General features: G+C 64.1%; 72 protein-coding genes (2 of these 72 running past the window's edge). 32 read left to right on the forward strand and 40 right to left on the reverse strand.

Annotation, left to right across the window (positions count from 1 at the left end; all coding sequences use genetic code 11):
* The 11 genes from EGH21_RS12530 to EGH21_RS12575 all read left to right on the forward strand — a co-directional run.
* On the forward strand, positions 1-42 hold the 3' end of the coding sequence (locus EGH21_RS12530; protein ID WP_220618818.1) for a hypothetical protein. The gene continues 231 nt to the left of window position 1, outside the view; 42 of the gene's 273 nt are visible here — the last part of the coding sequence; its start codon lies beyond the left edge, outside the window; its stop codon occupies positions 40-42.
* Positions 39-401 carry a hypothetical protein gene (locus tag EGH21_RS12535; protein WP_220618819.1) on the forward strand — a complete coding sequence of 121 codons (363 nt, stop codon included), beginning with the start codon at positions 39-41 and terminating at the stop codon, positions 399-401. The genes EGH21_RS12530 and EGH21_RS12535 overlap by 4 nt, the downstream gene beginning before the upstream one ends.
* On the forward strand, positions 394-525 hold the full coding sequence (locus EGH21_RS24420) for a hypothetical protein (RefSeq protein ID WP_268899061.1): 132 nt from the start codon (positions 394-396) through the stop codon (positions 523-525). The genes EGH21_RS12535 and EGH21_RS24420 overlap by 8 nt, the downstream gene beginning before the upstream one ends.
* Positions 522-1,043, forward strand: coding sequence for a PD-(D/E)XK family putative nuclease (locus EGH21_RS12540; protein WP_220618820.1), 522 nt, complete (start codon positions 522-524; stop codon positions 1,041-1,043). The genes EGH21_RS24420 and EGH21_RS12540 overlap by 4 nt, the downstream gene beginning before the upstream one ends.
* Entirely contained in the window at positions 1,040-2,536 is a 1,497-nt protein-coding gene (locus tag EGH21_RS12545; protein WP_220618821.1) for a DNA cytosine methyltransferase, read from the forward strand. The genes EGH21_RS12540 and EGH21_RS12545 overlap by 4 nt, the downstream gene beginning before the upstream one ends.
* On the forward strand, positions 2,536-3,132 hold the full coding sequence (locus EGH21_RS12550) for a hypothetical protein (RefSeq protein WP_220618822.1): 597 nt from the start codon (positions 2,536-2,538) through the stop codon (positions 3,130-3,132). Before EGH21_RS12545 ends, EGH21_RS12550 begins: the two co-directional genes overlap by 1 nt.
* Positions 3,129-4,763 carry a DUF7845 domain-containing protein gene (locus EGH21_RS12555; protein WP_220618823.1) on the forward strand — a complete coding sequence of 545 codons (1,635 nt, stop codon included), beginning with the start codon at positions 3,129-3,131 and terminating at the stop codon, positions 4,761-4,763. The genes EGH21_RS12550 and EGH21_RS12555 overlap by 4 nt, the downstream gene beginning before the upstream one ends.
* Positions 4,764-5,100: 337 nt before the next feature.
* Positions 5,101-5,289 carry a hypothetical protein gene (locus EGH21_RS12560; protein ID WP_220618824.1) on the forward strand — a complete coding sequence of 63 codons (189 nt, stop codon included), beginning with the start codon at positions 5,101-5,103 and terminating at the stop codon, positions 5,287-5,289.
* Positions 5,270-5,707 (forward strand): restriction endonuclease, encoded by a 438-nt coding sequence (locus EGH21_RS12565; RefSeq protein ID WP_220618825.1) that lies wholly within the window; start codon positions 5,270-5,272, stop codon positions 5,705-5,707. Before EGH21_RS12560 ends, EGH21_RS12565 begins: the two co-directional genes overlap by 20 nt.
* 656 nt (positions 5,708-6,363) lie before the next feature.
* Complete coding sequence (locus EGH21_RS12570) at positions 6,364-6,771, forward strand: helix-turn-helix domain-containing protein (protein ID WP_220618826.1); 408 nt, start codon at positions 6,364-6,366, stop codon at positions 6,769-6,771.
* Between the two features lie 54 nt (positions 6,772-6,825).
* Positions 6,826-7,461, forward strand: a complete 636-nt coding sequence (locus tag EGH21_RS12575; RefSeq protein WP_220618827.1) for a hypothetical protein — start codon at positions 6,826-6,828, stop codon at positions 7,459-7,461.
* Between the two features lie 208 nt (positions 7,462-7,669).
* On the opposite strand, the gene EGH21_RS12580 is transcribed toward EGH21_RS12575, so the two are convergent.
* The 18 genes from EGH21_RS12580 to EGH21_RS12665 all read right to left on the reverse strand — a co-directional run bounded on the left by EGH21_RS12580 (position 7,670) and on the right by EGH21_RS12665 (position 19,374).
* Positions 7,670-8,047 carry a helix-hairpin-helix domain-containing protein gene (locus EGH21_RS12580; RefSeq protein ID WP_220618828.1) on the reverse strand — a complete coding sequence of 126 codons (378 nt, stop codon included), beginning with the start codon at positions 8,045-8,047 and terminating at the stop codon, positions 7,670-7,672.
* A gap of 97 nt (positions 8,048-8,144) precedes the next feature.
* Complete coding sequence (locus EGH21_RS12585) at positions 8,145-8,486, reverse strand: hypothetical protein (protein ID WP_220618829.1); 342 nt, start codon at positions 8,484-8,486, stop codon at positions 8,145-8,147.
* Complete coding sequence (locus tag EGH21_RS12590; protein ID WP_220618830.1) at positions 8,486-9,538, reverse strand: carboxypeptidase-like regulatory domain-containing protein; 1,053 nt, start codon at positions 9,536-9,538, stop codon at positions 8,486-8,488. Before EGH21_RS12590 ends, EGH21_RS12585 begins: the two co-directional genes overlap by 1 nt.
* A 654-nt stretch (positions 9,539-10,192) precedes the next feature.
* Complete coding sequence (locus tag EGH21_RS12595; RefSeq protein WP_220618831.1) at positions 10,193-10,489, reverse strand: hypothetical protein; 297 nt, start codon at positions 10,487-10,489, stop codon at positions 10,193-10,195.
* 195 nt (positions 10,490-10,684) lie between these two features.
* Positions 10,685-12,082: a hypothetical protein gene (locus tag EGH21_RS12600; protein ID WP_220618832.1), complete on the reverse strand. Its 1,398-nt coding sequence runs from the start codon at positions 12,080-12,082 to the stop codon at positions 10,685-10,687.
* A complete protein-coding gene (locus EGH21_RS12605; protein ID WP_220618833.1) occupies positions 12,082-12,849 on the reverse strand; it encodes a hypothetical protein in 768 nt (255 codons plus the stop codon). The genes EGH21_RS12600 and EGH21_RS12605 overlap by 1 nt, the downstream gene beginning before the upstream one ends.
* On the reverse strand, positions 12,842-14,542 hold the full coding sequence (locus tag EGH21_RS12610) for a hypothetical protein (protein WP_220618834.1): 1,701 nt from the start codon (positions 14,540-14,542) through the stop codon (positions 12,842-12,844). The genes EGH21_RS12605 and EGH21_RS12610 overlap by 8 nt, the downstream gene beginning before the upstream one ends.
* A complete protein-coding gene (locus EGH21_RS12615) occupies positions 14,539-14,766 on the reverse strand; it encodes a hypothetical protein (protein WP_220618835.1) in 228 nt (75 codons plus the stop codon). The genes EGH21_RS12610 and EGH21_RS12615 overlap by 4 nt, the downstream gene beginning before the upstream one ends.
* On the reverse strand, positions 14,763-15,005 hold the full coding sequence (locus tag EGH21_RS12620) for a hypothetical protein (protein ID WP_220618836.1): 243 nt from the start codon (positions 15,003-15,005) through the stop codon (positions 14,763-14,765). Before EGH21_RS12620 ends, EGH21_RS12615 begins: the two co-directional genes overlap by 4 nt.
* Entirely contained in the window at positions 14,995-15,474 is a 480-nt protein-coding gene (locus tag EGH21_RS12625) for a hypothetical protein (protein WP_220618837.1), read from the reverse strand. Before EGH21_RS12625 ends, EGH21_RS12620 begins: the two co-directional genes overlap by 11 nt.
* Positions 15,467-15,850, reverse strand: coding sequence for a hypothetical protein (locus EGH21_RS12630; protein WP_220618838.1), 384 nt, complete (start codon positions 15,848-15,850; stop codon positions 15,467-15,469). The genes EGH21_RS12625 and EGH21_RS12630 overlap by 8 nt, the downstream gene beginning before the upstream one ends.
* Before the next feature lie 82 nt (positions 15,851-15,932).
* On the reverse strand, positions 15,933-16,220 hold the full coding sequence (locus EGH21_RS12635) for a hypothetical protein (protein ID WP_220618839.1): 288 nt from the start codon (positions 16,218-16,220) through the stop codon (positions 15,933-15,935).
* A gap of 2 nt (positions 16,221-16,222) precedes the next feature.
* Positions 16,223-16,654 carry a hypothetical protein gene (locus tag EGH21_RS12640; RefSeq protein ID WP_220618840.1) on the reverse strand — a complete coding sequence of 144 codons (432 nt, stop codon included), beginning with the start codon at positions 16,652-16,654 and terminating at the stop codon, positions 16,223-16,225.
* Positions 16,644-16,988, reverse strand: a complete 345-nt coding sequence (locus tag EGH21_RS12645; RefSeq protein ID WP_220618841.1) for a hypothetical protein — start codon at positions 16,986-16,988, stop codon at positions 16,644-16,646. The genes EGH21_RS12640 and EGH21_RS12645 overlap by 11 nt, the downstream gene beginning before the upstream one ends.
* Before the next feature lies 1 nt (position 16,989).
* Positions 16,990-17,442 carry a hypothetical protein gene (locus EGH21_RS12650; protein WP_220618842.1) on the reverse strand — a complete coding sequence of 151 codons (453 nt, stop codon included), beginning with the start codon at positions 17,440-17,442 and terminating at the stop codon, positions 16,990-16,992.
* 2 nt (positions 17,443-17,444) lie between these two features.
* A complete protein-coding gene (locus EGH21_RS12655) occupies positions 17,445-18,935 on the reverse strand; it encodes a hypothetical protein (RefSeq protein WP_220618843.1) in 1,491 nt (496 codons plus the stop codon).
* A complete protein-coding gene (locus EGH21_RS12660; protein WP_220618844.1) occupies positions 18,932-19,201 on the reverse strand; it encodes a hypothetical protein in 270 nt (89 codons plus the stop codon). The genes EGH21_RS12655 and EGH21_RS12660 overlap by 4 nt, the downstream gene beginning before the upstream one ends.
* Positions 19,198-19,374 (reverse strand): hypothetical protein, encoded by a 177-nt coding sequence (locus tag EGH21_RS12665; RefSeq protein ID WP_220618845.1) that lies wholly within the window; start codon positions 19,372-19,374, stop codon positions 19,198-19,200. The genes EGH21_RS12660 and EGH21_RS12665 overlap by 4 nt, the downstream gene beginning before the upstream one ends.
* A 155-nt stretch (positions 19,375-19,529) precedes the next feature.
* Between EGH21_RS12665 and EGH21_RS12670 the strand changes: the two genes are divergently transcribed.
* Complete coding sequence (locus EGH21_RS12670; RefSeq protein WP_220618846.1) at positions 19,530-19,787, forward strand: DUF8053 family protein; 258 nt, start codon at positions 19,530-19,532, stop codon at positions 19,785-19,787.
* 24 nt (positions 19,788-19,811) lie between these two features.
* Here the strand turns inward: EGH21_RS12670 and EGH21_RS12675 are convergent, their stop codons facing one another.
* From EGH21_RS12675 to EGH21_RS12700, 6 genes are all read right to left on the reverse strand, one after another.
* Positions 19,812-20,543 carry a hypothetical protein gene (locus tag EGH21_RS12675; RefSeq protein WP_220618847.1) on the reverse strand — a complete coding sequence of 244 codons (732 nt, stop codon included), beginning with the start codon at positions 20,541-20,543 and terminating at the stop codon, positions 19,812-19,814.
* A complete protein-coding gene (locus EGH21_RS12680) occupies positions 20,543-20,899 on the reverse strand; it encodes a hypothetical protein (protein ID WP_220618848.1) in 357 nt (118 codons plus the stop codon). Before EGH21_RS12680 ends, EGH21_RS12675 begins: the two co-directional genes overlap by 1 nt.
* A gap of 125 nt (positions 20,900-21,024) precedes the next feature.
* Positions 21,025-21,621 carry a site-specific integrase gene (locus EGH21_RS12685; protein ID WP_220618849.1) on the reverse strand — a complete coding sequence of 199 codons (597 nt, stop codon included), beginning with the start codon at positions 21,619-21,621 and terminating at the stop codon, positions 21,025-21,027.
* 123 nt (positions 21,622-21,744) lie between these two features.
* Positions 21,745-22,065, reverse strand: a complete 321-nt coding sequence (locus EGH21_RS12690; RefSeq protein WP_220618850.1) for a hypothetical protein — start codon at positions 22,063-22,065, stop codon at positions 21,745-21,747.
* 569 nt (positions 22,066-22,634) lie between these two features.
* Positions 22,635-23,486 (reverse strand): hypothetical protein, encoded by an 852-nt coding sequence (locus EGH21_RS12695; protein ID WP_220618851.1) that lies wholly within the window; start codon positions 23,484-23,486, stop codon positions 22,635-22,637.
* Positions 23,487-23,536: 50 nt separating this feature from the next.
* Positions 23,537-24,010 (reverse strand): type IV pilin domain-containing protein, encoded by a 474-nt coding sequence (locus tag EGH21_RS12700; protein WP_220618852.1) that lies wholly within the window; start codon positions 24,008-24,010, stop codon positions 23,537-23,539.
* A 329-nt stretch (positions 24,011-24,339) separates the two neighbouring features.
* On the opposite strand from EGH21_RS12700, the gene EGH21_RS12705 reads away from it, so the two are divergent.
* The 3 genes from EGH21_RS12705 (at position 24,340) to EGH21_RS12715 (ending at position 26,371) form a co-directional block, all read left to right on the forward strand.
* Complete coding sequence (locus EGH21_RS12705) at positions 24,340-24,801, forward strand: type IV pilin domain-containing protein (protein ID WP_220618853.1); 462 nt, start codon at positions 24,340-24,342, stop codon at positions 24,799-24,801.
* A 120-nt stretch (positions 24,802-24,921) separates the two neighbouring features.
* Complete coding sequence (locus tag EGH21_RS12710) at positions 24,922-25,932, forward strand: Cdc6/Cdc18 family protein (RefSeq protein ID WP_220618854.1); 1,011 nt, start codon at positions 24,922-24,924, stop codon at positions 25,930-25,932.
* Between the two features lie 169 nt (positions 25,933-26,101).
* The gene (locus EGH21_RS12715; RefSeq protein ID WP_220618855.1) at positions 26,102-26,371 is read left to right on the forward strand and encodes a hypothetical protein; all 270 of its coding nucleotides are present in this window, start codon (positions 26,102-26,104) and stop codon (positions 26,369-26,371) included.
* Between the two features lie 134 nt (positions 26,372-26,505).
* Here EGH21_RS12715 and EGH21_RS12720 read toward each other — a convergent pair whose 3' ends face one another.
* Complete coding sequence (locus EGH21_RS12720; RefSeq protein WP_220618856.1) at positions 26,506-26,769, reverse strand: ArsR family transcriptional regulator; 264 nt, start codon at positions 26,767-26,769, stop codon at positions 26,506-26,508.
* 464 nt (positions 26,770-27,233) lie between these two features.
* On the opposite strand from EGH21_RS12720, the gene EGH21_RS12725 reads away from it, so the two are divergent.
* Together EGH21_RS12725 and EGH21_RS12730 are read left to right on the forward strand one after the other, a co-directional pair.
* A complete protein-coding gene (locus EGH21_RS12725) occupies positions 27,234-27,677 on the forward strand; it encodes a hypothetical protein (protein ID WP_220618857.1) in 444 nt (147 codons plus the stop codon).
* A 201-nt stretch (positions 27,678-27,878) separates the two neighbouring features.
* Positions 27,879-29,057 carry a tyrosine-type recombinase/integrase gene (locus EGH21_RS12730; protein ID WP_328765627.1) on the forward strand — a complete coding sequence of 393 codons (1,179 nt, stop codon included), beginning with the start codon at positions 27,879-27,881 and terminating at the stop codon, positions 29,055-29,057.
* Positions 29,058-29,309: 252 nt separating this feature from the next.
* On the opposite strand, the gene EGH21_RS12735 is transcribed toward EGH21_RS12730, so the two are convergent.
* Together EGH21_RS12735 and ilvD are read right to left on the reverse strand one after the other, a co-directional pair.
* On the reverse strand, positions 29,310-29,552 hold the full coding sequence (locus EGH21_RS12735; protein WP_220618858.1) for a hypothetical protein: 243 nt from the start codon (positions 29,550-29,552) through the stop codon (positions 29,310-29,312).
* A 323-nt stretch (positions 29,553-29,875) separates the two neighbouring features.
* Entirely contained in the window at positions 29,876-31,615 is a 1,740-nt protein-coding gene (ilvD, locus tag EGH21_RS12740; RefSeq protein ID WP_220618859.1) for a dihydroxy-acid dehydratase, read from the reverse strand.
* Positions 31,616-31,743: 128 nt separating this feature from the next.
* Between ilvD and EGH21_RS12745 the strand changes: the two genes are divergently transcribed.
* The 8 genes from EGH21_RS12745 (at position 31,744) to EGH21_RS12780 (ending at position 37,807) form a co-directional block, all read left to right on the forward strand.
* Positions 31,744-32,709, forward strand: a complete 966-nt coding sequence (locus EGH21_RS12745; protein ID WP_220618860.1) for a beta-ribofuranosylaminobenzene 5'-phosphate synthase family protein — start codon at positions 31,744-31,746, stop codon at positions 32,707-32,709.
* 137 nt (positions 32,710-32,846) lie between these two features.
* Complete coding sequence (locus tag EGH21_RS12750; protein ID WP_220618861.1) at positions 32,847-33,683, forward strand: RAD55 family ATPase; 837 nt, start codon at positions 32,847-32,849, stop codon at positions 33,681-33,683.
* Between the two features lie 96 nt (positions 33,684-33,779).
* On the forward strand, positions 33,780-34,700 hold the full coding sequence (locus EGH21_RS12755) for a ribbon-helix-helix protein, CopG family (RefSeq protein ID WP_220618862.1): 921 nt from the start codon (positions 33,780-33,782) through the stop codon (positions 34,698-34,700).
* A complete protein-coding gene (locus EGH21_RS12760) occupies positions 34,693-35,295 on the forward strand; it encodes a DUF8135 domain-containing protein (protein ID WP_220618863.1) in 603 nt (200 codons plus the stop codon). The genes EGH21_RS12755 and EGH21_RS12760 overlap by 8 nt, the downstream gene beginning before the upstream one ends.
* 38 nt (positions 35,296-35,333) lie before the next feature.
* On the forward strand, positions 35,334-35,657 hold the full coding sequence (locus EGH21_RS12765) for a transcription factor S (protein ID WP_220618864.1): 324 nt from the start codon (positions 35,334-35,336) through the stop codon (positions 35,655-35,657).
* 24 nt (positions 35,658-35,681) lie between these two features.
* Positions 35,682-36,218: an NUDIX hydrolase gene (locus EGH21_RS12770; protein WP_220618865.1), complete on the forward strand. Its 537-nt coding sequence runs from the start codon at positions 35,682-35,684 to the stop codon at positions 36,216-36,218.
* Positions 36,219-36,283: 65 nt separating this feature from the next.
* Positions 36,284-37,168, forward strand: a complete 885-nt coding sequence (locus EGH21_RS12775) for a hypothetical protein (RefSeq protein WP_236035529.1) — start codon at positions 36,284-36,286, stop codon at positions 37,166-37,168.
* A gap of 246 nt (positions 37,169-37,414) precedes the next feature.
* A complete protein-coding gene (locus tag EGH21_RS12780; protein ID WP_220618866.1) occupies positions 37,415-37,807 on the forward strand; it encodes a cupin domain-containing protein in 393 nt (130 codons plus the stop codon).
* Between the two features lie 47 nt (positions 37,808-37,854).
* On the opposite strand, the gene EGH21_RS12785 is transcribed toward EGH21_RS12780, so the two are convergent.
* On the reverse strand, positions 37,855-38,727 hold the full coding sequence (locus tag EGH21_RS12785; protein WP_220618867.1) for a ZIP family metal transporter: 873 nt from the start codon (positions 38,725-38,727) through the stop codon (positions 37,855-37,857).
* A 46-nt stretch (positions 38,728-38,773) separates the two neighbouring features.
* Positions 38,774-39,466, reverse strand: a complete 693-nt coding sequence (locus EGH21_RS12790; RefSeq protein WP_220618868.1) for an SDR family NAD(P)-dependent oxidoreductase — start codon at positions 39,464-39,466, stop codon at positions 38,774-38,776.
* Between the two features lie 147 nt (positions 39,467-39,613).
* On the opposite strand from EGH21_RS12790, the gene crtD reads away from it, so the two are divergent.
* The 4 genes from crtD to EGH21_RS12810 all read left to right on the forward strand — a co-directional run bounded on the left by crtD (position 39,614) and on the right by EGH21_RS12810 (position 44,005).
* Complete coding sequence (crtD, locus tag EGH21_RS12795) at positions 39,614-41,101, forward strand: carotenoid 3,4-desaturase (RefSeq protein ID WP_220618869.1); 1,488 nt, start codon at positions 39,614-39,616, stop codon at positions 41,099-41,101.
* Positions 41,098-41,979, forward strand: coding sequence for a prenyltransferase (locus EGH21_RS12800; protein WP_220618870.1), 882 nt, complete (start codon positions 41,098-41,100; stop codon positions 41,977-41,979). The genes crtD and EGH21_RS12800 overlap by 4 nt, the downstream gene beginning before the upstream one ends.
* On the forward strand, positions 41,972-42,835 hold the full coding sequence (cruF, locus tag EGH21_RS12805) for a bisanhydrobacterioruberin hydratase (RefSeq protein ID WP_220618871.1): 864 nt from the start codon (positions 41,972-41,974) through the stop codon (positions 42,833-42,835). Before EGH21_RS12800 ends, cruF begins: the two co-directional genes overlap by 8 nt.
* Positions 42,836-42,901: 66 nt before the next feature.
* Positions 42,902-44,005, forward strand: a complete 1,104-nt coding sequence (locus EGH21_RS12810; protein ID WP_220618872.1) for an NADH:flavin oxidoreductase/NADH oxidase — start codon at positions 42,902-42,904, stop codon at positions 44,003-44,005.
* Positions 44,006-44,068: 63 nt separating this feature from the next.
* On the opposite strand, the gene EGH21_RS12815 is transcribed toward EGH21_RS12810, so the two are convergent.
* On the reverse strand, positions 44,069-45,073 hold the full coding sequence (locus EGH21_RS12815; RefSeq protein WP_220618873.1) for a DUF368 domain-containing protein: 1,005 nt from the start codon (positions 45,071-45,073) through the stop codon (positions 44,069-44,071).
* 93 nt (positions 45,074-45,166) lie between these two features.
* On the opposite strand from EGH21_RS12815, the gene EGH21_RS12820 reads away from it, so the two are divergent.
* Entirely contained in the window at positions 45,167-45,544 is a 378-nt protein-coding gene (locus tag EGH21_RS12820) for a hypothetical protein (RefSeq protein ID WP_220618874.1), read from the forward strand.
* Between the two features lies 1 nt (position 45,545).
* Here EGH21_RS12820 and EGH21_RS12825 read toward each other — a convergent pair whose 3' ends face one another.
* Both EGH21_RS12825 and EGH21_RS12830 read right to left on the reverse strand, forming a co-directional pair.
* Complete coding sequence (locus tag EGH21_RS12825; RefSeq protein ID WP_220618875.1) at positions 45,546-45,791, reverse strand: DUF7127 family protein; 246 nt, start codon at positions 45,789-45,791, stop codon at positions 45,546-45,548.
* A gap of 57 nt (positions 45,792-45,848) precedes the next feature.
* Positions 45,849-47,222, reverse strand: a complete 1,374-nt coding sequence (locus EGH21_RS12830; protein ID WP_220618876.1) for a phosphoribosylglycinamide synthetase C domain-containing protein — start codon at positions 47,220-47,222, stop codon at positions 45,849-45,851.
* A gap of 105 nt (positions 47,223-47,327) precedes the next feature.
* Here EGH21_RS12830 and EGH21_RS12835 point away from each other — a divergent pair, with 105 nt between their 5' ends.
* Complete coding sequence (locus tag EGH21_RS12835; protein ID WP_220618877.1) at positions 47,328-47,600, forward strand: DUF7553 family protein; 273 nt, start codon at positions 47,328-47,330, stop codon at positions 47,598-47,600.
* A 29-nt stretch (positions 47,601-47,629) separates the two neighbouring features.
* Here EGH21_RS12835 and EGH21_RS12840 read toward each other — a convergent pair whose 3' ends face one another.
* The 8 genes from EGH21_RS12840 to EGH21_RS12875 form a co-directional block, all read right to left on the reverse strand.
* Entirely contained in the window at positions 47,630-48,529 is a 900-nt protein-coding gene (locus EGH21_RS12840) for a hypothetical protein (RefSeq protein ID WP_220618878.1), read from the reverse strand.
* Entirely contained in the window at positions 48,526-48,939 is a 414-nt protein-coding gene (locus EGH21_RS12845) for a hypothetical protein (protein WP_220618879.1), read from the reverse strand. The genes EGH21_RS12840 and EGH21_RS12845 overlap by 4 nt, the downstream gene beginning before the upstream one ends.
* A gap of 179 nt (positions 48,940-49,118) precedes the next feature.
* Positions 49,119-50,339: an ornithine cyclodeaminase, nickel-pincer nucleotide-dependent gene (locus EGH21_RS12850; protein ID WP_220618880.1), complete on the reverse strand. Its 1,221-nt coding sequence runs from the start codon at positions 50,337-50,339 to the stop codon at positions 49,119-49,121.
* Positions 50,340-50,385: 46 nt separating this feature from the next.
* Positions 50,386-50,775 carry a gamma-glutamylcyclotransferase family protein gene (locus tag EGH21_RS12855; protein ID WP_220618881.1) on the reverse strand — a complete coding sequence of 130 codons (390 nt, stop codon included), beginning with the start codon at positions 50,773-50,775 and terminating at the stop codon, positions 50,386-50,388.
* Positions 50,776-50,777: 2 nt separating this feature from the next.
* Complete coding sequence (locus EGH21_RS12860; protein WP_220618882.1) at positions 50,778-51,149, reverse strand: cyclophilin-like family protein; 372 nt, start codon at positions 51,147-51,149, stop codon at positions 50,778-50,780.
* Positions 51,150-51,220: 71 nt separating this feature from the next.
* Positions 51,221-51,607: a hypothetical protein gene (locus tag EGH21_RS12865; RefSeq protein ID WP_220618883.1), complete on the reverse strand. Its 387-nt coding sequence runs from the start codon at positions 51,605-51,607 to the stop codon at positions 51,221-51,223.
* A gap of 65 nt (positions 51,608-51,672) precedes the next feature.
* A complete protein-coding gene (locus EGH21_RS12870; RefSeq protein WP_220618884.1) occupies positions 51,673-52,425 on the reverse strand; it encodes a class I SAM-dependent methyltransferase in 753 nt (250 codons plus the stop codon).
* Positions 52,426-52,428: 3 nt separating this feature from the next.
* On the reverse strand, positions 52,429-53,313 hold the full coding sequence (locus tag EGH21_RS12875) for an aldo/keto reductase (RefSeq protein ID WP_220618885.1): 885 nt from the start codon (positions 53,311-53,313) through the stop codon (positions 52,429-52,431).
* 81 nt (positions 53,314-53,394) lie between these two features.
* On the opposite strand from EGH21_RS12875, the gene EGH21_RS12880 reads away from it, so the two are divergent.
* A protein-coding gene (locus tag EGH21_RS12880) for an SOS response-associated peptidase (RefSeq protein ID WP_220618886.1) crosses the window boundary here: on the forward strand, positions 53,395-53,470 show its 5' end (the start). 623 nt of this gene lie beyond the right edge of the window; only the first 76 of its 699 coding nucleotides appear in the window; the start codon lies at positions 53,395-53,397; its stop codon lies beyond the right edge, outside the window.

Genomic DNA, 53,470 nt, shown 5'->3' on the forward strand with positions numbered 1-53,470 from the left:
GGTCAGTCTGCGGACGCGACTGACCGGGAGGGGTCGCAGTGACGCTCTACCCTTCGGGTGGTGAGGCCGCGACACTCGTCCTCGCCTACTGTCTGGTGTCGTGGTTCGTCGGCGGACTCTACGGCGCCTACGCGTGGGAACGGGCCCACCGCGACCGGTCGCTCCGGGAGATCTGTGGGTTCGGCGACGAGGAGGTCGCCACCGACGGCGGCCGCGACACCTTCGCGTGTGACGGGTGTGGCGACGAGACGCCGATCGGATCGCGCTGGCGGTACCTCCGCCCAGACCAGCCTGACGACGAAATCGCGACCGATCATCTCTGCCCGCGCTGTTCGACGCGGAAGGACTCGTCCCGACTGTTCCGGTCGGCCGACGATATCGGAGGTGGTGCTGGTGAGTAAGCGCACCATCGCCCGCGAACACCTCCTCGGTGCGACGGTATGGGCCTACGCTGGCGGCACCGCCATCGTCAAGCCGTGGACCAGTCGTGACCACTTCTCCCGGTTCTGGAGGGTTGGGTCGTGAGTAGTACCACGGAGCTGGCCGACCCGAAGGCCATCGGCCTCGACGTTGAGGACCTCGTCGTCGGCACCGTCGATGCGCTTGCAGCCGCCGAAGACGACGATGCCCATCACGACGCTGTCGTGACCGAGCTACTCTGTCCGTCGCTCGTCGACGCCGACGTGCCTGTCGTGTTCTGTGGGACGCCGCTCGTGCCCGTGGGCGCCCACGTCGAGATCAAGGCGTGCAAACGCTGGACCAGCGACGGACCGGGTCGGTCCCGCGGTCGGTGGGTGCTGAAAGGTCGTGACGACGGCCAGCACGCCGCGCTGCTGGACGGCGCCAGCTACTACGCGCTGGCCGTCTACGAGACGACCCCCGGCGATGAGCGCGTGCTGGTCGCGATTGCTGTAATCCCGGCATCGCTCCTAGACGAACACCTGCGTGGTCGGTGGCGCGAGACCGACCGTCGCGAGGGCACGCTCGCGAAACTCGGGTGGCCGCACCTGCTCGGCCGCGTTCTCGGGGGTGAGCCGGCGTGACGACGGTCACGGCCGTCGACCTGTTCTGCGGTGGCGGCGGGCTCTCGACGGCACTCGCCGAGGCGTGCGAAGACCTCGATCGCGACGTCGAGCTGGTCGCGGTCAACCACTGGGGGAAAGCCATCGAGACCCACGAGCGAAACCATCCGTGGGCGACGCATCTGAACGCGAAGATCGAGGAACTCCACCCGCCAGACGTCGTCGATCCCGGCACCGTCGATATCCTCATCGCGGCGCCGGAGTGTACACACTTCTCGACGGCGCGGGGTGGCAAGCCGGTCACCGAACAGGCCCGCGCCAGCCCGATGCACGTGCTGGACTGGGTCGGCAAGCTCCAGCCCCAGACGCTGCTGCTGGAGAACGTTCCCGAGTTCGAATCGTGGGGCCCGATCGTCGACGGCGAACCCTCTCGTGACGGGACGAAGTTCGACGCCTGGAAAGCCCAGCTCGAGGCCGACCGCTACTCGGTCCGGCACACGAAACTGAACGCCGCCGACTACGGCGACGCGACCTCGCGACGACGGTTCTTCGTGATGGGGCGCCGAGACTACCGCCCGTCGTTCCCCGAGCCGACCCACAGCGAGGACGGCGAGGTGCCCGGCACTGAGCCGTACCGAACGGCTGCCGAAATCATCGATTGGTCGGACACTGGTGAGACCCTCTGGACGCGCTCGCGTCCGCTGTCGAACAACACGATGCAGCGCATCGCCGAAGGCATCCGCCAGCACTGCGACGAGCGGCTGTCCGCCTTCGCCGAGGCCGTAGCGACCCTCACGCCCGACGACGTCGAGGCGATGCAGGCCGACGTGGTCGCCGTCGACGACGTTCAACAGGCCGCCGCCGAACGGAGCGACCCGTTCCTCGTCGAAGGCCCGGCGGCGATCGCCGACCGGGACGAGACGACTGCGCTCTCGGTGCCGATGGTGATGGGCCAGCACTCGAACGCGAAGGCGAAGGACTCCCGCGAGAGTCCGCTTCCGACCATCGCGACGCGAGGGGCGATTCACTACATCCACGCCGATGCGTTCGTGTTGCCGCGCAACGGTGCGTTCCGTGGGCTCCACAGTAACGCGACGTACGAGGCCGACGACCGGCCGCTCCACACGGTCACGGCGAAGAACCACGACGGCCACCTCGTCTCGCCGTTCCTCGTCGAGTACTACGGCAACAGCGACGTGAAAACTGTCGAAGAACCGCTGCCGACGGTCACGACGAAAGACCGACACGCGCTGTGTCTCCCCGACCTGTACCCGTGGGGGCTAGACCTCCGGTACCGGATGCTGCAGCCGCGTGAGTTGGCGGCCGCGCAGGGCTTCCCACCGGATTACGAGTTCGCGGGGAACAAGACTGAGACGACGAAGCAGATCGGGAACGCGGTACCGGTCAACCTCGGGAAGGCACTCGTCAAACAGCTCCTCCTTCCGACCGACCAGCCCGCTATCTCACAGTGGGAAGAGTCTGACCAGCCTGTCGACGGGGAGGCCGATGACTGATGCCGTCGACGCACCAGGGCAGCGAGATCCGCGAGCGGTTGCGCTGTCCCGACCTCGCCGACCGTCTGGGCGAAGACCCGGCCCGCTGGCTGGATCAGGACCTCATGGCCCGGTCGACGAGACGACAGATCGATCACGAAGGCACGGGTCCCCAGCAGGTCCGCCTCGTCGAGGACCGGGACGTCACGACCGCGGCGATGGTCGTGTTCTCGCTCATCGACGGCATCGACACGATCGAGCGGGTCCGTATCTGGAAAGCGGTCGAACGACGGCTGGCGAACGACCGGTACGACTCGGCGGTCGACCTCGAGGAGCCTCGCGGGGCGGTCATGCACCGGCTGGACCAGCGCGAAGAGTGGCTTCGGTTGCATGGCGAGCGGCCCGACCGGCTCCCGCACGGCCCACGCCGGCCGTGTGAGTGTTGCGAGGACGAGAGCGGTGTCACTGCTGGCGACCTTCGGGAACGCGACGCGGCAGCTGCCGAACGGCTCACCGAGGGGTACTCGCGGGACGGCGTCGACACGAGTGAGACCACACCGGAGACCGAGGCAGCGACGCTCGGTGAGTACGCGACCGACGGAGGTGCGTCGGAGTGACGCACGTCGCGCCGCACATCCACGAGGCCGACGCGTGGCTCTACTACGGTCCCGTCGCCGCCGGCAACAGCGAGGCCGTCGACTACGATGGGCTTGATCCGTACTGGGCGCTTGCGGACCTGCTCATTAACGAGTGCGACGGGTACGCCGAACTCTCCGACGTCGTCATCGACGGCGAGGTGTGCGACCTCCGGTTGAACTACTCGACGTCTGGCATCGCGCCTCGCCCGACCGATCCCGTCGACAGTGACACGCTCTACGAGTTCGATATCCACGTCGACGGTGAAGGCGAGCGCAAGTGCAACTTCAACGTCTCGCCGCGGTTCCCGTCCATGCGGAAACCCGATGGTGAAGAGCTGACGTTCCCGTTCAACCACACCGACGCCGATGCCGGTGTGAGTGTGCACGCCCAGCCGTCGAACATCGATCTCGACGAACTCCCAGGCCTGCTGGCGCGGGCGATCTTCGAGCTCGCCGACGATGCTGGAGTCGGCCTGTATCACGGCTACTTCGACGCGCCGTTCGATGGGCACGTTACGGCCGTCGAGCGCTATGTCCGCCTCACGCGGTCGATGAACGAGAAGCTCATCGGCACTGGTGGCGTCCTCGACCGGCTGACGATGCTCTTGTCGGATGCCACCGGGACAGCTGGTGAGTACAAGTGGGACAACGAGGAGGAACGCGGCCACCACCACATCCTCAAGCACGGGTCTGTGAGTGCCGAAGAACTGGTCCCACAGCACCGTCTCGGCGGGAACATCAAGAGCTACCTCCCGGAGAACCCGGAGAACTTCACCCCAGACGATCCGCTGTACCATCCGAAGCTCGGTGTGAAGTTCGTCGCCGGGCGGACGTCGACGGGGTCGGTCTCCTGGGCCGACCGGCACGACGTGATTCAGGAACTCGACGAGCGGCTTTTGTCGTTGCTCTCGTGGGCTGGTGTGCCGACCGAGGCTGGCGGCACGACGTTCGTCGCCGACGATCACTTCGAAGCGGCGCCCGCAGAGTCGTCGGTGCCGATTCACGAGGACCCGCTCCCACGGCTGGAGACCCAGCAGGAGCACTTGCTGCTGACCGTGCTGCGGGACATGACGCCGACCGACCAGTCGATGACCGAGACCCTCGCGACCGACGGCGGGATGCACGCTGAGCAGCTTGCCGATGCGACCGACACGTCGCTGTCGACGGTGTATCGAATGCTCCAGCGGCTGGAGGGCGTCGTCACCAGCGATAACGGCCACGTCCGGTTCGTCTCGGAGAAGCTTCGGCAGGAGGTTCGCGGGCTCGTCGAGTCCGTCGAGCACGCCATCGACTCAGCAGCCGACCGGGCCGCTCGTATCGTCGACATGGACGTCCGGCAGTCGTCGTCGTCGGCGTTCGACCGGTGGCTCGCGAAGTACGGCGCCGAGTTCGAGGCGCCCAACCACGAGGGGCAGCGCCCAGTGGTCCGCATCGACACGGTGCTCTCAGAGCTGAAGTCGACGAACCAGCCACTCGTTGGCGACGTCATCGGGGAGATGATCCGCGCCTGGAAGACCGACGGTCGTGATCCGGCGACGCTGCTGGACGCTGTCGTCGAGGTCGCCATCGACGGCACGCAGTACACGCGCCCGGCCAGAACCCTCCGGTAGCGCCCGACAGCCGAGAGGCATCACTATCCAGCGTACTGGTTCTTTATAAGTGGTAACGCGGCCGAACCCCGTAACCCCTGTTTCGGGTGCAGTCGGTTCCCGGCTTGTTTCGGTCTCATCGGCAGTTGGTTGTCGGTCGCGTGCCCGCCCGGCGGGCAGCACCCCTTAGCGGGTGTGGCTAAGGCCACGCCCCTGCGGGGCGCAAAAATACACCCCGCCCCGCTGCCGCAGACTCCAGTTGAAGCACGCGAAACAAGGGTGTTGATCGAGGCTCTCTCACTATGGCTGGTATGTAACTGGGAATAAATTTATCAGTCACAAATCAGTAGAACCCGATATGTTTGGGAACAACCACAATGACGACACTACCAAACTTCAAGACGCGATTATAAACGAGTACGATCTGGGTGTCTCAAACCCGAAACAGATTGCAGCGAACTGCGACTGCTCTGAGAGTTACGTCAAGGAGACGTTGAACGAATTCCGGCCTGACTGGGACAACGACAGTGGATTCAGCTTCATGTGAGATACTGGAGGCGCTACGGCGTCTCCCTCCACGTCACTTCGAGCAATTTGTTGCCGATGTCTGGCAGGAACGTCAGGGGTGGGCAACGGAAGTGATGGATGCAGGCCCAGACAAGGGCCTCGATGTCATCGGACAACCACCTGATGGAGGCCCAAAAACTGCCGTTCAGTGCAAGCGCTACGCAGCGGGGAACAAAATCACGAGCAGGGATGTCCAGCAGTACGCTGCTCTGAGACAACAGTGGGACGACGTTGAGGGTGTAACAATTGTCACGACGAGTTCCTTCACGAAGGACGCCCGAGAGTTGGCAGACAGAATGAGAGTGAAGTGTATTGATGCCGACGACCTCGCTCAGTTGGTTCAGAGGTACGACGCCCTTGATATCCTGGAATGGTACGACAACGGTAAATCTAAGTAAAATAACAATGACAGATGATGATCTTCGGTTCGGAGACGTAGATGGTAATACAGAAACCGGTGACAGAGATATTGCCGATCTAATCCGTCAAGTAGTAATCTTGCTCCTCGGAGCCTATATTGTCCTCAAAATGCTCGAAATACTGTTTAACGTCCCAGTTCCGATGGTATGAGGATGTATCTGGGGTAGTGCTCTTACAGAAGGTTGAAAACGCGTGCAGTCCAGATTTGTGGCTTTATTCGTCGTCTACATCACGTTCAACACGTGAGTGAAAGAACCTGGCGAAGATTGCGGGTCCTTTATACCCCTTCTGTCCTTCGAGCGGGGGTTCTTTGTCTCTGATATCAGCCATGGTGAGTATACCTATGTGTGGCAGAACATAAATCCTTCCGACGTGCAATGACAGTAGTGACATAGTTATTGACGTTAATATCATGCTATAAAGGAAATATGAAAGGATATTTGAGCAATATCTCAAATGCCTGTACATCGAGGAGCCGATATACGTTCCGAAAAATCAGAGATTGATGCAAATATCAAATTACTATACGTAGGTGCTATTCTACTTCGCAAATGCGGTAAATAATTCGAGATATCCGATTTTAGGAGTAACGGGAGCAAAAATATTTAACTGACCCTGTGTACAGAGTTAAGATATGTCCTCAGAATCAGAGTTTCAAATTGACGGAAGTACTAGAATGCAATTTACGTCAGTGACTTTGACAGAAGGCCAACTGAAGAACCTCCAAGAGTTTGGAATCATTGAGATAAACGATGATCCGGGGTTTTCAGCCCCTAATGTCCGGACGATTGATCAGGCTAAAATCGATCTGAGGAAACTGAAACAGCTGCTTTACCAGTACCAATTGTTAAACAGCGTAGCGAGCAAAGTCGAGACCGAGATACTTGAATATTTTAGAGAATCAGAAGGAAGAACTCATACGACAGGAGAGCTGGCGGAGGCGATAAATCGCCCCAAATCCAGCGTTAGTCGCTCACTGGGAAAACTCGTTGAGAAAGACCATCTAGACAAAGTCCAAGATGGGGTATATCGAAGCAAATAAATATATCGTTGAAAATAAATGGTATCAAATCAGAAACGTAGATGAGATATTTTTATGACTGACTCTGAAGAATCGCCATCTGAAGATCTGTCTTACCCATCTAATATTCGCTCTCTTAAAATCACACATGAAGAAGCACGAACCGTACTGGACCATCAAATAAGTATTTTAAATGATATAGATAACAAGGCAACCAGAACTGTTAGGATTACAGCTGTAATTTTGGGAATTATTGTTTCTGCCCCGTCTGTGATAGAGAATCCAAATACGTTTGTAAACCCATTTACAAAGTGGGGTATCGCTGGACTTGTTCTTTCAATCTCACTTGGGATGTTTACCTACAGTAGCTCATCTCCAGACTTAGGTCCGAATTCAAGTGATATTAACAGAATGCTGGATAATAAATATCGGGATGATGAATGGCTCGTAATCTTACTAGATTCATATGAAGATTGGATTGACAGAACTCAACAAGTAAATCAGTTCAATGGTATATTTTTAGCGTTGTCACAGCTTTCACTAATTACATCCCTCAGCCTATTAGCATGGGGAGTTAAGAAAGGAATGCAAATTGAGTTTAGTGTTTTCGGATTTTCAACAGCTTCATTACCTATATTGACAATCTTTGCACTTTCAGTCGTATATCTCTTGTATATATCTGGGTGTAAGATATGTAGAGAATACAATTAGTGCCTTCTCTACAATTGAGTGGACACTCATTGGTGTTTGTGTGAATTCTACTAGGTGAGTCTGTATTGAAACGTTTTGAACCCAGTCAGACTGACACCGCCCGTCGGTCCCGTAGAGTTCAGCCTGAGCGCCCGCAGAACCTTCGCTCGGAACTCGCTGTTGACCATGGGCGGAACTCTGCCACTCTGGCCTTGTAGTGCTACCCCAGCTACAACTCGTCCAACAGCTTCTCGGCCTTCTTGTCCCCGATACCGTCGACGCGCTGGAGGTCCTCACAGTCGGCCGCGTGGAGATCGGCCACCGTGTCGAACTCGTCAGCCAGCTCTCGAGAGAGTTCATCGCCGATGCCGTCGACGTCGTCACACATGTCTCGAATCGTACTCGCCCGGTCGTCGACGAGGATGCCCAGCCGGCGTTCTAACTCCGTCTCGTCGATCTCGCCATCGAGATACGCTTGATGCACCTCCTCGACCGGCGACGGACCGGGATCGTCGGACTCCAGCCAGTCGCTCACCACCACGTACGAGCGGCCGACGACGAACACGAGTGCGGACAGACCGACCAGCAGTGCCCCGATATCGGTCATACCTGCGTGCGTCGACGCCCACACGCCGGACACCAATCCGTCGACTGTTCAGCCGCACAGCGGACGCACGCGACCAGTGGCACCTCGAACGGCACACTCACGGCATGTCGACCTCCCGGACGCGCTGGGCGTAGGCGGCGACCAGCACGACGAGGCCGGCGACGATCGTCTCGGCGGGCACCTCCGACGGCAACAGCGGGACGTTCCCCGCCGCGACGGGGGCGATGATCAGCCCGACGCCGAGGACCCACAGCAGTTTCCCCGGCGTCGGCGCGGCGACCGAGTCCAGCACGATCATGCCGAGGCCACCCACCGCGAGGGCGACGCCGATCACGACCGGCGCCAGTCCGTCCACGAGGAGATCCCCGACCACCGCGACGGGCAGCGCCGCCACCAGCATCGCGGTCGCGAGCTTCGCGAACACGCTACTGTTTGCCATCAGCGGCTCCTCCCGACGAGGTTGCTCACCGTCTGACCGATGTTTCCGTTCCCGAAGCGTCGGTACGCGAGGACGGCCGCGCCGGCCAGCAGGCCCACGCCGGCGACCGTCGAAGCCGTGCCGCCACCGCCGCCCGTCCCGGTCGGGCCGAACGCGGAGCCGCCGCCGAGCGTCCCCGAGAGGTCCGTCGTTCCGTTGAACGCCGTCCCGTTCGCGTACTCGCCGGAGTAGTCCAGCGTCGGGTTCTCGACCTGCGAGGCGTTGTTCGTCACGCTATCCGAGAGTTGGCCCTGATAGAACCGCGTCGGGTCGTCGAACTCGCGAGTACCGTTGTATACCGGGTCGCCGCTCTCGTTCCGAATCGTGTAGTCGAACTCCTCGACGGGTTCCGGCGATTGGACCGTGACCGCGGTGCCGTTGCCGGTCAGCGACGACTCCAGTTCCGCGAACCGGACGTCGAGGCGTTCGTCGAGTGTCGGCGTCGCCGTCCCGTTCGTCTCTGTGGTCGCTCGCTTCGGCGCGTTGATGATGAACGTCGCCTGCTGGATCGACTTGACGGCGATGAACCCTTTTGTCTCCCACACTGCCGGTTCGTCGCTGATGATCGTGAAGTTGTACGTCTTGCCGTCTAAGAGGTTCACGAACGCCTTCGTGTTGTGGTTGAACGATGTGACCGAGACTGTGCCGTCCGGGCGCTCGGTGTACAGTTTCAGATCGTCGGCGAAGAGGTCGTTCTCGGTCCGGTCGTCGAGGCCGAACTCCATCTCGAAGCGGTCGGTGTCGACCATCGCAAAGTCGACGCCTGTGACGTCGCTACCCGATACCGTGACGTTCTGGGAACTGTTCTTGTAGCCCGATTTCGACGCCGTGATCTCGTAGTCGCCGTCCTTCAACGAGAACGAGTAGTAGCCCGTGGCGTTCGTTGTCGTCGACTTGCCGGTGTCCGTTTCAACCGTGGCGTTTTCGAGTGCGTTGCCGTCAGTGTCCGTGACAGTTCCGGAGACTTTGGAGGTCGAGGGTTGTGCGTTACCGACGATATTGTCGATAACCATGTGGGGTCCTTGATAGGTCCGCTGGTCCCAATTGACCGCTCCGATACTATTCCCATTCTGGTAAAACGCGATAGAATTGCTTTCAGAAATTAAATTTCCGGACGTGTCGTAAGCCGCCACCGTGTAGCTGTTTGAACCGTAATCCGGTCGGAAAAAGACCCTAACGTGTTCTTCTGTTGGGAAAGTAACGTTGGTATCGTACCACGATGAACCATCATAGTACCGAATAGTTACGCTCCCACTCCCCGCGTTATAGCGATTATACATTAGTTTGTTCCCGTCCACTTGGTCCCACAATCCTTGTCCGACTTCTTGACTCCCCGCCTCGAAATAAACCCACATTGAGATATTGTCGAACGACCCGGAGTTATGGAAAGAGCCTTCCATATACTCCTTACTGTGGAGCTCTAAAGCGTAGTCGTCGTTAACGGTGTGGTTCGTCGTTATCCGACCAACATCGTTTATTGAACAACTACCGTCGCAATGGTACTCATTCAAATCTCCGTCTGCAAATTGGTCCAAATCCGTCCCGCCATAGGGAGTAGGAGAGCTTGCCGCTCCCGCAATTTGGGCCGCTCCAGATGCTATCAACAGTATCGCGATGCCGCCGGTTTTCAGTAGCTTTTGCCAATCTCTATCATCTTTGTTTGTCATTTAGTGTAGCACCTCCGAAACTCGATTGACGAACTGTCCAACCGCCGACACGGCACTCCCGACGTCGACGACGCCGCTGTACGTCCCGACGACCGCCAGTACCAGCACGACGAACCCGATGAGCGAGAGCACTCGCGAGTACCGAGCGAGGACCACGAACGCGTCGGCGGCCTCTCGCAGGTACCACAGGCCGACGACGACCGCCGCCAGCCCGCCGATGGCGACGCCCTCGACGCCGACGTGACTCGCCAGCAGTTCCAGCAGCGATTTCACGAGCTCGTAGACGACGGCAGCCATCACGCGGACGCACCTCCGCAGTACTGTGTGCGCGTGCCCCCGGGGGGCCGCTCGTGTCCTATCGGAGTAACGCGCGCGTGCGAAGCCGAAATCTCGACCGGCTTCTCGCGGCCGCTCGACCCCGATTTCGGTTTTCGACCCCTGCCCCCTGCTCGCTCAGATTTTTTAAAAATTTCTGAGCGAACAGCGATTTGCTCAAGCACTGCCGACCGCCTCCTGCCAGTTCAAAAAGTCGATGCTGACCTCGGCGTCCAGTCGGGCATCGCCCTTCATGTTCGGCCACTTGAGTTTCGCAAAATTCGGCGCCTTCCACGGCATCCCTTCGCCAGTGTCCATGTCCGAGGTCAGGTCCTCGTTCAGTGGACACGAGCGGTCGCCGGGCAGCGTTCGGCCCAGTGGCGGCGAGTTACCGTTCATGGTCAGCCGCCAGCGAATCTTCTGGCGGGCGAACCGATGGACTTCACTCAGTGCGTGGGCCTGGTAGGAGAACGAGAGCCCCTTTTTCCGGGCGTCGGCGTACTTGTTCCTGAACCACTTGATCTTGTCATAGTGTTCGTGTGCGTCTTTCTCGGCGTCGGCGTCGAGGATGTTCCCCGCTTCGTCGAGGTTGATGAACGTCGGATGCACGAACACGTCGCCCGTGATCCGGTGGGCGACGAACGCGAACCACCAGTGATCCGCGTCAGTCGGTTTCGTCGGCCCGTCCTCGTCGACGGGCGTCGTCATCCGGTAGTCGAAGAAATTGAACTTCGAGACGTCGCGACAGCCTCGATGCAACGGGTCGGGGAAGACGACGTAGAACTGCCCGGGCAGCAGCTGGCTCATCAAGTCCTGCACCGACTCGTAACGGATGACGTCCCGCGTGATGTCTTCTGGGCGGACCTCGAACTCGTCGACGCCGTGGGCTTCGGGCACGATCCGGACCCGCGTGTTCATCCCCTCGGGAATGGCTAGCGTCGCGTAGGGTGCGAGTGCCAACCATTCGGTCCGCTCGTTCGTCCCCGACTCGTCGACGGACTCGGCCCAGATGCAGGTCTCGTTGTTGACCTGCATCCGCCACATCACCATCGACAGTGCCAGCGTCGTCTTGCCGCCGCCGGGCTCGCCGTGGATGAACATGTCGGTCCCTTTCACCGCGCCGATCCGGTTGACCCGGCTCGGCTTGTCGGCGATCCACTCGAAGACTTTCGCTCGATACGGCGGGTAGCGCTCCAGTGCCTCGTGAGAGAGGCGGGCGTTGTCCGGGTGGTAGTCCACCTTCCCGGCCAGTGCCCGGAGGAGTTCGAGATCGCGTTCATCCGTGTAGACGAGGGCGTCGACGAACGCCTCTGGATGTTGGGCGATGGACATGGGGACGCCCTCGGCGTCGTGGAGATACTGGTGGAGCGGCTTCTTGCCGAACCGCTTGTGGATGTCCTCGCCGTCGTTGTGGTTCTTCGCCGCCGGGTCGCCCAGCGCCTGACACGACGTCGTGTGTGGCTCCGTGAGCGTCCGTAGCTGATCCCGGATCTGGGGCTGTGAATCCGCCTTCTCCGGGAGTATCTGTTCGCTGATCGTCTGTGACTCTGCGCTCTCGTATGGTATCTGACTCATCACCAATCAGGTTGCTCCGTGTCGTTTCCAGCGCCTTTCTCGGGCAGTTCGCCAGCCCGGCCGATGCGCACGCGGACGCCAGCTCTGAACTTCGGGAGGAGGTGCGTAGCCGCGAAGAGCCGCCGCGACCGCTCGTGCTCTGGCCTGTCGCCGGTCAGCACGTCGACGGTCGCGCCCTCCTGATAGACGCGCTTGCCCCACTCTGCGCCGAGTTCGCCGTGCGTGGCATCCAGCACGTCGCTACTCCAGCCGATAACGGCCGGCTTGTCGTCGAGGCCCTCGAGTAACTCGGCCAGTACCGACTGTTGAAGCTGGTCGAGTTCGGTCAGCCCAGGTCGCATCCCGATGTGCTTCTGCTGGCGTGGGTCGTGCGTGTCGCCCTCGTCAGCAGATTCGACGTACTCGGTCACGTCGTTCCGGAGTTTCCGGAAGGCGTTGCGGTGGGCTGGCTGGACGTGGGTGACGAGGATGCGCTCGCGAACGTCCTTCGCAACCGCTTCGTCGAGGTCGCGCATCGGTCCCCGGCGTGCCGACGGCCGGAGCATCGCCCCGAGGAGAAGGCCCTGTTGACCGCGGAACTGGCGGGCCATGTCAGCGTACATCCGGCGGTCGAGACGGCCGAGCGTCCGGACCGTCATCTCCTGGAGCCACTCCAGCACGCGGTCTTCCGAGCGGAGGCCCGCCCGGAGTTCGTCGGCGCGGTCGCGCACGTTCGTTTTCAGCGTGACCAGTGCGGGCGTGTACGACGAGTCCTGCGCGTCACTCATCGTTATCACCCTCATCGGCAGCCAGCGAGCCGTTCGTCGCCTCGCGGCGGTGATCGGTCACGCTCTCGTCGGTGTCGTCGTTCCGGATCGCCGCCGGCACCTCGCCGTCGGGATCGTAGGACTCCTCGATGAGCGTGCGGTCGTGGTCGGCGACCTTCTCGTCGATTGCGCGTTGCTTGCGGACGCGTTCCCGGTCGAGTTGGTCTTTGACCTCTTCGAGGTGTTTCGCGTCGTCGACGTCCTCGGCGAACTGGACCATCGTTCCGAACGCCGAGCGGAGATGCATCGGCGCCGGACGGACCGCGGCCTTGCCGTCGACTGGCGTCGCCAGCCACACGAGAAGGCCCATCGTCGTGACGGTCGTGACTGGCCAGAACGACGCCAGCCCGTAGTGGACCGACCCGATAGCCAGAACGATAGCGCCGACGATAGCCAGCCACTCACCGCCGTGGTCGCGGTCCAGCGGCGGCCAGTCGATCGTCCAGTGCTCTGGCTCGTAGAACAGCAGTTTCTCGCTCTCTGGGTCGACGACGAACATCTCGTCCCATTTCGACCCCTCTTTCAGCGGCACGCGCGTCCGGAGTTGTTCGACGTTCGCGAGTCGAGCGCTCTTGCCGAAGACGCGGGCGAGGAAGGGGAACAGACCCGATTTCACGACTGCGACGCCGTGCTCGGTCCGGACGATCTTCTCCACATCCATCTCGCCGTCGATGATGTCGTAGGAATTCTGCCCCTCACGAGTCGGGCTCTCGGCGTGTTCGAGCGTGGGGCGGAAGAACACCGCCTTGCTGACGTTGTTCGTGTACGTCTCCAGCAGGATGATCGCAAACAGCCCCACGACGTACAGTGAGACGACGTACTGGGCGTTTACGACGAGCGACGCCACGCCTTCGTAGAAGAGCAGGCCACCGAGGCCAGTCCCCAACGAGAGGGCGATGATCCACGGCGTATAGCCGTACTGCGGGCCGATTCCTGCTTTGTCGAGTCCCTGTTTGCAGAGCCAGCCGACGGCGAACCCACCGACGACGATGATCGCTAGGAAATCGACGATGACGCTGGCGATGTAGTCACCGGCACTGTTGATGTCCACGGACTGCGTGGTAGCGATGCTCTTGTGTCTGAAGTTCGCCCATCGCGCGTACTCTTTGCCCTCGATCCACATCGTCACGCGGACTGCCTCGTCGTGCTGGCGGAGTGGGATCTTCACCGTGGGCCGCCCTCGCTCGAACGTGACGTCGTGCGTGACGTGCGTGACGTTCTTCGCGACTGGGACCGTCGTGGTCGTGTTGCCGCGCTGGACCGTCTTCTGGCCTTTCTCCCAGTAGGCGACGTGGACGGTCTCCTGCTGGTCGCCGTAGGTCCAGGTGCGGAGATACACGGCGTTCCGGCCGACCGTGTGGCCGGGCGGCAGGTACTCGCCGCTATCGGTCGCACCGGGGTTGGCGAAGGGGTTGTTGGCCGGCCAGTAGACGACCCAGAAGAACTGGTCCTGGCCCATCCGGACGCTCGGTGGGGAGTTCGCCTGTCGCGGGCCAGTCTGGGTGAGGTCGTCGAGGGTCAGGCCACTCTCGTCGCTGGCGCTGGCGTTGCCGGCCGTCTCGTTCCCGACCTGTTGGGCGTCGACGGCGCCGACGACCGGTGAGAGGACCAGCAGGCCGACCAGCGCCAGCAGCGCGATGGGTGCCCGGCTCATGTCGTGGTGAGCTCCTCCACGTACCGAGCGCGTCTGTCGACCCGTTTCAGCGCCACCAATAGGCCCAGCACTGCGAGGACGGCGAACCCGGTCAGCGCGTACTGGCCGGCCGCCGCGGTCGCCGCACCGATGTACGCCGCCGCGCCGAGACTGGTGAGCGTCGCGATCGCCTCCGGCGCGATCTGTGGGTGGGTCAGCGTCGCCAGCGAGTACGGGGCAGTCATGCGACCACCACCCCGACGTCGAGGGCGGTCGACACGGACTGTGCCATCACTTCGGCCCCGCGCTCGATGATGACTGCCGGCCCGCCGCCGATGGATTGCGCGAGACCGTTCACGAACTCGCCGAACGCCCGGCCGGCGTCGCCGCCCCAGTTGAAGATGCCGTCCAGCAGGTTCTGGACGCCACTCGGGACGGCGTCGGGGAGTGTCGGCGCCCCGCCAGGGCCGCCCTTAGGTGGCATCGTCCACCTCCGCCGTGCGGATAGCTTCAGTCTCGACGTGGCCGACGAGGAGCCGACTCTCGGCGTCGGCAGCCGCACACTCGCCGGAGCAGTAGGTCCACTCGCGCCGATTCCGCTCCGTGACGACCGTTAGCGGGCCGACGCTGGCCCGTCGCGGTGTACCCGATGCACGGACCTCCACGAACTCACTGACGCCGTCGCGACTCGACTGCGACCGGATGTGCCCGCCGCACGCCTCGCAGTGTGCCTCACACTCCGGTAGGCCGTTATCGTAGGCCAGCATGGCACCGATGAGTGCGAAGAACCCACCAGCGACGAGGCCGACGAGCGGGTCATTCCCGAGCATGACCCACTCGACAAGCGCCTTTCCGATGGCCCACAGGCCGACGCCAGCGATCACGAGTCCCAACCAGCCACCGAGCGAGAGGTCCGACAGTCGGACGTCGTCGAACTCGACGAGGTCAGACATACTCGTCCACCTCCACGACGAGGAAGACGAGGCCGATGAGCGCCAGTGCGATGCCGACGTACTGGGACACGGTGAGCGAGATCGCGCCCGACAGCGCTCCAGCGCCGAGGCCACCGACCGCGAAGTTACTCACGAAGTACGGGTGACTGACGACGAACTCGATAGCCATGCCGACGAGGTCGCCGAACTGGACGAGGCCCATCATCACGGCACCGCCGACAGCCATCGCGATGGCCGTTACCCACTGCGTGGTTCGATCCCACGAGACGCTGAGATCCTCGCTCCGGGCATACGCGACGGCGAACCGGAGGAGGAACACGGTGCCGAGGATGGCGACGAACGCGCCGATGCCGGCCACCGGATCCATCGTTGGCACTATCGGCCACCTCCCGGCCCGCTGTTGGTTCGCCCTCTCCGTGAGGGGATTCGATCCGTTCGTTTCGTGTGTGTCGTGTGTTTCATCTATTGTTGAACCACTTCTGAGCCCGGTCAAGGCCCTTGTCGGCGAGAATGACGACGTACAGCACCGCGGCGGCGACGAGAAGTTTCGTCCCGAGTTCCGCATAGCCGAGTTCCGGGAGAATCGTCGCCGCCGTCGTCGCGACTGCTGGGAACCAGTAACCCGACGTCGCCGACAGCAGGCCCCAGAGCGGGTCGAACAAGCCGAGGCCGAGGCTCCCGAGTGCGCTCAGGATCACCGCCCCGCCTGTCAGCGGATGTAGTACGAGATTTTTGAGTCGTTCCATGGTCAGGTCCCGGGAATCAGCATGTACAGCTTCCAGGCGATCGCCGGCAGGCGTTTCAGCAGCTCCCAGCCGAGGTACACGAGCACGGCCGTGAACCCGACTGCGAGTATCGGTGCGGCCCATCCAGCGCTGGCTATTACCCCCGCAATCGCCTGCTGGACCGCTGAGTACGCACCGAGCAGATCGACACCGAGTGCGCCGAACACGTTGATGAGCGTCACGCGGATGACGTCGAACGTGCCAGCGACGACGTCGAACATCGCCAGAATCGTGTTCACGCCGAAGGCGCCGACGTTCAGCACCGCGTTGATGATGTACGCCGAGATGATGCTCCCGACGAACGCTACCGGATTCGTGGCGAACTGAAACAGCGTCTTCGCGACGCTTTTCGGCGCTCTCAGCGTGAACAGTGTCTCAGTGTCGTCAGCGGACACGAGACACCACCCACGCTATTGGAAACAGCGTTGCCAGCACGATCATCAGCGCCACGACGTAGCCGGCAATCCCGGCGTCGGCGACGTACGGTATCGCCGCCGCGAACCCGCGGTTGATTATGACCGCCGGCAGGCCGTAGACGACGCCGACCGCCGTCGCAGCGAACTCGGTGAGGCCGGACAGCAACTCTAACGGGACGTTGACCAGCGACAGAAACGCCGAGATAGTCCCTCGGAAGTACGCGAGGATGCTCGCCCCGAAAATGAGGGTCAGCAACCGCCCCCAGCGGATCGAGACGCCGTTCTCGGCGATGTAGTCGCTGATTTCGACCATGCTATCCCTCTTCCTCTTCTTCGGAGTCGGTCCAGCCCGGCGTCGGCACGTCGAAGCCCGTCCCGATCAACGGGAAGAAGTTCGTCGTGTCCTCCTCGCTGATGTACGCCAGCAGGACGTAGAACGCCAGCAGGACAATGGCGAACCCGAAGACGAACGACAGCGGGCTGGCGAACCGGCCACCCGGGCCAATCGAGAGTGCGCTGGCGATAGCCCCGAAGTTGATGATCTGGGCCGTCCCACCGAATACCGCGTTGATGAGGTCGCCTGCGGCGGCGATGAACGCCTGCGTCGGGACGATGAACACGTCTGCCAGCGTGAAGATGCCACTGGCGAGCGCCGCGCCGAACGCGAACAACACGGCGCCGATCCCCTGGAAGAGGACGGCACCGATGCTGCCCGCGTTGGCCGCCCGGTCGAACAGACTCCGGACTCGTGGCCCACCAGCCGACACGATCAGGACCCTCCGAGCTTCCGTTTCAGGCCCACAGCGCCGAGGATGACGCCGACGACGCCGGTTACCTGTGCCCAGATGGACGAGAAGAACCCGCCGCCGGACGTCCCGGTCGGACCACCGGCCAGCGACTGCAGGATCGTGTCGATCTCCTCGTCCTGATAGAGGATGACCATGTGGACACGGTAGTTCGTATCAGCGCTGGCGTCGGCGACGAACGTCGCCGTCGAGCCCTGCGACCCCAGCGTGTCCGTGACGCTCGCGTAGGCGCCGTCCTGGTCGGTCAGGTTGCCGAACTCTTCGTCGGTGTCGGTGCCGGTCGCCACCTCTGCGATAGCGTAGCGGGACTCGACGAGGCCCTGTTCGAACTCCAGCGTGATCGTGCCGTGGCTCAAGTCGATGGCCGACGGCACCTCCATGTCCGCGTACAGTTCCAGCTTCTGCGGGTAGTTGTAGTCGTCCGCCGATGAGACGTTCGTTGAGTACTCGTCGGAGTCCGTGATGTCCGAGAGCTGGTACTGGACGTCGTAGACGTGCAGGTCGTTGATGACCGCGTCGTCGTAGATACCGCCCAGCGTGTCGAGGTCGGTGATGTTCGCGACGCCGCCCTCGTAGTAGTTCGTGACCGTCGTCGTCTCGAGCTCGCCGTCGCCGTCAGTGTCGCGTTCGATCTCCGCGAGGTCGGCCTCGCTCTTCTTGTCCAGATCGAGGCCGGCCATCGTAACGGTCACGTCGTTGTCGACGCCGACGATCTCGACTTTCTGGATGCCGTCGAAGCTGCCGTCACCGCTGCCGGCCAGCGGGAGGTTCGCCAGCTTCTCGGCGAACACGATGCCGTTGCCCGTGCTGTTGGCGGCGATGTCTTCGGCGGACGCGTCGGCCGAGCCGTTGATCTCGGCGTAGCGGTAGTCGCCATCACTGTCGACGGCGCGGATCTCGGCCGTTCCCGAAAGCGTGTCGACGTTCAAGACCGTCGTCAGCACGCGCTTGTTGGGGTCCGAGTCGATGGACACGTTGTCGGCGTAGGTCGCCGTCGCGGTCTCGCCGCTGGCGATGGTAGCCGCGAACTCCAGCTTGTCGACGCCGTCAGCGTCGGCGTCGCTGACCGACATGGACGAAGACGCTCCGGAGGATGTCGTCCAGTCCGATGCGACGGTCCAGTTCGCGGAGTTCGACGACTCCCCATCGATGCGCGGGAACAGGTGATACGCGTCGGCGTCGATCTGGTCGAAGCGAACGCCGACAGGCGTGTCCTGTGACTGGTTGACCGTCGCCGGCAGCGAGGTCAGTTCACCGGAGTCGTTGTAGTACTGTGTTGCCGAGGACATCTCCGAGTTATCCCACTCGTCGATGACGAGTTCATCCTCGACGGCTGTCGGGTTCGGCGCTTTGTCCGAATTGAAGTTCAGGCCGGGCGCCGCGGTGGCGGTGCCGGCGATGGGCGATGCGATAACGGTCAGAGTGAGGAATACGGCGAGTATTGCGCGTCTCATTCGTTCTCTGGGCGGTTCCGGTCGCTACCCGTGGTTGGCTGGTCGGTGCCGCCGTCTGTGGCTGGCGACGGGATCGGGTGGTCTATGTCGGCTTTCGCCCGATCGACGGCGCTTCGGGCACCCTGCTGGCCGGCGACCCAGAGCGTCCCCAGCACGAGCGGGAGTGCCAGCAGCACTGCCGACAGGCCGGCCCAGTTCGCCGTAGCGAGGATGGACGCGATGGTCGCGTAGCCGGCCAGATGGACGAGGGTGGCGCGGTCGTTCATGTGTCACCCGCGAGGAGTTCGGCGGCGAGGTCGCGGCTGGCGCCGGCCGCCTCACGGCGTGCTCGCTCGCGCCTTCGCTCGTCGACGTTTCGCCACTCGGTTCGGAACGGTCGATTCGCGGTCTCGGCCGCGCTGTCCGGTGGTTCGTCGCCACCGGACGTGTGGTCGGTCATGGGTAGGGGTACAGGCCCGCGGTTCGACCGCGGGTTGCCCGCGAATGCGAGTCTCAGGCCATATACCCGCCGCTGAGTACACAGTAAATACACCGCTGGTGCACCAGCGTCACCATAGAAGATACGTTTAATAACCTAGATATGTCTCCTCCACTATGCAGAAGCTCCAGAACCGGAACGGATCTGGTGTGGTGACCGTGCCGAAGAATTTCCTCGACCGCGACGGCCTCCTTGACGAGGACGGCGAACCGGACGAGTCGCATCTCACTGTCGATCGGTTGGGAGAGCGTGCCTACTTCGTCCGCGTGTGTGACGGCGACATTCCCGAACTCCACGAGTGTGAAGTCATTCAGCGTGTCGCCGCCGAGCGGATGCTCGAAGAGGACGTGTTCGGACGGCGGCAGGGCGAGTAAGCTTTCTACGAACAGACAACGAAATCAGTCACTTATCTTGGCATACTGGCGTCTGGCCTTACGATTTGAATTGCGAACTGAATTGACAAAGAGATACACTGCTATCCAGAATCCGAGTGCATAGGCTATATGAGACAAGACAAATATCGCCAGTTCCAGCTCTAACTGTAGATTGAAGATTTCCGCTCCGGTGATGAGAAAAATCCCCCCGAACATTATTTGCGGAGAGAACCCTCTTTGCATAAACCAAAAGCGTGTGGATAGCCCCACGATACTGATGATAACCGTGGCGACAGTCCAGTACAGTCGCACGGTATCCCGTATTCCGAGGTCTAAGCCACCCCAGATTGTGAAATAAATGACGCCCCACAGTGACACAAGTAACAGGAACAGTATCAGGAGATGACCAGCGATCTTCCGCTTGAATCCACCGCCTGACGGGAGCGAGCCATTCGAAACGAAATTATAGACTTTACGGTAGAAATTGACCGCGACCGCTCCCTGCATAAACGAACCAAGCAGGATGATTCCAACAACGACAGTGTTGAACGAGGCTGTCTCTCGTGCGCCCCAGATCGTAAGTCCGGTTCCAATACCGAGTATGAGCGTACCGAGAACTCCTTTCGGAGCTTCTACAGCGAACTCACTATCGGGATCGATGAACGGCAGTCCCCACGTAACAAGGACAGACCCAACAGTTACGAGAACTATCGCCAGCCACGGCGGGAAGTAATCAAAGAACCACGAGACGACCATCACGCAACCTCCTGAAACCGGTCCTGTAGCGATTGAACGAGGATGTACGCGACCGGCAACATCAGCACCAGTGGGAGCGCAACGGTGCTATCTGCGAGTGAATATCCGAGGAATATGTCGCGGGTCATATCCATATTGTTTATTTGCCAGACCAATACCGGTGGATAGATGACAGTCATCACCAACCAGAGTCCAACAAAATTGTCCAGATCGTCGGCAGCTATTAGATACGCACCTGTTGCCGCAAGATATGTTCCCAACAATACCAGTGGTGGATAAATCTCGAAGACTGGTTCCAACCACTCGATATTCCTACCGAAAATCAGAACACCATTCCATAGCTCATCGATTGGCATTCATTTCATTAGCGAGTGTTCGAGTCAATAAACTTTGATTATCGGATTGAACGGGAGACAGCGACCCCTATCGATCTCTTGCGTAGCGGTACAATCGTACGGAGGATGATTTCTCCACAATCGGGCTACAGAGAGATGTTATCGAACGCATCATCGATGACTGACTCACTGGGTGCGTTCAGATACGGTTCTATCGCTGCGAAGCTCTCCCAGCCGCCGACTGCCATCACCACGCGTGGGTTCATCTGCTGGTCGACGAGGAGTCGTTGGGCGAACCGGCGGCGGAGATCGTGCGTGCTCACCTTCTCGAAATCGGCGTCGCCGGTCTCGTCGGCCGCTCGCTGGGCGGTCCGGCGGACCACGGCCCGGACGCCCGGCTGTGTCAGGTCGACGTACGGGTCTTTCGGTACGATGTTGTGCTCGTTCTGGTAGCGCTGGAGGTCGCGCTCGACGCTGTCGGGGAGGTAGGCGTCGCGTGGCTTCCCGCCGTTCCCGCTGGTGTCCTTGCCCGAGCGGACCCGGAGGCGGTACTGGTCGCTCTCGGTCTGTTTGACGTCGACGGGACTGACTTGCGGGATTTCGAAGGCGCGCAGGCCGACGAACGCGCCCAGCTGGATGATGAGGTCGTCGCGCTGGCTGGTGGTCGCTCGGCGGAGGTCCTCGATCTCGCTGTCGGTGAGCCAGACTTTGTGTTCGTTTCCATCGGTGGCTTCGATTCGCATTACGGTTCCTTGAGTTTCCGCTAGGAAAGGCGTTGCGGAGGTCTGGACACACCCCGCGTACCGAGTGAAAATACGAGTATCTGTTACGACTTGTATAAAAAGTCGTTATCTTCTCCACGGCCGTCAGAGTATGTATATTGCGAGTCCGGCTAAGATGACGAGCAGTAGAATCGTTAGATAAAAGCCGAGATTGCTATCTCCTGACCCTGGTTGGGCTGGGGAACTCGTGGCTTCACGCACGTTTGAGATCGTTTCGACATCATCGTCGGGGTGTGTGTACTGATTGTCGCTGTCCTCGGATGGTTCTGGGGCTACCTTCTTGAACTCCTCTGTCCCGCAGACTTTGCACTGTTCACGCTCTTCGGTGTGTTTCTGCTTGCACTTTTTACAGTACCAGACTTCTTCCTGGTGTTCTGACTCCGATGTCGATTGTGTCGTCCGCACCTTTGAGGACGCCCCTCGCTCCTCGCGATATTGGGTAAACACAGTGTGCTCACACTCAGAACACTCAGAGGGATTGGACCGATAGGTTTCTCCACAACGGTTACACTCCCACTTGTCGCTTCGAAACAACCCCATATCGTTATTCAGACACCCGGAATCAAGTATTAGTACCGACTATTCAGACAATCCGTTGCTGCATTGTGATTTATATTTGGCACTGTCCAACAGGCCACCAATGCTGTGGGTGTGTGACAGATGTGGGACTATCCACTCTCAGAACCCGCTGGAGTGTCGAAAATGTGGCCATCGAATCCTCGATCCGATCCAGCCCAACGAGTACGAACGAAAATACGACGAGAAGCCCCCAGAACCTGTTGATGATGCAATTACGATGGGTACCACATCAGAGCCAGATTTTGAGTCCTCACCAGATGTAGCTGTAGACGGATCAATCTCTACAGAGGACAGGGAAGAAGTAGATAGCAGTCAACAGCAAGAGGACAGTGGTTTACTCGCCCGGTTACGGAATTGGTTATCCTGAAGATTTCGGCTCATTTGACAAGCCGTTACTACCTGTCCGTGTCGTCAGTAGACCCGTCTGGGATGTCTGGAGGTTGATCCAGCTGATAGGCTGCGGCGGCACTCAGTCGCCATGACGGTGCATCGCCATGTACTGCCTGCCCGTTCGTCACCGATTGAATAAACGTCCGGATCTCCTGCTGGAACTCAGTATCCCGCTCTTCGGCTATTTGAACTGGTGATTGGGGACGGTCCGGCCGTTTTGTGCCGCGGTTGATGACGTACGTTCGTGCAAACGCCAGTCGGAGGTGTTCCGGCCCGTTCAACAGATACAGCGGTAGTGAGAGCGGAGTCTCGCTGCTTTTCACGCCCTTCGGAGCGCCCAATGCATACAACAGACGGCCCAGCACGCTTGCATCCGTCGCTGGGCGGAGTTCGGTTGCCCGTCCGTCGTCGGCCTCGCGAAACGCCACAGAACCGGTTCCGATTCGATCCAATGCTTCGGTGGCTACGCTTCTCGTCTCGTCCGTCACTGTCAACGCCGGGACCCAGTTATCGTTGATACTCCCGCCGCTGAAGATCCAGGCGACGAGGACGTTCAACGTCTGGAGGGTAGGTGAGTCCCAGTCGAGATTAAACCAGCCGTTGCGCTGGGCTTTCTGCATCCCACGGACTGCATCCGGACGGCCGTCGCCGTCGACCCACGACCGGATTCGGCTTCGTGGCAGGTTCAATGCTGACGCGACGGCGGTCGACCCTTTGTTCGGGTTCTTCGCCGTGTACTTCGTGACTTCGTGATACTGGCGGACGAGTTCGACTGGTGTGGCCTCGCTACTCGTCTTGTAGGTCTCGATGAAGGCCTGTATGAGAGTGTCTGTGTCAGGTGGGTGCGATACAGGCATCTGATAGCGTTGTTCTGAAGCGGGAACGCGAGGTAGAAAGCTGTTAGTGCTTAGGCGTCCGGACCGGACCACTCTGCGAGCGTCGCCGAATTGTCGCCCTGTTCCGATCGGTACGTGACCCTGACGTTTGCCTGGTCGAAGTTGCTCCCGTCCTGTTCGATTGTTACCGAGGCGCCAGCAGAGATTTCGCTGCCGTCACCGTATGCGTCGAATTGGTCCCACGTAGCTGAACTCACTGGGCCAGATAAGCCGGTCCCGTCGAAATCTTCATTGGAAATTACAGTGAGGGTCTGCGCCTCGATAGTGTCACCACCGTCATGCGTGATATCCAACTGTGGCGTACCGGAGCTATCGTAGTCGAAGCTGAAGCTCGCCTGTGGGGCTGTATTGCTGACCTGGTCGCCCAGACCGAGAACGAATGTTGCAATCACGGCCGCGAGGATCACGGTGATCGCGACCATGAGGATTACGCCTATGACGGGTGAGACACCCTGGTCGTCGGAGAGTAGTTTGCGAATTTCCATTGTTGTTCAACGGAAAGCCGGCGACAGAGTTTTGTTAGTTCCCTAACAACCACTGTTTGCTGTTGGGTGGTTCTGTCCACTCGACTTTCTCGTAGTATCCAAGTTAGTAGCCACATACTTAAACCCATCACGGTGATTACAGAGTCTGAGAACGCCCACCGTTTCAAATGCCTGATAATCGGAGCGGTGCATTATTCGGACATATCAGGGTCTAAGAGTGGATTTCAACTCAGTCTTGAAGCGATGAAATCCAGACTTGAAAATGGGAAATTGCCGAACGGTAGTATATCTTTATAACATTCGATATTATGGTAGTTTACGTACAACCTATGGACCTGAAAGCACTGATTAACGACGACGATGCGGTTTCGCCTGTCATAGGCGTGATCCTCATGGTCGCCATCACCGTCATCCTCGCGGCCGTGATCGCGTCCTTCGTCCTTGGACTCGGAGACCAAGCACAGCAGACAACGCCTCAGGCGAGCTTCAGTTTCGACTACGAATCAAGTTCTCACAGCTTAGGCGGGACGACCTACGATGGATATCTTGATGTAACTCACGATGGAGGCGATTCCATCTCAATAGACGAAGTGTATATCCGTGGTAGTGGTTCCAACACTACTGATTCATGGGCGAACATCGGAAGTTCAACCTCAACGAATAGTGAAGTGGCTGCTGGAAACTCACTCACGCTTTCGACTCAAAACGACTACAACATTCGAGTCGTCTACCAATCACAAGAAGGCGATAATTCCGCAACCCTCGGTCAAGACAGCGGCCCTGAAGCATAGCTAAGACGTTCAATCCTATTTTTAACACGCAAGTCACACACTCAGCAGTCGCTGAAGTATCACTTTCACTCCGGACGTGGCTCACTTTTTAATACGCATCTGGCAACCAGTCGGAATGTAATGATCACCGACGCCCGTGCTATCGATCCCGAGTACGTACCTCGTGACCTCCACCACCGCGAAGGTCAGATAGATCATCTTTCGTCGATACTCGCGCCATCGTCGCTCGAATATGCAGAGGATATCTGTATCTTCGGCCCCTCTGGCGCTGGCAAGACGACCGTCACGAAGTACACGCTCGGCCAGCTCGAGCGCGAGATGGTGGACCTCCGGTGGGGCTACGTGAACTGCCTCCGTGACAACTCCGCCGGCGCGGTCGTCCATGCCTTCGCCCGCGACGTCGGTGTCGGCGCGGATCTCCGGTCGGAAGGGACGCCGACGTCGACGGTCATCCGACGCCTTCGAGACCGCGACCAGCAGTTCATCGCCGTCCTCGACGAGGTCGCCGTGATCGATGAGGAACCACTGCTGGCGTTGTACGAAATCCCGAACGTCTCGCTCATCTGTATCACGACTGCTGAAACGGAGTGGTTGAACTCGCTGGATCAAGCCGCCGCATCACGGATGCAAAGCGCTGCCACTGTCCGACTGGAGAAGTACAGCCACTCGGAACTGGTCGACATTCTCGACGCCCGTATCGTCCACGGGCTAATCTCCTCTCGCGTCGCCGATGGTGCGATCGAACACATCGCCGACCTTGCGGCTGGCGACGCCCGGGACGGTGTCGCACTTCTCCGGCGGGCAGCGCTTCACGTCGAAAGCAATGAGATGGGTGAGCTGACTCCGGAGGTCGTCGACGCGGTCGCGGACGACGCCGAACAGGATATCCACCAGCGTCGTGTCCGGTCGCTAGGGACGCATCAGCGGCTGCTGTTTCGCATCATCGACGAGGCGGGCGAAATCGACGGCGGGACGCTTCACGCTCGATACGAAGAGCGGGCAGACTCGCCAAAATCCCAGTCGTCACGGAGTCGGTATCTCCGGCACCTCGAACGGTACGACCTTATCGAATCCGAGGGGTCGACCCGAAATCGGTGCTACCGCTCGGTCTCGACTTTTACCCAATCGTAGAATCGCCAGAGGGCGGTTCTTTTACCCACTTTCACCCATCATTTACCCATTCGTTCTCCCTCTCAAACTCGGCCGTGTCAGTCCAGATTACGCATCCAGTCGCTCGAAATAGCACTTTCGCCCACGCGTCCGCCCCAGCGCTTTTACGAGGGGTTTCCTCGACCCGGATATGTCACGTGCAACGACGCCAGACCGCATCGAGCGCGAGAAAGTCGAGGGCAAGCAGGCGACAGCGTACTTCTACCACACCGACCCCGACTACACCGCGCGCATCGAGGTCGAGCGCGAGGAGCGCTGGGAGTTCGGCATCGACGACAAGGCCGTCGCGACGCTGCTGACGACGACCGACGTGGCTGACGACCTCCTCGTGGAGCCGGATATCCCCGAATGGCTGGTTGAGTCGCTGCACGGGTTCGGCATCGAGGAGGTTGAGGCGTGAGGATGGCAGGAAAACGGCCGTCGGCAGTGGGGGGTGGGGATGTCGGTGGGGTTCGTCGCCGACGGCCTGTTTCGACACCGACAGCCGCTCTTGAAAAACGTAGCGGAGTGGTCTATTCGAGAGTCCTGTGGAATCTATTCGTTTGGATCAGGCTCTTCCCGGAGATCGGCCTCGCCACGGAGGTAGGCCTTCCCTTTCTCTGTGATTGCGAAGTATCTCCCCTCACCGGGAAGTACTCGAATAAGTTCCGCAGATTCAAGCTTTGGGACGCGACGAGTGACGGTCTTATACGAGATTTCAATCCCTCGATCCTCGAAATTGTTAGCAATCCCGCGAAGATTGTGACCGGCACCAGTATCATCCAGAAATTCAAGGATGACATCGTCGCTTCCGGTCATCCACGGTGCTCGGTGCCGAGACATAGAATCTTGGCCGAAGAGCCAGCTAAAACAATCTTCGGTGCTAGACACACTGTCCTTTCTATTAGACATAGTGTCTATTCTTTACCCCAAATACTAATAGTAATGGCCAATCATTTGGACACACAGGTCGGCGCGACGCTCCTTCGGGGGTCGTACTCTCGTGAAAACGGATGCGACGCCGTGTCACCAGCACGGGCGTCGCGTCGGTCTACCTCAGACCGTATGACTATCAACGAAACGGGGCTTGAAAAACGCCCCGCACGGTTCACGACAGAGTCGATTGATAACCGAGCGGTTTCCAGTCCGTATCCATCGACTAGGGGCTACTGTCCGATCTGTGGCGAGCCCATCGATGGATTCGACGCCGACGGGCGCACAACCATTACCCTGTGTGGCCACAGCGCCGCTGAGCGAACGCGAGACGAGATTTTGGAGTCAGCATGACTAGGAACACTTCGATAGAGGCGCGTAGCGACGACGAACTAGAGACCGTGCTGGCGTGCCCGGAGTGCGATACGACAGGTATCCGATCGACGGTTCGAGACACGACCGAGCACGGCTACGCGTGTCGACACTGTGGCGCGACGTTCGACGTGCCGGTCGAGCGCCAACCGTACGACCAGTCCGGTCTGCCCGGCGTCGCCGGCCGACTGGACCGGATGGACCCCGACGACGTCGACGACCAGATGGTCACCGACGGCGGGCAAGAGCTGGTCATTGTCTCGTCGTCGGCCGGCCGCCGAGGGAACACGACGTACCACCGGAGCGACCAGTGTGGGTACGTCCAGCGGATGGCTAAGACGACCGAGAAACCACTGGCCGCACTCGCTGGTCACTACGATCCGTGTTCGAGTTGTGCGGTCGGCGACGTCGACGAGGAGTAGCGAAACGTCGGTTTCGGCGGTTCGGGCCCACAGGTGGCAGCTCGGTTCGAGTCCGAGCGGGTCCCTCGACAGCGAGCGCGTGTCAGCTTGGAACCCTGGTCGCGCTCGCTGTCACGCAGAGAGACCCATGTACACAATCACAGACTACCGACACGAAACTGTCGGAGCGAAAAGCTGGGACAGCAGAGGAGGTTTCAAGTCGTGACCGACGGCGATGACGAGGATGTCGAGGAGCTCCTCGACGAGATGAGAGACATGCTGGGCGAGGACGACCTTGACAGCACACCTCCTAACGAGGCCTTCGACCTCTGGATACAACAACAGGATAGGGCAGAGTCAACTCTCCAATCCTACCAGTACCGTGTCAAGCCGTTCCTGGAGTTCCTGACCGAGAAGGGTATCGACGACCTGAGTGAGCTGACAACGCGAGATGTCAAGGAGTTCGAGGCCCGGCGTTGGAACTCAGATCTCCAGCGGACGACAATAAACAACCAGTTCGGGACGCTACGGCAGTTCCTCAAGTACTGCCGAGATCTGAATGCGGTGTCGGATGATGTCGTTGCAGCACTGGATGTTCCAGACTTGTCGAAGGAACAGCGCGTCAATACGGTAAAACTGGTTACGGACCGGGCTCAGGAGATTATCGAGAATCTGGACCGGTATCGGTATGCCTCACGTGAGCACGTTCTGACGTTGCTACTCTGGCGTACGACAGCTCGTATCGGGACGCTCCAGTCACTGGATCTGGACGACGTCTACCTAGATGATGAGGATCGTGAGAGGCTCCGAGCGGAGTTAGAGGGCGACGGATACGCCCCGCACGTCGTCGAGAACATCCTCAACGAGTCGTCATTACCGTTTCTCTTCCCGCGACACCGTCCTGAGAGTGAGACGCCGTTGAAGAACAAGGAGGATGGCGAGCGCGTCATCAATATCGCGGACTGGGTGGCTGAGGTCATCCAGGGCTACATACAGGTGAACCGTGACGAGGTGACCGACGACTACGGACGGGAGCCGCTGCTGACTTCACAGAAGGGATCGGGACGACTGTCGAAGTCGGCGATGCGGAACTGGATTTACATCTTGACTCAACCCTGTGAGTTCGGTGGCCCGTGTCCGCACGACCGCGATCCGGAAGAGTGTGAGGCTCGCGAGCACGGTCACGGCTCGAAGTGTCCGAGTTCACGGAGCCCGCATAAGATTCGAACTGGCGCGATTACGCATCACAGAGACCACGGCTGGCCGGTTCCAGCCATTTCGGAGAAGGCGAATACGAGTGAGAAGCTCATCGAGGGAGTGTACGACCAGCCGGAGCAGCTGGTCCGTGGCGCTTCTCGGCGTGAGCATCTTGACAAACTGGACGATTCGGACGAACCTTGATCATGATACTGGCATTCGGAACGGGTAGTTTTGGATGGGATTCGCTAGACAGCAAGCCAATGAACTCGGCGGTCCCACTCCAACTTATACGACAGCGGCGCCGTGTCCGCTGTCTCGTTCCTCAGCCGGGTAGCACGAGCAGTCTCGTTCGCACCGGTGCAAGACGCGACAGTACACGACCCACGGAACTGCCGTCGTCACCGACGCGACGACGGTCACACGACTCGCGTCAGCGGTCGCTCGGTACCGGATTCAGCTCCGCGTCAGTTGAATCAGGCCCTGTTTCAGCGCCGCCTCGAACCGTTCGTCTAGGCGCATGGACTCCCAGCCGTCGGGCAGTTCCTCGGCGGGCAGCGACTCCAGCGAGTCGACGAGCGAGCGGTGGAGAAAGCGGCCGTTCTGCCCGCACTCGTCACAGGTCCGGATGATGGACCGAATCTGGAACGGGCGGGTGACCGTCGTTTGGCAGTTCGAACAGACGTACGTCTCGGACACGAGACACTGTACTACCCCCACCCAGTCGTATGTTACGTCTCACGGTCCGGCCGTCGATTCGGCCGGCACGGACCGCCGCTCGGTACTGTACTGCCGATAGACCGAGCGAGAGCGACGCGTTCGGTCGCTCCCGTCTCAGTCCCACTTCGCACCGGGGTTGGTCACGGCGCCGTTGGCGGCCGACCCGAAGTCACGGTAGTCCACCTTTTTCGTCGTTGGGTGCGCTCACGGTGTTCGCGCACCACGCCTCGAAAAACGTGGGCGAAAACGACGGGACGCTCACTCAGTTCGCGTCCCGTGGAATCGGTCGGGTCGCTCCCGTCTCAGTCCCACTTCGCACCGGGGTTCGTCACGGCGCCGTTGGCGGCCGACCCGAAGTCGCGGTGGTACTTCGCCAACACGCCGTTCGTGTAGTTCGGCTCGGGGTCGTCGCGCGCTTCGAGGCGCTGTGCTATCTCCTCGTCGGAGAGGTCGATAGACAGTTCGTGGTCGTCGACGTCGATGGTGATGGTGTCGCCGTCTTCCAGTGCCGCGATGGGGCCGCCGACGAAGGCTTCGGGGGCGACGTGACCGATGGAGAAGCCACGCGTCGCGCCGGAGAAGCGCCCGTCGGTCAGCAGTGCCACGTCCTCGGAGTGGCCCTGTCCGGCGACGGCGCTCGTGACCCCCAACATCTCGCGCATTCCGGGGCCGCCCTGCGGCCCTTCGTTGCGGATGACGATGGCGTCGCCGCTCTCGACGTTGCCCTCCTGAACGTACTCCATGGCGCTCGACTCCTCCTCGAAGACGCGGACCGGCCCCTCGTGGTGGAGGTGGTCCTCGCCGGTGATCTTGATGACCGCGCCGTCGGGCGCGAGGTTGCCCGAGAGGATGCGGATGGCCCCGCGCTCGTGGATGGGGTCGTCGACCGGGTAGAGGTAGTCCACGTCCAGTTCCTCGATGCTCGGCGGGTCGACGGCTTCGAGTTCCTCGGCCATCGTGTTGCCGGTGACGGTGAGCGCGTCGCCGTGGAGCAGGTCCGCGTCGAGCAGTGCCTGCAGCACCACGGGAACGCCGCCGACCTCGTGGAGGTCGTTCATCACGCGCTCGCCGCCGGGCTGGAGGTCGGCGATCTTCGGCGTCCGTGCGCTGATCTCGTTGAACGTCTCGATGTCTAAGTCGACGCCGGCTTCCGCCGCGAGCGCCAGCAGGTGGAGGACGGCGTTGGTCGACCCACCGACGGCGACCTGCAGGGCGATGGCGTTCTCGAAGCTCTCGATGGAGAGGAAATCGGAGGGCCGGCGGTCGTTCTCGACGACGTCTAAGACGAGTTCGCCGCTCTCGCGGGCCACGTCGTAGCGGGACTCGTGTTCGGCCGGCGGCGACGCCGACCCCAGCGGCGCGAACCCGAGTGCCTCGGAGATGGAGGCCATCGTGTTCGCGGTGAACATCCCGCCACAGGACCCGGCACCGGGACAGGCCTGTCGCTCCATCTCGTCGAGTTCGTCCTCGGACATCTCGCCGTCGGCGACGGCGCCGACGCCCTCGAAGACGTTCTGGATGGTAATCTCGCGGCCGTCGTGCTCCCCGGGCATGATAGAACCGCCGTAGAGGAAGACGCTCGGGAGGTCCGTGCGGATGGAGGCCATCATCATCCCGGGCATGTTCTTGTCACAGCCACCGATGGTGACGAGGCCGTCCATGCGCTCGCCGAAGGAGACCAGTTCGACGGAGTCGGCGATGACCTCACGGGAGATGAGCGAGGCCTTCATGCCCTCGGTCCCCATCGAGATGGCGTCCGAGATGGTGATGGTGCCGAACTCGATGGGCATCCCGCCGGCGGCGTCGATGCCTTCGTAGGCGGCGTCGGCCACGTCGTCCAGGTGGACGTTACACGGCGTGATGTCGGCGGCGGGGTTGGCGACGCCGACCATCGGCGAGGCGAGGTCCTCGTCGTCGTAGCCCATCGCGCGGAACATCGCTCGGTGGGGCGCCCGTTCGGTGCCCTCGGTGACTTCGTTGGAACGGAGGCTCGGGTCCTTCTCACCGGGCTCCGACGTCTCGTGGTGTTCCTGCTGGCTCATACACCGACGAAAGCCACCAGTCGTCTTAAACGCCCTGACTATCGCCTTCGGTCGGGTGCTGGCGACCGTCGCTGGCGAATCCCTCCGGTGACAGTAGGTTCTTTCCCCGGCGTCTCTAACGCCGCCGTATGGCGACGGTCACGACGGCGGCGCGACTCCACTTCGGCTTCCAGAACCTCTCGCTCGCACACGAACGCCTCTACGGCGGGGTCGGACTGGCGCTCGACGAGCCACGGTTGGTCGTGGAGGCCACCCCGGCCGACGGGGTGGACTGTGACGACGACGAGGCGACGCCGTACGCCGAACGCGTCGTCGAGGCGCTGGACGTCCCCGGCGCACGCGTCCGCGTCGAGGACCGGTTCCCGCGCCACGTCGGTCTGGGGAGCGGGACGCAACTCGCACTCGCCACACTCGTCGCCGTCGCTCGCGCCCACGAGACGACGGCCGACGCCCGCACGTACGCGCCTGCACTGGGTCGCGGCGGTCGGAGCGGCATCGGCGTCGCCACGTTCGAACGGGGCGGGTTCGTGGTCGACGGCGGCCACCCGACCGAGCGGTTCACCGCCGAACCGCCGGCGGAGGGCGACTGGGAGGTACCGCCGATTCTGGCCCGCCACGACGTGCCCGCCCACTGGCGGTTCGTCCTCGTCGTCCCGGACAGCGACCCGGGACAGAGCGGCAGCGAGGAGGACCAGAGCATGCGACAGGCCGTCGAACGGGCCGACCCCGGCATCGCCGACCAGATAGCGACGTTGCTCACCCGCCGCCTCCTCCCCGCTATCGGGACCCGTGACCGCCGGCAGTTCGGACAGGCCGCGGCCCGCCTCGGACGACTCAACGGCGCGTGGTACGCCGACGAGCAGGGCGGCGTCTACCGCCCGCCCGCCGGCACCATCGTCGAGCGTCTCGCCGAGGCACCCGCCGTCACGGGCGCCGGGCAGTCCTCGTGGGGGCCGACGGTGTGGGGCCTGACCGACACCGACGGCGTCGCCGCGGCCCGGGAGGCAGGCCGAACCGCGCTCGACGCCGCCGGCGTCGGCGGCGAGGTCCACGTCGCCGCCCCGCGGAACACGGGCGCGAAACTGGACGAGTAGGACCGTCTCCGGCCCGTGAGACGGCCGACGGGCGGGACTGTCTGGCCGGGTGTTCGGGCGCCATCGGCGACGCCGCGGTAAGCCACAGTTACTACGAGAGGGCAAGCGTTTAAGCGACCACACGGGTCAATGCGTGTATGGAGCGCATCCCGTTCGGTGTGAAGCAACTGGACGGCATCATCAACGGCGGCGCACCGGCCGGTAGTGTCGTCCTGTTGGCCGGCGAGGCGGGGGCCGGGTCGCGGGAGTTCATGCACACGAGCGCGGTCATCAACGGACTCAGCCACGTCGACGAGGAACTGTACGACCTCTACTACGGGACGCCCTCCGAGTCGGCGGTGCCGCCGGAGGAGGTCCACTACATCTCGTTCACCGCCAGCGAGGCGCAACTGGCCGACGAGATGCGACTGGCGATGGACGAGGACCTGTTGGAGACGGCGCTCTCGGGCGTCGAGTTCCACGACATGTCCGAGCGGTTCTTCCACATGAGTCCGGTACCGCGGTCGTGGTACGCGGAGCAGACGCCCAACATCAAGGACCTGCGGGCCCGCCACGAACGCGACGACCTGTTGGGGGCGCTGGGGTCGAAACTTAGCGAGGTGGCGTCGGGCAACCTCGTCGTCATCGACTCGCTGTCGGACCTCGTCAGCGCGATGGGCGAGGACATCGACTGGGTCGACATCACCTTCCTCGTCGCCGGCCTCCAGAAGGCGGCCCACAAGTGGGGCGGCCTCATCCTCCTGCATCTCAACTACGAGACGCTCTCGGACACCCGAGAGGGGCAGTTGAGCGACGCCGCCCACGGGACGATGGAGTTCTCGTGGGAGTCCGGCGGGTCCACGCGGGCACGGACGCTCGTCGTCAAGCAGTTCCGCGGCGTCCTCTCCCAGATAGAGGACGAGGACATCGTCCAGTTCGAGACGGAACTCGGCGACGCTGGCTTCGACATCAGCGACGTGCGCAAGATTCGCTGAGCGCCGACAGACGCCCGACCCGACCACTCGCTGGTAGTTTCGCGGTGTGAAAGAGGCGGCAAACCCTTAACTATCTAGTTCGTGAAGTGGAACGTAATGGCCAGTGAGTCGACGGAGGAGGGGGCCGTCACCGTCGAGTTGCCGCCGGAACTCGACGAGTGGCTCGACGAACGGGCGAGCGCGCTCGGGGTGGACCGCGCGGAACTCGTCCAGCAGTTGCTGGCGTCGTACCGTGTGACGGCCGAGCGCGACGACGCCGAGTCGGTGGCCGAGTTGGTCGAGGTCGACCGGGCCGTCGAAGACGCGATGGACGACCAGCTAGACGCCGTCGTCGCCGCCACCGTCGACGACGCCGTCGACAGGCGCGTCCCACCGGCCGTCGAGTCCGCCGTCGGCGACCGTCTCCCGGACATCACCGACGCCGTCGAGGGGCGTCTCGACGCCCGATTCGAGGCCGTCGAAGACGACTTCCAGGAGAAGCTAGACGACGTGCGGAGCCGGGTCGTCCAGCTCAAACGCGAACTCGACGGCAAGGCGACGGCCGACCACGACCACGAGGAACTGGCGGCTATCGAGGACCTCGAATCCGAACTGGCGTCGTTGAACCGCGAACTCGTCGCGGCCCGGGACGAACTCGAAGACGACGTCGAAGACCAGTCGGCCCGCGTCGACGACGTGGAGCGCGGACTCGAGGACGTCGACGACCGACTGGACGACGTCGAGGAGAAACTCACGCGCGTCGCGTGGGTCGTCAGCGACCTCCGGAACGACCAGGGGGGCCGTGACTCCCACCAGAAGGCCGTCGACCGTATCAAACGCGCCGCCGCTCAGGAGGGCGTCTCGTCGGCGTCCTGTGAGAACTGCGGCGAGTCGGTCGACATCGGCCTGCTGACGGACCCGCAGTGCCCTCACTGCGGGTCGACGGTCTCCGACGTCCGACCCGAAGGCGGCATCATCCGCAAGAAAGCGCGGCTCGTGACCGCCGCACAGTTGGAGGCTGGCCCGACAGATGAGTGAGGACGACCCCGAGGACCCCTTCGAGCAGTTGGACGTCCCCGACGACCGGGAGGGCGACCCGTTCGAGGAACTGGATGGGCCGGCCGAGGGCGACGCCGAGCGACCGACCGACCCGCCGGACCCGGTGGCCGACGTGACGGCGGACACGGACACCGGCCAAGACGAAGCCACCTCGCCGGACGACCAACCGCCGACCGACCCGGTATCGGCCGTCGACACGGCGTCGACCGTAGACCCGCCACAGTCTGGCGAGCGCGACTCGGACCCGTTCTCGGAGATGGGTGAACGCGGTGGCGACCCCTTCGACGACGCAGAGAGCGTCTTCGAGTCGGTGGACGTCGGCTCTGTCGACCCGGACGAGGTGTGGGAGTCCCTCGGCGAGGACGAGGCGGCCACCTCGCACTCCGGGGGGAAGCGCTACGCCGAGGTGTCGAAACACCGCTACTGCGAACAGTGCGAGCACTTTTCGGGACCACCGGAGGTCCGCTGTACGCACGAGGACACCGAGATTCTGGAGTTCCTCGACATGGAGACGGTTCGCCTGCTGAACTGCCCGGTCGTCGCCGAACAGCGAGCACTCGGCAACGAGGAGTAAGAGTAACGTCTTTTTGTCGCCGTCGCGGATGGGCGGGCATGCAGTTCTGCGACGACTGTGGCTCGATGATGCACGCCGACGGCGACGAGATGGTCTGTCAGTCCTGCGGCGCTCGCGTCGCCAAGGACACGGACAGAGCCGCCGACTTCGTCAGCACGGCCGAACAGAGCGACGACGACGTCATCGAGACGGAGGAGGGCGCCGACTTCGAGGGGAAACCGACGGCCGACGACGTCACCTGTGAGGAGTGTGGCCACGGGAAGGCGTGGTACACCATCAAACAGACCGGGTCCGCCGACGAACCGCCGACGCGGTTCTTCAAGTGTCAGGACTGTGGCTACCGCTGGCGGGAGTACAACTAAGCCGTCCCCGGTCCGCCATCACCCATGACACTCGAATCGCGGACCCGCGACGCGGTCCGTGCGGAACTCGAACGACTCGTCGACACCTACGGCGACGTCCCGGTCCGGCGCGACACCGTCACCAACGACCCCGCGTTCTTCGAACGGGGCGAGAAACTCGCCGAGGAGGGGTGGCTGGGCGACGCCGGCGCGTGGGTCACCGACGACGCGGGGCGCGTCCTCCTCATCAGACACCGCGGCGCACCGGAGACGTGGGGGACGCCCGGTGGCGGCCACGAACCCGGCGAAGGGCTGGACGACACCGCTCGCCGCGAGGTCCGCGAGGAGACCGGTGTCGACTGTACGCTGACGGGGCTGTACTACGCCCGCTGGAAGACCATCGTCCACGCCGAGGACGCGGACCGTCGCCTCCACATGCTGACCGTGGAGTTCGACGCCGAGGCGACCGCCGACGACCTCGCCGTGGACGACGACGAGGTGCTAGACGCACGGTGGTTCGAGACGGTCCCCGAGGAGTTACACGAGATACCGGCCACGCGGAGCACCGACGAGTCGGCCTGAGGGACGCTCAAAACGCGGTCGAACCCTTCTGAAAGCACTTATCGTGGACGGCGGTAGTCACGGGTATGCGCCGCCGGACCCTCCTCGCGCTCTGTGGCTCGCTCGTCGCCGGCAGCGGCTGTCTGGACCTGACTCCCGACACTGCGCCGGGCGACGAGAGCGTAACGCCGGTCCCCGAACCGACGACCGAGAGCGGCACGCACGACGACCAGATTCCGACCGTCGACGTCGCCTCGGCAGTCGTCCAACCGGGCGTCGTCGCACCGGATAGCCCCGACTCAATCGGCGTCTTCGCCGACGCCGGCCAGTATCTCCTCGTCGACGTCGCCGTCGACGGCCCCCTGCCCGACCGCTCGGCGTTCGAGTGTCACTTCGACGGCGAGACGCACAGACCGACGGCGTTCACAAGCGGCCTCTACCGGAACGGTGAGTGGGGCGCCGGCTACGGCGACGGGAGCGACGGCGTTCTCGTCTTCGAACTGCCGGAGACGGGCGACGCCAGCGACGCTCGCCTCACGTGGGACCACGGCGAGTGGGTTCCGCCGGCGCGGGTGCGCTCTCGCCTCGAAGCCCCACTCCCCTCCTTCTCGGTCGCCCTCGACGGCCCGACGACCGTGACGGCAGAGGACGACCCGACCGTCAGCGTCCGTGTCACCAACGAGGGCGACCGAACTGGCCGGTACGCCCTCGCGCTGAACCGGACCGGGCCACGCGTCGCGTACGCGCCGGTGGCACGCATCGCCGGTGAACTGGGTCCCGGTGCGTCCACGACGCGGGAGGTTGACGCCGAGAGCCCCTACGTCGCCGACCCGCCCCGAGAGGCCGTCTACCGACTGGACGCGGCCGACGACGACAACGACGCTCGGCTGACTATCTCGCCGGCCGAGGCGGGGACGGCGACCCGAACGGCCGAGGAACTCGGCGAGAGCACCGCCACCGACAGCGAGTGAGTCCTGCAGCCATACGGGTTCGCATCGCCCCCTCCCGAACGACGGCGCCACGCCCACGGAGCAGTTGCTCCGTCACAGGACGTCTATCCGCCCGCTATTGGTGACGGAATCCCGATTTAGTCGGGTGTATCTCGGTCGTGTCGTGTGACAACTCTTAACAAACTCTCTAACGAACTGTACTCGGAGCGTTCGAGACCACGTCGGGGACAGATTGCCTCGGTTCGAGCGCTCACTCGGAGGAGACCGATGAAAGTAGCTTCAGCAGAGATACCAGCCAAGATAGAGAGTCCGGGTGCAGTGGCGCGCCAGCAACTGGACTTCGGAGACGCGACCGACTACGGAGACATCGCCGCGGAACATTTCGAACTCGACGCGGGGACCGACATCGTCGCGCTGCTCGAAGGACTGGAAGACGACCTCTGTCAGTCGCCCCACTGGGGATACATCGTCGAGGGTGCACTGACGGTTACCTACAGCGACGGCAGCGAGGAGGTCGACGAGGGCGGCGACATGTTCTACTGGCCACCGGGACACACTGTCCGGGCCGACGAGGACTCGGAGTTCGTCCTGTTCAGTCCACAGCACGAACACGAGCCAGTCCTCGACCACATTCGAGACAAGATGGCCGAGAGTGCCTAGCCGCACTCGCTTCCGCACGGAAGTCTGGCCTCGGCGTTTCTCGCCGGTCAGGCGGCGATGGCGACCCACGCGAGGACGACGAGCGCCGCGCCGGCGACGGTCGACCCGACGGCGTGGGTCCGGAGTTCGTCCAGCAGGTCGTGGGAGTGTTCGTGGAGGGAGCAGACCTCGTCGATTTCGCTCCCGGCCTCGCAGTTCGGCAGGAAGTCCATCGCGACGTGGAGGAAGATACCGGCGGCGAAGCCGAACACGACGGCGTTGACCACCGGAGTCTGTGGCACCGGCAGGAGTGCCGAGGGAATCGCGGTCAGGCCGACGCCGGCCGCCGGGAGGAGGAGTGCGGTCGCGGACTTCCCGTCGCGGTTGAGACGGCGAGCGGCGGCGTAGCCGGCGGGGCCCTTGTGCGAGACGATGGCGAGGCCGAGGAGCAGTCCCAGCGTCGGCATCGACGCGTAGACGAGGCCGATGATGAGGCCCGCCGAGAGGGCGTGGGCGGCGATAGCGGCCGTCGTCGTGTCGAAGGCCGTGTCGACGTGGGTCAGGCGATGCCCGACGGTGTGGGTACCGTACCCGGCCACGATGCCGGTGGCGATGCCGATACCCCCGATTCGGGGCGTGCCGGCGGCGGTCCCGAGGCCCATCGCCTGCGGGACGAGGAACATCGTCGCCGAGGTGACCATCGCACCGCTCGCGAGGCCGTACCCCCAGACGAGGCGGTGAGGGTTCGTCTCCGCCGCCCGGGCACCGAGCCACGCGCCCAGCCCCATCGCCACGAACGCGACCCACGAGATGACCAGTACCTTCCGGAGGCCACCGGTGACCCCGACGGCCGAGAGCGCGAGGAGGCCGACGACGCTCGCGAGGCCGACGAGCGACAGTCGCCCGCTGTTATTAACTATACTGGTGATGTTAATAGCCATTGACTAATGCAACCGCAGTATTACTAATAAACCCGTCGGTCGCCGGTTAGCGGGTCGCTCGGCGGTAGTCGCCCCAGTCGAGTATCGCGCCGTCCAGTTCGTCGGCGAGGGCGTCGGTGAGCGCCCACACCACCATCTCGGCCACGTCGGCGGGGTCACGGCCGCCGTCGCCCGAGAGGTCGGTCCCGACCTTCCCCGGGTCGACGGCGCCGACCGACACCTCGACGTCGGCGGCGAACCCGCGCGCGACGGCCTCTGCCGCGGCCTTCGAGACGGCGTAGGAACCGTACCCGGGCATCCCCTCTCTGGCCACGGCCCCCGTCGGGACGACGACCCGGGCGTCCGGCGCGAGGTGGGGGACGGCCTCTCGGACCGTGGCGAACACGCCGCGAGCGTTCGTCCGGAGGTGGTCGTCGAACGCCGCGTACGACTCCTCGGAGAGCGGCGTCTCGCCGGCCTCGCCGTGGTAGACGCCGGCGTTGGCGACGACGCCGTCGACGTCGCCGTGTATCCGGGCGGCCGTCTCGAGGAGCCGCTCGACGTCGAACTCGTCGCGGACGTCGGCCCGCATCGCGGTGACTGCGCCACCGTCGTCCGCGATGTCGTCTGCCACCGCCTCCAGTGCGGCCCTGTCGCGGGCACAGACGACGACGTGTCCGCCCGCCGCCGCGACGGCGCGGGCGACCTGCTCCCCGATGCCCCGACTGGCGCCGGTCACGACCACTGTCGTGTCCTCCATGGGATCGTGTTCGGCCCCCAGCCACATCCCCGTTGTCACTGTCTGGACCGGGTCGGCCGGTCGGCGTCGCGCTCCCGTGCCCCAGATTGCCACACCAATCCAGTTTGGCCGCGTGTTTATTGTCCGTCCGGGCCTCAGAGACGCACAATGAGTGATCTGTCCGGAGAAGACGTGGTCGTCGTCGGCGGTGGGTTCGGTGGCCTCTCGGCCGCGTGTTATCTGGCCGACGCCGGTGCTGACGTGCGGTTGCTGGAGAAGAACGAGCAGTTGGGCGGCCGTGCCTCCCGTCTGGAGGCCGAGGGATTCAAGTTCGACATGGGCCCGTCGTGGTACCTCATGCCCGACGTCTTCGAGCGGTTCTTCGCGTACTTCGGGAAGGAACCGCGCGACTACTACGACCTGACCCGACTGGACCCGCACTACCGCATCTTCTTCAAGGACGGCGACCGGTTGGACGTGACCGGCAACAACGACGAGATGCGCGAGAAGTTCGAGGAGTACGAACCCGGCGCCGCCGAGGCGTTCGACGAGTACCTCGCCACGAGCGAACAGCACTACGAGACGGCGATGAACAAGTTCGTCTACGAGGACCGCTCGCGCCTGCGGGACTGGGTGGATCTGGACGTGATGACGGCGGCGCCCATCGGCCTCCAACTGCTCGGGTCGATGCAGGGCCACGTCGAGGACTACTTCGAGCACCCGAAACTCCAGCAGATAATGCAGTACACGCTGGTCTTCCTCGGCGGGTCGCCGAAGAACACGCCCGCGCTGTACAACATGATGAGCCACGTCGACTTCAACCTCGGCGTCTACTACCCCGACGGCGGCATCGGCGCCGTCGTCGACGGCCTCGTGGAACTCGGCGAGAGTCTCGGCGTCACCTACGAGACGGACAGCGAAGTGCGGGAGATTTCCCGCCGGAAGGAGGGCTTTCTGGTCGAGACGGTCCACGGCGAGACGTTCCACCCCGACGAGGTGGTCGTCAACGCCGACTACGCCCACGCCGAACGCGAACTCCTCCCCGACCACGAGCGACAGTACGACGACGACTACTGGGACGACCGGACCTACGCGCCGTCGGCGTTCCTCATGTACATGGGCGTCGAGGGCGACGTCGACCCCCTGGAGCACCACACGCTGGTCCTGCCGACGGACTGGGAACCGCACTTCGACGACATCTTCGAGGAGGCCGACTGGCCCGACGAACCGGCCTACTACCTCTGTGTCCCGAGCGAGACGGACCCCACGGTCGCCCCGGAGGGGCACTCGAACCTGTTCGTCCTCGTCCCCATCGCGCCCGGACTGCACGACGGCGACGCGATTCGCGAGGAGTACCGCGAGAAGATTCTGGCCGACATCGCCGACAACACCGGCGTGGACCTGCGCGACCGCATCGTCTACGAGAAGCAGTTCGCCGTCTCGGACTTCGGGGAGCGGTACAACGCCACCGAGGGCACGGCGCTGGGACTGGCCCACACCCTCCGCCAGACCGCGCTCCTGCGCCCGAACAACCGCTCGTCGGCCGTCGACGGCCTCTACTTCACGGGGTCCTTTACCACGCCCGGTATCGGCGTCCCGATGTGTCTCATCAGCGGCGAACACACCGCACAGCGCCTCATCAGCGACCACGAATGAGCACCGTCACGGACCGTCTGAGCGAGGTCGCCCCCTCCGAGGACTCCCGCCTAGGCTACCTGTTCTGGCTCTCGCGGCCGCGGTTCTGGCTGTATCAGGGCGGCCCCGTCGTCGTCGCGGTGACCTACGCGGCCGACGGGCCGGGCGAACTGTTCTCGCCGCTGGCCGTCGCGCTGTTCCTGTACTTCACGATACCCGCGAACGTCTTCCTCTACGGCGTCAACGACGTCTTCGACCGGGACGTCGACGAGCACAACCCGAAGAAAGACGAGGGCCGCGAGGTCAGCTATCGCGGTGACTCGGTGGTGGTGGCGGCCATCGTCGGGTCGGGACTGCTCGCGGCGGCGTTCCTCCCGTGGCTCCCGACGCTGGGCGTCGTCGCACTGCTCGCGTGGGCCGCCCTCTCGGTGGAGTACTCTGCCCCGCCGCTCCGGTTCAAGACGACGCCGTTTCTTGACTCGCTGTCGAACGGCCTGTACATCCTCCCCGGTGTCGTCGCCTACGCCGCAATCGAAGGCGTCGCGCCGCCCGCCTCGGCCGTCGCGGGCGCGTGGCTCTGGACGATGGGGATGCACACGTTCTCGGCCATCCCGGACATCGAACCGGACCGCGAGGCGGGCATCCAGACGACGGCGACGTTCCTCGGGGAGTCCAACACCTACTACTACTGCGTGATGTGCTGGCTCACCGCCGCGTTCGTGTTCACCTACACCCACTGGGTGTTCGGGGCGCTCTTGCTCGTCTACCCCGGCCTCGTCTTCGGCATCCTCGCCGTCGGCGTCGACATCGACGAGGCCTACTGGTGGTACCCGGCCATCAACTCGCTCGTCGGCATGGTGTTCACGCTCGTCGGCCTGTGGGTGATGCTGTATGGCTGAGCGGGCGTGGCAGGTCCCGACCGACCGGACCGAAGCGACCGCCCGACTGGACGCACTCGTCCGCGAACATCGGTTCACTATCGCCGTGGTCTTCCCACTCGTTGGCGCGGTCACGCTACTGGCGAGCGCCGAGGGCCTGCTCCCGCCGCCGCTGGCGTTCAACCCCTTCTTCGTCCTGTTCGGGACGCTCGTCATGCGTCTGCCGCTGGTCGCCGGCGTCTTCCCCCTACTCGACCGGAAGGCGACGGCCGCGCTCGTCGCGCTGACCGCGTACTCCTACGGCATCGAACTGTACGGCGTGACGACCGGGTGGCCCTACGGCGAGTTCGGCTACGGCGTCGACCTAGGACCGATGCTGTTCGGGGAGGTACCACTCGGTCTGCCGGTGTTCTTCTTCCCGCTGGTGCTGAACGCCTATCTGCTCGTCCTCCTGTTGCTCGGTCGACGGGCCGAGTCGACGCCGGTGCGCCTGCTGGCGACGCTGGCGACGGTCATGCTCGTGGACCTCGTACTGGACCCCGGCGCCGTCGCCATCGGCTTCTGGAGCTACGAGATAGAGCAGTTCTACGGCGTCCCGTGGCAGAACTATCAGGGGTGGCTCCTCTCGGGGACCGTCGCAGTCCTGCTGTTCGACTGGGGGTTCGACCGGGCCGGCCTTCGCCGCCGCCTCGAACAGTGTGAGTTCATGCTCGACGACCTCGTGAGCTTCGTCCTCCTCTGGGGCGGCATCAACGCCTTCTACGCGAACTGGGTGCCGGTCGGCCTCGCGATGCTACTGGGTGCCGGCCTGCTGTGGACCGACCGCTTCGACTTCGACCTCTCGGAGACGCGTCTCGGGCGGGCCGTCTGGCGGTAGGACGGGGTTCCGGCAACGACGGCGTTCGCCCCTGTGGTTATCCGACTCCGCCGCCAACCCCCGCCGATGACAGCGCTGTTCTCTCCGCTCGACCTTCGGGAGACGACGATACCGAACCGCGTGATGGTCTCGCCGATGTGCCAGTACTCCTGTGAGAACCGCGACGGCCTCGCCACCGACTGGCACCGCACGCACCTCGGGTCGCGGGCCGTCGGCGGCGCCGGCCTCGTGATGACCGAAGCCACCGCCGTCGAACCGCGGGGGCGCATCTCGCCGGAGGACCTCGGCATCTGGAGCGACGAGCACGCCGCGGCGCTCGAGCCCGTCACCGAGTTCGCCCGCGGGCAGGGGTCCGTGCCGGCCATCCAACTGGCCCACGCCGGGCGGAAGGCCTCGACGAGTCGTCCGTGGGACGGCCACGACCCCCTCCAACCGGAGGAGGGCGGGTGGGAGACGGTCGGTCCCAGCGGTGAGCCGTGGCCCTACGAGGACGGCGAGGCCCCGCCGACCGAGAAACTGGACCAAGACGGCATCGAGGGCGTGATTCGGTCGTTCCGCGCGGCCGCCGAGCGCGCCCGCGACGCCGGCTTCGAGATTGCAGAGGTCCACGCCGCCCACGGCTACCTCCTCCACGAGTTCTGCTCGCCGGTGACCAACCACCGCGAGGACGACTACGGCGGCGACTTCGAGGGCCGCACCCGTCTCGTCCGCGAGGTCACGGCCGCCGTCCGCGAGGTGTGGCCCGACGGCAAGCCGGTGTTCGTCCGCATCTCCGCGACCGACTGGCTCCCCGACCGCGAGTCGTGGACCGTCGACGACTCCGTGCGACTCGCCGACCGCCTCGCCGCGGCCGGTGCGGACCTGATAGACGTGAGCGGCGGCGGCATCCACCCCGACTCGCGCCCCGACTACGCCGGCCCGAACTACCAACTCCGCTACGCCGAGCGCATCCGCGCGGAGACCGAGTCGGACGTCGCCGTCGGCGCCGTCGGCGGCATCACGACGGCCGAGCAAGCGGAGGCCATCGTCGCCAACGACCGGGCCGACCTCGCTATCGTCGGTCGCGAACACCTGCGGGACCCGTACTTCGCGATGCACGCCGCCGAGGCACTCGACGCGACCGACGAAATCGAGGGGCCGCCGCAGTACCGGCGCGCGTTCGGGTTCTGAGAGCGGACAACTGCGAGACTTCGACTGCGAGAAGCACTCGGTACGGTCACCGCCTCTGCCGTCTCACACCGAGTCGAGGTCGAGGTCGACGGCGTACCAGTCCAGCACCAGCAGGAGCGCCGCGCCGACCACGGCCGCACCGGCAAAGGCCACCAGCACGTCGGTCGAGAAGCCGACCTCGGTCCGGACCTCGAACACCGGCGCGCGGAGCGCCCCGACGACGAGGGCGACGAGGAACGCCATCGTCGCCCGTCGGTTCCGGTCCAGCGCACGGCGGACGGCCCGCGAGATAGTGAACAGGCCGACCAGTCCGCCGAGGACGAACGTCACGACGACGACGCCGACGTCGACGACCTGCGTCAGGGAACCGCCGGTCGCGAGGCCGACGAGGGCGTCGACGAACTCGCTCAGCGCCGTCGACATCCGGGTGTACTGGCCGAGGATGACGAGCAGGAGCGACCCGGAGATGCCGGGCAGAATCATCGCGCTGACGGCGATGGCGCCGGCGACGAACACCAGCAGGAGGCCGTCGCTGGCGAGGAACGGCGTGGGGCCCGAGAGGACGAACGCGAGGAGGAAGCCGACGACGGCGGCGCCGACCTGAAACGCCGACTCGAAGCTGAGTTCCTTCAACAGGACGATAGCCGAGGCGGCGATGAGGCCGAAGAAGAAGCCGAAGAGGAGCGTCGGCGCGTCCTCACTGAGGACGTGGACGGCCCGGGTGACGACGACGACGGCGGTGGCGACGCCGGCCAGCAGTGCGAGGCCGAACCAGCCGTCTATCTCCTCCCAGACCCCGAGCGCCGTCCGGACCGAGACGCCGCCGTCCGTCGGCACGAACGCAGTGAGAAAGTCCCAGACGCGTTGGGGCGTGATGGCCGTCACCATGGCGATGAGGCGGCCGTAGATGCCGGCGATGAGAGCGATGGTCCCGCCGGAGACGCCCGGCACGGCGTCGGCGCTCCCCATGCAGATACCGATGGCGAACGTCCGCGCCCACTCGCGGAGCGGCGGGACCGAGCCACGGAGGGTCGGCGACGCGTCGGCGGTCTGGTCGGCGGCAGTCATTGCCTCATCGTACCGCCATCTGTCTCAAGTCTCTTGTGGAGTCAGGTCACCGCCACCCAAACGGGAATGTGGCTGGCACGCCAAACGGTGACGATGCCTTCGCTGGACCTCGATAGACCGGACGGCGTAATCTTCGCTGGTGTACTCCTCACCGTGGTGTCGACGTTCCTACCGTGGCGGCGACCCGGCGGGGCCCTGCCCGACGCCACCGCGACGGCCGGCTACGAAGGACTCGGGTTTCTCGCCGTCGTCGCCGCACTCGCCGTCTTCGCCACGGCGGCGGTGATGCGGCACGACCGGACGAGCGCACTGGTCGCCGTCGGCGGGGGCCTCGGTGTACTGGCACTCGCGCTCGTCGAGTTCCTCCGCCTCGGCGGCCCGATGCGGCCCGGTGTCGGCCTGTTTCTGGCGCTGGTCGCCGGCGTCGTCGTGAGCGCGGGCGGTCTGCTCGGCGTGCGGGCCTACGCCTGAGTCAGTCGTCGCCGGCGACGACGAGGACGCCGTTGTTGAGCGACGCCGTCCCACCGGACTCCGGGAGCGAGACGTCGTACTCCGTGTGGTAGACGGGCGTATCGACGGCGACGACGGCCGTGTCGCCGAGCAGTTCGACGGTCACCGCCTCGTCGTCGACGGGGTAGAGGTCGACGGCGACGGTCCAGCCGTCGTCGTGTTCTGACCGCGAGACGTCCAGCGCGTCGGTGTCGTGTGTCGCGTCCATCGGACGGGTGTGGGTTGGTGCCACAGAGGCATATGGAACCGTTCGGCGCGTGCCGAATCAGAGGTAGCCCCACGCCTGCAGGCGGTCGCCGTCGCCGCCGGGTCGGTCGCTGGCGTCGGTGTACCACCGGTCGCCGATGTCCGTCCGGTAGAAGCAGTTCGGCATGAGGACGTTGCGCGCCCGGTCGTACGCCCGCTCCTGTGCCTCGCGCATCGTCTCGCCCTTGCCGGTGGCGACGAGGACGATGCCCGAGGTGCCGGCGACGCGCCACTGGCCGTCGGGGTAGACGGCGCCCGCTGTGGCCGGGGGGTCCTCGCCCACCGGCACCCGCTTGACGTCCTCGATGTGGTACTCGTCTCGCACCGAGTCGTCGTCCAGCGCCACGGGCGCGTTCCGCGTCGTCTCGTCGAACAGTCGCTCGTCGTCGTAGGGGAACGGCGGCATACACACCCGGACGCCGACCTGATACCCCGAGTGGACCTGCAAGTCGGGGTCCCGACCGTTCGCGATGGCCTCGAAGAACTCGCCGATGGGCGTCTCCATCCCCTCCTCCTGGATGTAGATGGACGGGTAGCCGAAGCGCGGCGTGAACTCCAGCGGGTAGACGCCGTCGGCGTTGACGATGCAGTTGACGTCCATGCTCCCGACGTACCCCTCCTCGGCCAGCAGCGGTTCGAGTTTGCCGAGGGTCTGTTCGAACAGCGGACACCGGTCGGTCCAGAACATGCTCGTCCCCATCTCGCCCGTCGAGGGACCGATGTTCGAGGGGAACAGTTTCTTGTGCTCGAAGTTGACGTTTATCGGTTCGACGAACCCGTCGCCGTTGCAGAAGCCACAGATCGCGACTTCGACGCCCTCGACGCGCCGTTGCAACTGGAACCCCTTCATCCGGTGGCCCCACGCCTTCTCGTAGGCTTCGAGCACGGAGACCACGTCGGAGCCGTCGTCCTCCCGGCCGACGTACAGCAGGCGCTTGACGTTCTGGACCTCGCCGAGCGGTTTCACGACGTAGGGGGCGGGGTTCTCGCGGACGTACTCGATACCGGCCTGGAAACTCTCGAACTCGCGGTGCGGGAGCGTCTCCACGCCGTGTTCCTCTAGCGTCTCCATGGCGAACCCGCGGTCGTCCTCCAGTCGGTCGGTGAGTTCGGTGCCGCCGACGACGGCGTGGCCCTCGGCCCGGAGCCCCTCGGAAATCTTGCCGGTACCTACGTCGCTGCCGTCCCAGATGTCGTCGAAGACGACGACGTCGGCCCACTCTACGTCGGCCCGCCAGTCCTCGCTCTTGGTGACGAAGCCGTCGCCTATCTCCCGTTCGGCCGGGTGGTGGTTGCTGATGAAGTACCGCACGTCGTGGCCCTCGCGCTCGACGCGCCACGCGATATCGGCGATAAGTGGGGCGTCGAGCGAGCAGAACAGAAAGTTCGTCATACGTCACGTGCACCCCCTGGCGGCCTAAACGTTCGCCCGTCAGCGACAGGCGCAACATTCTGCACCAAGGGAACCGTTTTAACCTCGTTGGCTGAATCGTCGAGTATGACACGAGAAGAACTCGCGACAGCGAGCGACCTGCTCGAATCGGCCGCCGACGACACCGCCAACGACGATGCGAGCGAGCGACTCGGTGACCTCGCCGACCAGCTCGACCGCCTCTCGACGGCGGACCAGGGCCCCGACCACGGCCGTCTCGCCCGCATCCAGTCGGCGCTGAACGACGTCGCCACGGGCGACGGCGAGGACGTCGCCGACACCATCGACGAGGCCGACGACGCCATCAACGAGTACCGCTCCGACCTCGAAGGGGTCTGACGCGCCGGAACACACCGACTTCTCGCAGTTCAGTACCGCCGGACGTCCGTGACCAGACTCGATAGCCGCGCACGGACCGTCGTCTCGGCGTCCCCAACCGGTCGCGATGCGGTCGCGGTCCCGTACTCGTCGAACTCGGTGACGATTCGGTAGCTGACGGTCCGGGGACCGTCGTCCGTGCCGTCCGGGTCGTCGCCCCGGGGCCGAACGACGAGCACTCGCTCGTCGACGACGCGTGCGAGGCGGCCCGCGTCGTCGAGCGTCACCGTGACCCGACAGTCGTCGCCGAGTCGCCCGACCCCGAACGGGAGTGTGACGATCTGCGCGTAGCCGTCGCGGTCCGCGACGAGGAAGGTCCGGTCGCCGCCGGCGTCCCACTCGGTTCGGTGCGGGCGTATCCACTCGCCGCCCATCCCCGACGCCACGGCCTGGTTCGCGGCGCGGATGGCGTCGGACCCCAGTTCCGGCCGGGCCGTCACCGACGCCGGCGTCGGTGCGTCCCAACTGGCGAGGTTCGACCCGTCGGTGAGGTGGACCACAGACGTGTGGGGCAGGTCGTCCCTATCGACGATTCCCCAGTGGAAGTGGCCGAACAGACCGTAGAAGGGGTTCGGGACCCGTCCGGGCGGTTGCCGGCGCGTCGTGAAGACGTGGGTGTGCCGGCGCCGCGAGTGCTGGTGGCGCTCGCAGTAGGTCGCGGCGTCGTACCCGGCCGGCCCCGCCGAGTCCTCGGTTATCCGGACCCGAGTCACCGCCCGGTGGTCGGCAGCGTAGCGGTGCCGCGCCGCCGCGACGACGCGCTCTCGCGGTGTCTCGCCGGTCGGCGGGTCGGGGTCGTACGGTCTGATGTCGGTCACCCGGAGGCCGAGGTATCCGCCGACGGCGGCTACCGCTCCGCCGGCCCCGGCGAGGAACTGCCGTCGGTTCATCGCTCGCGCTCCGTCGACGTCGGCCGGTCGGCGGCGGCGACGAGCGCGCTGTTCGTTCCGTCCGGCGCGGTCCAGACGACCCGCACGTCGGCCGTCTCGCCGAGGGAGTGGCGCAGGGTCGCGCCGGGCGTCAGCGGATACTCGGCCTCGCCGTCGCGCTCACGGCTGACCCACACCGTCGCGCGGTCGCTCTCGGCCGAGCGGACGAGCAGTTCGGCCGTGTTATCGGGTGTCACGTGGTTCCCGCGGACGAACGTGACGTCGACGGCGGACTCGGCGTCGCGCCAGTCGAACGAGAGGAAGACGTTCGGGGGCGATTCCGGGTACGATTCGGTGGAGGGCCCCGACGGCGCGAGGCCGCACCCGGCGAGGGCGGCCGACGCACCCGTCAGGAACGAGCGACGGAACACAGTCGCAGTTTCCGGTCGCTCAGAATAAGTCTTGCTCCGCCACGTACTGTAAATTGGCCGTCGGGGCGAGAGGCGTTCGCTCGGATACCTTCCGTTGGGTCGGCCCTCGCTCCCGCTCTGCGGCTTCCTTCGGTCACCGCGTCGCTTTCGAGGGCCGTTCTTTTCAGTCGCGCCCCTCGCTACTCCAACTGCTCGGCCAGCATCGGGACGAACGTCCCGATGTCGGTGACCATCCCGACGGCCTGCGCACTGCCGCGGTCCAGAAGTTGCGTGACCGTCGAGGGGTTGATGTCGACACAGACGACCCGCGTCGTCGAGGGGAGGCAGTTGCCGACGGCGACGGAGTGCAGGAGCGTCGACAGCATCAGCACCATGTCGGCCTCGTGGGCCTGTTCGCGGATGGCGTTCTGGGCCTCGACGGCGTCGGTGATGGTGTCGGGCAGGGGCCCGTCGTCGCGGATGGACCCGGCCAGCACGAACGGGCGGTCGTTCTCGATACACTCGTACATCACGCCGGACTCGATGGTGCCCGACTCGACGGCCGCCTCGATGCCGCCCTCGCGGATGACCTCGCTGATGGCGTAGATGTGGTGTTTGTGGCCGTGGCGGGCGTGGTCGAGCGTCTCGGTGTCGACGCCCAGCGACGTGCCGTAGAGGTCACGCTCGATGTCGTGGACTGCGAAGCCGTTGCCGGCCGAGAGCATGTCGACGTACCCCTCGCGGACGAGATGGGCCATATCCTCCCGGGCGCCGGAGTGGATGAGCGCCGGACCACAGACCGCCAACACCTTGCCGCCGTCCCGCTTCGTCTCCTCGATGGCGCCGGCTATCTTCTGGATGGTCGACTCGGAGGGTCGCTCGGCGGAGACGCCACCCTGCATGAACCCGAAGGCGCCGCCGGAGTCGCGGGGCCGAGAGGGCGGGTCGACCCTGATGCCCGTCTCGCCGGTGACGATGCGGTCGCCCTCCTCGACGGCGTTGAGGACCTTGGTGTAGGCTCGTGGCTCCCCACCGTCTTCCACGACCACGGCACAGTCCATCTCCATATGTTCGACTTCGAGCCACGCCCCGTCGTAGCGGATGTACGTCGGGTGGTTCGTCGTCGAGTAGAACCCCTTCGGGACGACCTGGTCGGCGGGGGCCGACTGGAGTTTCGCGTCCTTCGGGTCGGCGGGGTTCGCGCCGTGCTGGTGGAGTTCGTGGAGTATCGACTGGAGCGTCGCCTCGTCCTCGGCCTCCACCAACAGGCGGGCGTAGGACTCCTCGTCCTTGCGCCGGCCGATGTCGAACTCCTCGACGGTGAACGACCCCCCGAGGTCCATGATGGTCCCGAAACTGGACTCCATCATCCCCGAGTCGATGATGTGGCCCTCGAGTACCACTTCGCGAGAGACAGTCATGCACGGGAAATGGCGACAGCCGCGTAAGACGGTTTTGGGTGTGGCGCTACTCCGACCGGCGACGCACCACGACGTCGTTCCCGTCACAGTAGGCCCGGAGTCGCTGTTCGAACGCGCCCTCGCCGGGCCACTCGACCGGTGCCCCGAGCGCGGAGGGGTCGCCGACGTAACACTCGACGGTCCCGTCGCCGGACGCGAGCGGTACCGAGAGCCGAACGTACAGCCCCCGGTCGACACCTTCGTACTCGTCCAGCGCCGCGACGTCGGGCGTCCGGAGTATCCGGCCCTCCGTGGTACCGCCCGGCGCCAGCGTCGGGTAGCGCCCGTCGGTTCGCCGGAGACCGACCAGTTCCGCGGCCCCGCGGTACTCGTAGGTGTCGAGTAGCGACCGCGCCGTCGCGTGGTCGGTCAGCGTCCCGTAGACGAACACGTCCATCGTTATCCCCGTTCGACTCGGACCGTCGCCCCGCCCGTGACGGCCGAGAGCGGACCCACGTCGTCTATCTCGGCGACGACGGTCACCGGCGAGGCGGCCCGTGGTTCGTCGTCGCGACTGGCCGGCGTCGGCCCCCAGAACAGACACAGCGCGTTCCCCTGTGGCCAGTAGGCGACGGCGCCGACGGGGACCTCGGTCTGTGTGTCCTCCGGCGGCACGTCGACCGGCACCGAGAGATACAGTTCGTCGCCCCATCGCGTCCCGTCTCCCGCGAGCGGCAACGCGCCGGCGAGGCCGTCTCGCGTCTCGTGGTTCGCGTCGGTCCACGACGCGGTGAGCGTCGCGTCGCCGACCCATACTCGAAGGTCGCTCATGGCCGCAGGTGTGGGTGGCAGGCCCAAAGCTTCACTGGACGAGCGCCCCGGACCCGACGCGCCCGCGCCGGTCAGGCCTCGTCGACGAACCGCTCGACGCGCCACGAGCGGTCCGGGTCACGCGCGCAGAGTCGCTCGTAGAACCGTCGCAGCCCCGGCGGCTCCGTCGTCGGGAGGACGTGCAGGCGGACGGTGCCGTCACGCACGGCCACCCGGAACACGTCGGCGGTGCCCTCGTCCCGGACCAGCCACAGCGGCATCGGGAGGTCGTGGAAGTCGCCGTACCGGTACGGTCCGTCGGCGAGGATGTCGGCCACCACGCCTGCGAGGTCCGACGTCGACAGGGCCGCGTCCGGGAGCAGTTCGAACTCCGTCCCGCCCTCGTACTCGACCCCGCTCCCGTGGGGAAACCGACGTTCGGGGCGCCGCGGAATCGAGAACGAGGGGTCGGTCGTCATGTGCCTTCGTGCCACGGTAGGGCGTCGTCCCGTTTAAATTCGCGGGCGGACGCCACTCCGTCCGCTCAGGGGGTCTCGTCGCCCTCGCGGCGCGTCATCGCGACGCTGTACATCGTCCCGGCGAACTCCTCGCCGATGGCCTCGGCCAACCGCTCGGCCCGCCGTTCCAGCGGGTCGCCCAGTTCCGGCGGGAGGTCTTCGGTGGCGTCCGTGACGACGCCCGCGTGTGCAGACAGGTGGCTCGCGGTCCACGGCACCGGGTCCAACAGCGTCGTCTCCCGGTCGAACGTCCAGCCGTGTCCGGTGAAGAGTCGCCTGAGTAGGGACGCCGGGTAGAACGTCAGCGCCGAGCGGCCGGTCGCCAGTTCGCTGGCGGCGTTCTCGACGGCGAAGAGGTCACGGACGGCGGCGCTCTCGGGGAGCGGTTCGTAGTCGTCGACGACGAGGTGACACCCGGCGGTCGCGACCCGCGAGAGTTCCGCCGCGACGGCCGCCAGCGCCGCGGGGTCGAGCAGGTTACAGAGGCCGTGGGCGGTGACGAGGTCCACCGAGTCCGGGCGAAGGGGCGTCTGTCGAAGGTCGGCCTCGACGACGACGAGACGGTCGGTCGCGTCGTCACAGCGGTCCCGCACCGTCGCGGCGTGGTCGGGGTCGTCCGTGACCGCGTAGACGCGTTCGGCCCCGGCGGCCAGCAGGCCGGCCGTCGCGTTGCCGACGCCGGCGCCCGCTTCGAGACAGACCCGTCCCTCCACCAGCCGGTCGGCGAGCGCCGTCTCGACCGTCTCGGGCACGGCCTGCGACGGTGACTCCCCGGCCACGAGTCAGTGGTGGAGTTGTTCCGGCACGGGGCTGTCGTCGTGCCGCGACTGCTCGACGAGGCTCCGCTGGGTGGCTTCGTCCATCCCGTCGTAGCGACCGGCGGCGTCCAGCACCATCGAGACGAGTTTCGGGTCGCCCGGCGTCACGACGGTGCTCAGGCCCTGCGACGCGGCGAAGTCGAACCGGTCGCGAATCTCCTCGGGCGTGTCGACCGGCTCGTACCAGTTCGCGTACGGGCGGTCCTTTTCGGGGAGGTCCGACGTGGGCGGCCACGACCCCTTCGCGAACGCCTTGATGCCCAGCGTGCCGATGTCTTCCTCCTCGGCCCGCTCCAGTACCGCCTCGTAGTCGTGTTCGTCGTCGTCCTTCCCGGCGACCACGGGGTTCAGTGGGAACATCAGCGTCTCCAAATCGTCGATGCGGTCGATGGCGTCCCGAATCAGCCCGGGGTTGCCGTGGCTCGTCAGCCCGACGTGGTCGACTTTGCCGTCGTCTTTCGCCTCGCGGATGGCCGCGAGCGCGCCGTCGTCGCCCGTAATCTCGTCCAGTTCCGACTCGTACTCCAGTCCGTGAATCTGGTAGAGGTCGATGGTGTCGACGCCGAGGCGGTCCAGCGACCGCTCCAGTTTGTGGGCCGCGCCCTCGTAGTCCCGCTCCTGGGTCTTACAGCCGAGGAAGATGTCCTCGCGGTGTTGCCGGAGTTTCGGGCCGAGTTTCAGTTCGGCGTCGCCGTAGGTCGGTGCCACGTCGAAGTGGTTGACGCCGTGGTCGAGGACGTGTTCGACCATCTGGTTCGCACCCTCCTGTTCCAGCCAGTTCAGGGCGATAGCGCCGAACGTCGCCACGGTGCTCTCCTGCCCCGTCGCGCCGAGTGGTCGGGTCTCCATATCGGGGCGTCGGCCCGGACGCGCAAAACTGTTGGTGGCCCCACGGTGAGACTTTTGCCCGTCGCCGCCCTCGCTCGGGACATGTGTGGCCGTTACAGTCTGTTCGCGCCGCCGGCGGACGTCGAAGCCCGGTTCGACGCGTCCTTCGACTTCGCGT

Source organism: Haloarcula rubra, from assembly GCF_019599465.1.
Lineage (GTDB): Archaea > Halobacteriota > Halobacteria > Halobacteriales > Haloarculaceae > Haloarcula > Haloarcula rubra.

Bases quoted from the DNA above. Each gene is read 5' to 3' on its own strand.
- EGH21_RS12785 (WP_220618867.1), bottom strand. From the start codon at position 38,727: ATGGCTATTAACATCACCAGTATAGTTAATAACAGCGGGCGACTGTCG.
- EGH21_RS12800 (WP_220618870.1), top strand. From the start codon at position 41,098: ATGAGCACCGTCACGGACCGTCTGAGCGAGGTCGCCCCCTCCGAGGAC.
- EGH21_RS12660 (WP_220618844.1), bottom strand. From the start codon at position 19,201: ATGAACGACCGCGCCACCCTCGTCCATCTGGCCGGCTACGCGACCATC.
- EGH21_RS12625 (WP_220618837.1), bottom strand. From the start codon at position 15,474: ATGTCTGACCTCGTCGAGTTCGACGACGTCCGACTGTCGGACCTCTCG.
- EGH21_RS12775 (WP_236035529.1), top strand. From the start codon at position 36,284: ATGCGCCGCCGGACCCTCCTCGCGCTCTGTGGCTCGCTCGTCGCCGGC.
- EGH21_RS12875 (WP_220618885.1), bottom strand. From the start codon at position 53,313: ATGGAGACCCGACCACTCGGCGCGACGGGGCAGGAGAGCACCGTGGCG.
- EGH21_RS12560 (WP_220618824.1), top strand. From the start codon at position 5,101: ATGTTTGGGAACAACCACAATGACGACACTACCAAACTTCAAGACGCG.
- EGH21_RS12760 (WP_220618863.1), top strand. From the start codon at position 34,693: ATGAGTGAGGACGACCCCGAGGACCCCTTCGAGCAGTTGGACGTCCCC.
- EGH21_RS12725 (WP_220618857.1), top strand. From the start codon at position 27,234: ATGACTAGGAACACTTCGATAGAGGCGCGTAGCGACGACGAACTAGAG.
- EGH21_RS12790 (WP_220618868.1), bottom strand. From the start codon at position 39,466: ATGGAGGACACGACAGTGGTCGTGACCGGCGCCAGTCGGGGCATCGGG.
- EGH21_RS12755 (WP_220618862.1), top strand. From the start codon at position 33,780: ATGGCCAGTGAGTCGACGGAGGAGGGGGCCGTCACCGTCGAGTTGCCG.
- EGH21_RS12665 (WP_220618845.1), bottom strand. From the start codon at position 19,374: ATGACCGACCACACGTCCGGTGGCGACGAACCACCGGACAGCGCGGCC.
- EGH21_RS12865 (WP_220618883.1), bottom strand. From the start codon at position 51,607: ATGACGACCGACCCCTCGTTCTCGATTCCGCGGCGCCCCGAACGTCGG.
- EGH21_RS12830 (WP_220618876.1), bottom strand. From the start codon at position 47,222: ATGACGAACTTTCTGTTCTGCTCGCTCGACGCCCCACTTATCGCCGAT.
- EGH21_RS12770 (WP_220618865.1), top strand. From the start codon at position 35,682: ATGACACTCGAATCGCGGACCCGCGACGCGGTCCGTGCGGAACTCGAA.
- EGH21_RS12570 (WP_220618826.1), top strand. From the start codon at position 6,364: ATGTCCTCAGAATCAGAGTTTCAAATTGACGGAAGTACTAGAATGCAA.
- EGH21_RS12850 (WP_220618880.1), bottom strand. From the start codon at position 50,339: ATGACTGTCTCTCGCGAAGTGGTACTCGAGGGCCACATCATCGACTCG.
- EGH21_RS12855 (WP_220618881.1), bottom strand. From the start codon at position 50,775: ATGGACGTGTTCGTCTACGGGACGCTGACCGACCACGCGACGGCGCGG.
- EGH21_RS12720 (WP_220618856.1), bottom strand. From the start codon at position 26,769: ATGACCGGAAGCGACGATGTCATCCTTGAATTTCTGGATGATACTGGT.
- crtD (WP_220618869.1), top strand. From the start codon at position 39,614: ATGAGTGATCTGTCCGGAGAAGACGTGGTCGTCGTCGGCGGTGGGTTC.
- ilvD (WP_220618859.1), bottom strand. From the start codon at position 31,615: ATGAGCCAGCAGGAACACCACGAGACGTCGGAGCCCGGTGAGAAGGAC.
- EGH21_RS12825 (WP_220618875.1), bottom strand. From the start codon at position 45,791: ATGGACGCGACACACGACACCGACGCGCTGGACGTCTCGCGGTCAGAA.
- EGH21_RS12585 (WP_220618829.1), bottom strand. From the start codon at position 8,486: ATGGCAAACAGTAGCGTGTTCGCGAAGCTCGCGACCGCGATGCTGGTG.
- EGH21_RS12695 (WP_220618851.1), bottom strand. From the start codon at position 23,486: ATGCCTGTATCGCACCCACCTGACACAGACACTCTCATACAGGCCTTC.
- EGH21_RS12615 (WP_220618835.1), bottom strand. From the start codon at position 14,766: ATGACTGCCCCGTACTCGCTGGCGACGCTGACCCACCCACAGATCGCG.
- EGH21_RS12670 (WP_220618846.1), top strand. From the start codon at position 19,530: ATGCAGAAGCTCCAGAACCGGAACGGATCTGGTGTGGTGACCGTGCCG.
- EGH21_RS12860 (WP_220618882.1), bottom strand. From the start codon at position 51,149: ATGAGCGACCTTCGAGTATGGGTCGGCGACGCGACGCTCACCGCGTCG.
- EGH21_RS12675 (WP_220618847.1), bottom strand. From the start codon at position 20,543: ATGGTCGTCTCGTGGTTCTTTGATTACTTCCCGCCGTGGCTGGCGATA.
- EGH21_RS12715 (WP_220618855.1), top strand. From the start codon at position 26,102: ATGTCACGTGCAACGACGCCAGACCGCATCGAGCGCGAGAAAGTCGAG.
- EGH21_RS12835 (WP_220618877.1), top strand. From the start codon at position 47,328: ATGACACGAGAAGAACTCGCGACAGCGAGCGACCTGCTCGAATCGGCC.
- EGH21_RS12645 (WP_220618841.1), bottom strand. From the start codon at position 16,988: ATGGTCGAAATCAGCGACTACATCGCCGAGAACGGCGTCTCGATCCGC.
- EGH21_RS12810 (WP_220618872.1), top strand. From the start codon at position 42,902: ATGACAGCGCTGTTCTCTCCGCTCGACCTTCGGGAGACGACGATACCG.
- EGH21_RS12605 (WP_220618833.1), bottom strand. From the start codon at position 12,849: ATGAGTGACGCGCAGGACTCGTCGTACACGCCCGCACTGGTCACGCTG.
- EGH21_RS12705 (WP_220618853.1), top strand. From the start codon at position 24,340: ATGGACCTGAAAGCACTGATTAACGACGACGATGCGGTTTCGCCTGTC.
- EGH21_RS12550 (WP_220618822.1), top strand. From the start codon at position 2,536: ATGCCGTCGACGCACCAGGGCAGCGAGATCCGCGAGCGGTTGCGCTGT.
- EGH21_RS12610 (WP_220618834.1), bottom strand. From the start codon at position 14,542: ATGAGCCGGGCACCCATCGCGCTGCTGGCGCTGGTCGGCCTGCTGGTC.
- EGH21_RS12820 (WP_220618874.1), top strand. From the start codon at position 45,167: ATGCCTTCGCTGGACCTCGATAGACCGGACGGCGTAATCTTCGCTGGT.
- EGH21_RS12710 (WP_220618854.1), top strand. From the start codon at position 24,922: ATGATCACCGACGCCCGTGCTATCGATCCCGAGTACGTACCTCGTGAC.
- EGH21_RS12765 (WP_220618864.1), top strand. From the start codon at position 35,334: ATGCAGTTCTGCGACGACTGTGGCTCGATGATGCACGCCGACGGCGAC.
- EGH21_RS12620 (WP_220618836.1), bottom strand. From the start codon at position 15,005: ATGCCACCTAAGGGCGGCCCTGGCGGGGCGCCGACACTCCCCGACGCC.
- EGH21_RS12780 (WP_220618866.1), top strand. From the start codon at position 37,415: ATGAAAGTAGCTTCAGCAGAGATACCAGCCAAGATAGAGAGTCCGGGT.
- EGH21_RS12700 (WP_220618852.1), bottom strand. From the start codon at position 24,010: ATGGAAATTCGCAAACTACTCTCCGACGACCAGGGTGTCTCACCCGTC.
- EGH21_RS12575 (WP_220618827.1), top strand. From the start codon at position 6,826: ATGACTGACTCTGAAGAATCGCCATCTGAAGATCTGTCTTACCCATCT.
- EGH21_RS12635 (WP_220618839.1), bottom strand. From the start codon at position 16,220: ATGGAACGACTCAAAAATCTCGTACTACATCCGCTGACAGGCGGGGCG.
- EGH21_RS12840 (WP_220618878.1), bottom strand. From the start codon at position 48,529: ATGAACCGACGGCAGTTCCTCGCCGGGGCCGGCGGAGCGGTAGCCGCC.
- EGH21_RS12580 (WP_220618828.1), bottom strand. From the start codon at position 8,047: ATGACCGATATCGGGGCACTGCTGGTCGGTCTGTCCGCACTCGTGTTC.
- EGH21_RS12745 (WP_220618860.1), top strand. From the start codon at position 31,744: ATGGCGACGGTCACGACGGCGGCGCGACTCCACTTCGGCTTCCAGAAC.
- EGH21_RS12680 (WP_220618848.1), bottom strand. From the start codon at position 20,899: ATGCCAATCGATGAGCTATGGAATGGTGTTCTGATTTTCGGTAGGAAT.
- cruF (WP_220618871.1), top strand. From the start codon at position 41,972: ATGGCTGAGCGGGCGTGGCAGGTCCCGACCGACCGGACCGAAGCGACC.
- EGH21_RS12685 (WP_220618849.1), bottom strand. From the start codon at position 21,621: ATGCGAATCGAAGCCACCGATGGAAACGAACACAAAGTCTGGCTCACC.
- EGH21_RS12655 (WP_220618843.1), bottom strand. From the start codon at position 18,935: ATGAGACGCGCAATACTCGCCGTATTCCTCACTCTGACCGTTATCGCA.
- EGH21_RS12600 (WP_220618832.1), bottom strand. From the start codon at position 12,082: ATGAGTCAGATACCATACGAGAGCGCAGAGTCACAGACGATCAGCGAA.
- EGH21_RS12590 (WP_220618830.1), bottom strand. From the start codon at position 9,538: ATGGTTATCGACAATATCGTCGGTAACGCACAACCCTCGACCTCCAAA.
- EGH21_RS12595 (WP_220618831.1), bottom strand. From the start codon at position 10,489: ATGGCTGCCGTCGTCTACGAGCTCGTGAAATCGCTGCTGGAACTGCTG.
- EGH21_RS12815 (WP_220618873.1), bottom strand. From the start codon at position 45,073: ATGACTGCCGCCGACCAGACCGCCGACGCGTCGCCGACCCTCCGTGGC.
- EGH21_RS12750 (WP_220618861.1), top strand. From the start codon at position 32,847: ATGGAGCGCATCCCGTTCGGTGTGAAGCAACTGGACGGCATCATCAAC.